A 55774-nucleotide genomic window follows, 5' to 3' on the forward strand; every position below is an offset into this window, starting at 1 on the left:
GTCCAGCAGGGGTGTGGTGCCGGGGCGGCCTCGGGCGGCTTGGGCGTACAGCTCGAAGAACAGGCGTTCGTGGGCGCGCAGGGCCGGGTCGGTCAGCGTGCGCCAGAACGCGCGGGCGGCCGCGGCGGGGTCGGCCGGCGGCAGGGAGGCCAGCAGGGCGCGTTGCCGGGCCTCGACCGCGCGGACGACCTCGACCAGCAGTCCCTCCATCGAGCCGAAGTGGTAGATCAGCATCCGGTGGCTCGTGCCCACGGCGTCCGCCAGGCGGCGCAGGCTCACGTCGGCCAAGCCGTGCTCGGCCAGGTGCTCGACCACGGCCGTGAGCAGGCGTTCGCGCGCCGCACCTTGTCCCTTCATGTACCAAATGGTACATGTACCACATGGTACAGAGAGTGGACGTCAAGGTGCGCAGTGACGCACCACCGGAACGGGTTTACCGGCTGGCCGCGGACAGTGCGACGTGGCCCGACTGGTCGCCCGTGCTGCGGTACGAGCGGGAACGGGCCGGTGACGCGAATGGTGTCGGCGAAGTGCGGGTATTCCACAACCGAGGCCGCAAGGAGCCGACGAGGGAGGAGGTCGTCGAACTGACGCCGAACCGGCGGGTGGGCTACGCCCTGCTGTCGGGTCTCGCCATTCGCGACTACCGGGCGTTCATCGACCTCACGCCGGACGACGGCGGCACGGCGATCCGCTGGCACTCGTCGTTCGACGCGAAGGTCCCCGGGACGGGGTGGCTGTACCGCCTGGTGCTCCAGGCCGTGATCGGGCGGTACGCCAGAGGGCTGGCCGCGCACGCCGCGGTGGCGGACTGAGGTTTTCCACACCCCGGTGTGCGGTCGGCTTCATGGTGACGGCTCCGGCGCGTTCGTAACTTGTGATCATGGACTTCGTCTCGTGGGTCACCGACCTGATGGAAACGCTCGGCGCACCCGGCGCCGGGATCGCGATCGCGCTGGAGAACCTGTTCCCGCCCCTGCCCAGCGAGTTGTTCCTGCCGCTGGCCGGCTTCACCGCGAGCCAGGGCAAGATGAACCTGTTCGCCGCGATCCTGTGGACCACCACGGGGTCGGTCGCCGGCGCGCTCGCGCTCTACTACCTCGGCGCGCTGCTCGGCCGTGACCGGATCAGGGCCATCGCGCGACGCCTGCCGCTGGTCGACGTGTCCGATGTGGACCGGACGGAGGAGTGGTTCGCCCGGCACGGCAAGGCGACGGTGTTCTTCGGCCGGATGGTGCCGATCTTCCGCAGCCTCATCTCCATCCCGGCGGGCGTGGAGCGGATGCCCTTGCCCGGCTTCCTGCTGCTCACCGCGGCGGGCAGCCTGATCTGGAACTCCGCGCTCATCCTCGCCGGGTACGTGCTCGGCGAGAACTACCACCTGGTCGATCAGTACATGGGTATCGTGTCGAAGGTCGTGATCGGCCTGGTGGTGCTGGCCGTGGGCTGGTTCGTGGTGTCACGCCTGACCCGGAAGAAGGATCAGGCCCGCAAGTAGCGCAGGATCGCCAGCACCCGCCGGCTGTACCCGTCCACGTCGGACAGGCCGAGCTTGTCGAAGATCGAGTTGATGTGCTTCTCCACCGCGCTGCGCGACACGTGCAGGCGGGACGCGATCGCGTTGTTCGTGTGCCCCTCGGCCATGTGCGCCAACACCTGGCGCTCCCGCTCGGTCAGCACGTCCAGCGGGTGGCTCGTGCGGGCCAGCAGGCGCCGCACCACCTCCGGGTCGAACGCCACGTCACCCGCGCCGACCCGGCGCAGCGCGTCCAGGAACTCCTCCACCTGAACCACGCGGTCCTTGAGCAGGTAGCCCACGCCGTCGGCGTGCTCGGTGAGCAGGTCGACGGCGTAGCGCTGCTCGACGTACTGCGACAGCACCAGCACGCCGACGCCCGGGAACCGCCGGCGGATCTCCAGCGCGGCCTTGAGGCCCTCGTCGGAGTTCGTCGGCGGCATCCGCACGTCGGTCACCACGACGTCCGGCAGGTGCGCGGCCACCGCGCTGAGCAGCGCTTCCGCGTCGCCCACGGCGGCGAGCACGTCGTGGCCCTCCTCGACCAACAGCCGCACCAGGCCCTCGCGCAGCAGCGTCGAGTCCTCGGCCAGGATCACCCGCACGGCACCTCCGCGGTGATCACCGTGGGACCGCCCGCCGGGCTGGTCACCTCGAACGCGCCGTCCAGCGCGAGCACCCGCCGCGACAGCCCGGCCAGCCCGCCACCCGCCGGGTCCGCGCCACCGACACCGTCGTCCGCGACCCGCACGCGCACCGCACCCGCCTCCTCCGCGACGTCCACGTCGATCATGGTCGCACCCGAGTGCTTGGCCGCGTTGGTCACCGCCTCGCACACCACGAAGTACACCGCCGTCTCGACCTGCGGCGCGGCGTCCAGCGGTGCGCACCGGATCCGCACCGGGATCGCGGACCGGTCCGCCACCGCCTCCAGCGCCTCCGCCAGGCCCAGCGAGTCCAGCGCCGCCGGGTAGACCCGCCAGGCGACCTCGCGCAGGTCTTCGAGCACGTGCCTGGACTCCTCGTGCGCCTGGGCGAGCAGGTCGTGGGCGTGGTCGGGGTTGCGGCGGGCGCGGCCGAGCAGCATGCCCAGCGCGACCAGCCGCTGCTGCACGCCGTCGTGCAGGTCGCGTTCGATGCGCCGCCGTTCGGCGTCCACCGCGGCCACGATGCCCGCCCGGCTCGCGGCCAGCTCGTCGATGCGCAGGCGCAGCAGCTCGGCCTCGCTCGGGCCGAGCCAGCGCCGGGCCACCTTCCCCTCCAGCGCGACCACGCCGACGATGCCCTGCACCTCGATGTAGAACAGGACCAGGCCGATCAGCCCGGTCCAGAGGAAGGCGCTCCAGTCGTCGGACGGGTCGAGGCCGCCGCGCGGGCCGCCGGCGAACAGCCGGTAGACGACGATCACGCCCATCGCCAGCCCGTAGAACAGCCAGGCCAGCACGAAACCGCCGAACAGGCCGACCGGCGCGCGCACGGCCAGGTACCGCACGGCCTGCGCCCGCGTCGGCTCCGCGCTGTCGATCCCGAGGAACGCCCGCAGCCGCCGCCGTTCCAGCCCGGCCACCGCGACGGCCGCGTTCCGGGCGAACACCACGACGACCAAGTCGACCAGCGCCGATCCGAAGCCGAGCACCAGCCCGGCGACGATGCGCAACCCCCTGTGCACCTGGGCGAGGCTACTCGACCCGAATGTGCTATTGGCGATCGCACATCCCGGTGCAGAGGATCTGTAGCGTGGCGACAATAGCGGTCATCGGTGCAGGTCAGGCGGGTCTGGTGTTATCAGCGGCGCTCTTGCGCGCCGGATGGCGGGTCACCCTCTACTCCGACCGGACGGCCGAGGACCACCTCGGTGACCGCGGTCGACCGACCGCCTGCCTGTTCGGCGACCAGGTCGAGTACGAGGCTGAGCTGGGCTTGGACTTCTGGCCCGAGGCGTCCCGGATGCGCCGCATCCACCTCGACCTGTTCACGGACGACCGGTCGCTCGCGTTCTCCGTCGACGCACCGCTGCGCAAGCCCGCGCTGGCCGTCGACCAGCGGTTGAAGTTCTCCGCCGGGCTGCGGGAGGTCGAGAGACGCGGCGCGGTGGTGAAGATCGGCGCGGTCGACGTGGACGACCTGGACCGGCTGGCCGCGTCGCACGACCTGGTCGTCGTCACGGCCGGGCACAAGTCGCTGACCGGCCTGTTCGAGCGCGACCCGGCGCGGTCGGTGCACTCGGAGCCGCAGCGCAGCCTGTTCATGGTGAACATCCAGGGGTACGACATGGCCGCGCGGCCCGAGCACCGGGAGGGCGTGTTCTCGTTCCTGCCGGGCACGCTGGAGGTGTTCTGGATCCCGTTCTTCGACAAGGACGTCGGCGAGTCGCGCAGCGTCGTGGTCGAGGTGACGCCGGGCGGCCGTGCCGACCGCTTCCGGGACGTGACCTCGGCCGACGAGGGCCTGGACGTGCTCAAGGAGATCGTGGACGAGGTGTTCCCGCACGAGTCGGCGTTCCTGCGGCCCGCCCGCCCGACCAGCCCGGTGACCTGGATCAAGGGCCAGATCGTGCCGGTGGTGCGCAAGCCGGTGGCCGTGCTGCCGTCCGGGCGGCACGTGCTCGGCCTCGGCGACGCCGTCGTGCTCAACGACCCGCTGGCCGGGCAGGGCGCGAACAACGCCACCCGGATGGCCCGGTTCTTCGCCGAGGAGCTGGCCGCGCACGGCGGGCCGTTCACCGCGTCGTGGCTGACCGGGCGGTTCGACGAGTGGTGGGAGCGCGGCTGCTACACCAGCGACTTCTCCAACGGGCTGCTGGCGCCGCTGACCGACGAGCAGAAGACCGTGATGCTGGCCGCGTCACGCCGCGAGGACATCGGCGAGCAGCTGTGGGAGGGGTTCAACGACCCGTCGTCGCTGTTTCCGTGGTTCTTCGACGCGGCGGCCACCCGCGAGTTCCTGGCCAGGCGCAACGTCGGCCGGCTGGACGTGCTGCGGTACAAGCTGGGCGTGGGCGCGAACCTGCTGGCGCAGAAGGCGTCCCGGCTGTTCAGGCGGCCACCCGTCGGAGGGACGGCAACGCCTTGATCTCCCGTGCCGCCGCACGGCCCGCCCTGGTGGCGCCGACCGTGCTGGCCGAGGGGCCGTAGCCCACGAGGTGCACGCGCGGGTCGGCGACGACCCTCGTCCCCTCCACCCGGACGCCGCCGCCCGGTTCGCGCAGGTGCAGCGGTGCCAGGTGGTCGAGGGCGGCGCGGAACCCCGTCGCCCAGACGATGGCGTCGGCCCGCTGGTGCGCGCCGTCCGGCCAGACCACGCCGTCCTCGGTGATCCGCTCGAACATCGGCCGCCGGGCCAGCACACCGGTCCGGAGGGCGTCGCGGACGGCCGGGGTGAGGTTCAGGCCGGTCACGCTGACCACGCTGCGGGGCGGCAGGCCCCGGCGGACGCGGTCGTCCACCTTCGCCACCACGGCACGGCCGAGCTCCGGCGTGAACGGTTCGTCGAAGAACTCCGGCTCGCGGCGCGTCACCCAGGTGGTGCCCGCGGCGTGCCGGTCGATCTCCAGCAGCTGCTGCACGGCCGACGTGCCGCCGCCGACCACGACCACGTGCTGCCCGGTGAACTCCTCAGGCCCCCGGTACTGCGAGGAGTGCAGCTGCCTGCCCCGGAACAGCTCCTGGCCCGGGTAGCGCGGCCAGAACGGGCGGTTCCACGTGCCGGTGGCGTTGACCACGGCGTTGGCCTCCCAGACGCCGTGGTCGGTCTCGACGCGCAACAGGCCGTCTTGGTCGCGGACGGCGTGCACGCGCACCGGTCGCCGCACGTCCAGGCCGTTGCGGCGCTCGAACTCGGCGAAGTAGGCGGGCAGCACCTCGTTGGCGGGCGCGGCCGGGTCCGGTTCGGCGAACGGCATACCGGGCAGGTCGTGGACGCCGTGCACGGTCGCCATCCGCAGGGTGGGCCAGCGGTGCCGCCACGCGCCGCCCGGACCCGCGTCCGCGTCCAGCACGACGTGGTCGAGGTCGGCGCGCTTGAGGAAGTACGCCGCCGACAACCCCGCCTGACCTGCACCGATGACCACGACGTCCATGTCGTGGTCAACGCCGGCGCCCGGCCGGTCGCTTCCCGGTGTCGGGACCGTCACACCAGGAAGGCATTCGGGGTGTTCGGCGTTGGTCGAAGACATGAGTCGACTTCGTGACGTGCCGCTGTCCGCCCTCGACCTCGCCACGGTCACCACGGCGACGGACGCGCGCACGGCGCTGAAGCACACGCGTGAGCTGGCACAACACGTCGAACGGCTCGGCTTCACCCGGTTCTGGTTGGCCGAGCACCACAACATGCCCGGCATCGCCAGCTCCTCCCCCGCGATCCTCATCGGACACGTCGCCGACGCCACCACGACGCTGCGGGTCGGCTCCGGCGGCGTGATGCTGCCCAACCACCCGCCGCTGGTCGTGGCCGAGCAGTTCGGCACGCTGTCCGCCCTGCACCCCGGCCGCATCGACCTCGGCATCGGCCGCGCGCCCGGCACCGACCAGCGCACCGCGCAGGCGTTGCGCCGCACGACCGGCCCGCTCTCGGTGGACGACTTCCCGCAGCAGCTCAGCGAGCTGACCGGCTACTTCGACGGCACCGAGGAGCTCAACGCGATGCCCGCCGAGGGCAACAAGCCGGACGTGTTCCTGCTCGGGTCGAGCGGGTACAGCGCCCAGGTCGCGGGCGTGCTCGGGCTGCCGTTCGCGTTCGCCCACCACTTCAGCGCGGAGAACACGCTGCCCGCGCTGGCCCTGTACCGGCAGCGGTTCCGCCCCTCCGAACGGCTGGCGAAGCCGTACGCGCTGGTCTGCGCGTCGGTGATCGTGGCGGACACCGACGAGCAGGCGCGCTGGATCGCCGGTCCCGGCGCGCTGGCGTTCGTCAAGCTGCGCAGCGGGCGGCCCGGGCCGCTGGCCACCTCGCAGGAGGCCGCCGACTACCCCTACTCCGATGTCGAACGGCTGATCTTCGAAGACCGGATCGCGTCGCAGGTCATCGGCTCGCCGCGGACCGTGGCGGCGGAGTTGGAGCGGTTGCTGGAGGACACGCGGGCCGACGAGCTGATGGTCACAACGATGGTCGCCGAGCAGTCGGACCGGCTCCGGTCTTACGAACTGCTGGCCGAACTCGCGGGACGTTCGCCCATCCAGGGTTCGTCCGAAAGGGTGAAGACTGAAGTAGAGGTGTAGCGATTCGGCCACGGGCCGCGATGATCGTAGTGGAGCGCGCACGCCCCCCGACGCGCTCCCCAACTTCCGGGCGTTCCGCTCGCCCGATGCTCGGCCGCCGCCGACCCGCGTGGGTGCCGCCGCCAGGTGTGGCGCCGCCCACGCGGGCAGCCGTGTGTCATCACGGCTTGGCCACAGGCAGGCACCAGGTACGAATCAAGGCCCTGGTTCGGCCACCGGGCACCGCTCGACACCGTCATGGTGGTGGCAGTCGCAGTCAAGCCCACCGCCGGGGCGGGAAGGGGAGGTTCGTGAAGTTCGCCAGACTGGCCGTCGGCGTGTGCCTCGGCCTGGCAATGGCGGGATGTGCGGACCCCTCCGACATTTCCACGCCCTCCGGGCCGTCCGCGGTCGCCGAGCAACGCGGCGACCTGCTGTCGTCCTCGGAGTTCACCGCCTTCGGCACGCAGCGCGTGTGGAGCAACGGCATGGCGATCACCGTGTCGCCGCCCACGTCGCTGAGACCGAGCGACACGTCGTTCCCGCAGTCGCCGCGCACCGCCGTGTTCACGCTGACCCTGGTCAACGGGACCAAGACCGCCTACCGCACCAGCCAGCTGTCCGTGCGCGCGACGGTCGACGGCTCGCCGGTGGCCGAGGTGCGCGACTCCGTGCAGGGGCTCAACGGCCTCGGTGCCGCGGTCAACGAGGTGGCGCCCGGTGCGGAGACCGTGCTGACGATGGCGTTCGCCGTGCCCGCCGACCCCGTGCGGCTGCAGCTCGTGGTCGAGCCGAACGGCGCCAACCAGGAGCCGAGCGCGACGTTCGAGGGCGTCGCCTGACCTTGTAGCGTCTGGGGCCATGACCGAGCAGAAGCGCCTGTCACCGGGCGACCAGGCCCCGGCGTTCACGCTGCCCGACAGCGAGGGCAAGCCCGTCTCGCTTTCCGACTACCTAGGCCGCTCCGTGGTCGTCTACTTCTACCCGGCCGCGGGCACGCCGGGGTGCACCAAGCAGGCGTGCGACTTCCGCGACAGCATCGGCGACCTCGCGTCGTCCGGCTACGAGGTCGTCGGCATCTCGCCGGACAAGCCCGAGAAGCTGGTGAAGTTCGCCGCCGCAGAGGGCCTGAACTTCCCGCTGCTGTCCGACGTCGACCGCAAGGTGCTGGCCGAGTGGGGCGCGTTCGGGGAGAAGCAGAACTACGGCCGGACCGTCCTGGGCGTGATCCGCTCGACGTTCCTGGTCGACCCCGAGGGCAAGGTCAAGAAGGCCATGTACAACGTCCGGGCGACCGGCCACGTGGCCAAGCTGCTGCGCGAACTGCCCGCCTGATCGTTCCCCGGTGCCCGCCGTGCTCGTCGCGCGGCGGGCACCAGGGCTTACTGAGCCAGTTCGCGCAGGTGGGGCAGGAGCAAGCGCAGGGCGCGGCCGCGGTGGGAGATCTCGTCCTTCTGGTCCGGGGTCAGTTCGGCGGAGGTCACGTCGTGGCCTTCCGGGCGGAAGATCGGGTCGTAGCCGAAGCCGTTCTCGCCGCGCGGCTCGCGGGTGATGGTGCCGCGCCACTCGCCGCGCACGACGGTTTCCGCGTCGGGGCCCGCCACGAACGCGGCCGTGCAGACGAAGGCGGCTCCGCGCCTCTCGTCCGGGACGTCGCGGAGTTGGCCGAGCACCAGGTCCAGGTTGGCCTGGTCGTCGCCGTGCCGGCCGGACCAGCGGGCGGACAGCACGCCCGGCATTCCGTTCAGGGCGTCGATGGCGATGCCGGAGTCGTCGGCGACCGAAGGCAGGCCGGTGGCGTTGAACGCGTCACGGGCCTTCGCCAGGGCGTTGCCCTCGAACGTCGGATCGGTCTCCGGAGCCTCCGGGAACTCCGGCACGTCGTCCAGGCCGACGACCTCGATCCCCGCCAGCCCCTCGGCCAGCAGGATGCGGCGCAGTTCGCCGAGCTTCTTCTTGTTGCGGGACGCGAGGAGGAGCTTCACTTCTTCTTCGCCTTCGGCTCGGGCAGGACGCCGGGGTAGGGCAGGGCCAGTGCCTCGGCCTGGATTCGGTTGAGGTCGGCGCAGCCCGCCAGGGCCAGGTCGAGCATCTTGTCCAACGTCGACCGCGCGAACGTCGCACCCTCGCCGGTGCCCTGCACCTCGATCAACGTGCCGGCGTCGGTGGCGACGACGTTCATGTCGACCTCGGCGCGCGAGTCCTCCTCGTACGGCAGGTCGAGGCGCACCCGACCGTCCACGACACCGACCGACACGGCCGACACGGCGCACGAGAGCGGCTGGGGGTCGGCCAGGCGACCGGCGGCACCCAGGTAGGTGACGGCGTCGGCCAGGGCGACGTACGCGCCGGTGATGGCTGCGGTGCGGGTGCCGCCGTCCGCCTGGATGACGTCGCAGTCGATCACGATCGTGTTCTCGCCGAGGGCGGCCAGGTCGATGCACGCCCGCAGCGATCGCCCGATCAGGCGGCTGATCTCGTGCGTGCGTCCCCCGATCCGGCCTTTCACCGACTCACGGTCGCTGCGCGTGTGCGTCGCTGACGGCAGCATCGCGTATTCGGCGGTCACCCAGCCGAGACCCGAGCCGGACCGCCACCGCGGCACGCCCTCGGTCACGCTGGCCGCGCACAACACCCGCGTGTTGCCGAACTCGATCAGCACCGACCCGGCGGGCCACTGCTGGAAGCCGCGGGTGATCCGGATGTCGCGCAGTACGTCGTCGTTCCTGCCATCGGTCCTCAGCACGGCACTACCCTATGTCGCTGAACCCGGGAGCAACCCACCGGCGTAGGGAGAGACATGGCACTCGCGAACGACCTGGTGACGATCTTCGGTCTCCCCGCGCACCCGCTGCTGGTCCACGCGGTGGTGGTGCTGCTCCCGTTGGCCGCGGCGGGCGCCGCCGCGTTGGCCGTCGTGCCGCGGTGGCGTCAGCGGTACGCGTGGCCGCTGCTCGGCGTGACGCTGCTCGGGGTGGGCTCGGTGCCGTTGGCGCAGGCGGCGGGCGATCAGCTGTACGCGACGATGGCCGCGCTGGGCAACCCGCTGATCCAGCGGCACGCCGACCTGGGCAACGACCTGCTGCCGTTCGCGCTGGGCTTCGGCGTGGTCGTGGTGGCGCTGCTCGTCTCCGGCCGGCTGGCCGACCGCGAACGCGCCGCCGCCGTCGACGACTCGGCCGTGCCGAAGACGTGGCGCCGGATCGCCGTCGTGGTCGCCGTCCTGGTGATCGCCGCGGGTACCGCCGCCACGGTCCAGACCGTTCGCATCGGCCACAGCGGCTCCACCGCCGTGTGGGACGGCTTCGGCACCTCCTGACCCCACCGCGAGAGTCCGACGTTCAGCGCGCGAGAGTCCGACGTTCACGGACCCTGAATTCAACGCTCAGCGTTGAACTCACCGCTCCTGGACGTACGACTCTCGAGGCGTGAGCGTTGGACTCTCGCGGTCGGGGAGGGACAGGGGGGTGGGAGGGGCGGCCTTCAAGGTGCGGGTGACGGTGCACAGCTGGTCGATCGCGCGCATGACGGCGGTCTCCAGGGCGGCGCGCTGGGCGTCGTCGAGCTGGGAGATGTCGTAGTCGAGGGTGACCGGGACGCTGGTCAGCGCGTGGCCGTCCGGTGAGCGCACGTCGTCCGCACGCGCCACCACGTCACCGTCCACGCGCCGGGTGATCAGGGTCTCCGCCGTCACCACCGCGCAGCCCGCCGCCGCCGCGAGCAGCAGCTCGACCGGCGTGAACGCGCCCTCGGCCCCCTTGCGGCCGACGCGGACCGACGCGCCCCGGCCGTTCGTCGCCACGAAGTCGTGCTGACCCACCCGACGCACCTCGACGTTCGCCACGTCATCGACGTTAGTCGATCCGATCCTCCGTGGCTGCCGCGATCTTGCGGACGTAGTCGATGTCACCGCAGTCGTCGTCCAACCGGCTCTGCCGGATCTCCACGAACAGCTGCCCCAGCTCGGCGCGACGCTCCTCGGGCACCTCCTGCCGCGCGTCGTTGAGGATGGTCCGCTCCTCCTCGTCCACGTGGTGGTTGAGCGCCTGGACCAGCTCCTCCAGCTTGCTCTCCCACTCGTCGGACTGCGTGTCCGAGACCTCCATCAACGCCAACAGCGCCTGGTGGCCTTCGGCGTGCTCCTCCGCGCCGTGGTCGACCTCGGCGTTGTCGACCTCCTTGTACCGCTTGAGCGCCGGGTACACCTTGGACTCCTCGGCCTCGGCGTGCGCGACGAGCAGCGCCGCCAGCTCGCTCAACGCCGTGGACCGGTCGGAGTTCCGGTCGCGCAACGTGCGGAACAGCTCCTCGAACCTTCGGTGGTCGGCCAGGATCAGCTCGACGACATCAGTTGCCATGGCCGCCGATTACCCGGACCTCCGTCTCGTCAACCGCGTACGTGTCACCCTGGTTCACCACGTCCACCGGCCCGTTGAACCGGCTGCGCGCCTCCGCCAGCACGGCGTCGCGATCGGTCCACGGCGCGATGTGGGTGAGCAGCAGCCGCCCGACACCGGCCTCCGCCGCCACCTGCCCCGCCTGCACGCCGGACAGGTGCTTGCCGGCCGGCCGGTCGTCGGAGTGCGTCCACGTCGCCTCGGACAGCAGCACGTCCACGTCCCGGGCCAAGCCGCGTAACGCCTCGCACGGCCCCGTGTCGCCGGTGTAGGCCAAGGTCGCGGTCTTGGTGGCGATGCGGAACCCGTACGACTCGGTGGGGTGGTCGACCCGGACCGAGGTGATCTCGAACGGCCCGATGCGCGTCACCGCCTCGTCGGCGAGGGTGTGGAACTCGAACACGTCGCTCAGGTCGGTGGTGACCAGTTCGTCGGCCGTCTCCGCGTACGCGCGGGCGAACCGGTCGGCGGTCTCGGCGGGCCCGTGCACGGGCAGCCGGTGTTTCCGGGTGTCGTGCGGCGGGTGGGTGTGGTAGCGGCGGATGACGGCGAGCGTGGTGAAGTCGGCGCAGTGGTCCGGGTGCAGGTGGGAGAACAGCAGGGCGTCCAACGAGAACGCGTCGTGACGCGATTGCAGCGCGGCCAGGACTCCGCTGCCCAGTTCGATCGCGAGTCGGCAGCCATCCGCCTCGACGAGGTAGCCGGATGCGGGCCCGTGCGGTCCCGGCAGGCTGCCCGAGCAGCCGAGGATGGTCAACAGCACCCGTGGAGCGTGCCAGGTCGGCCGTGGGCTTGGAAGGACGCTCTTTCCAACCCGGGCAGGAATTCACGCGAATCCGGCGAACGGCTCCACCGGACCAGGCCGGAGTCGAAGATCGTGACGGGCGGATCGGCGGTGACGCTCACGCGTCGAGCGTGGTCCGCGCGCTCTTCCTGGCATCCCGGGCGACGCCCCACGCCGCCAGGACGCCACCGAGTGCGCCGAACAGGTGACCTTCCCAGGAGATGCCGGGCTGGCCGGGCAGCACGCCCCACAGCGCCGCGCCGTAGACCGCGAAGACGACCACGGCCAGCAGGATCTGCAGCGCGCTGCGCGCGAAGATGCCCCGCACCAGTAGGAACACCAGGAACCCGAACACCAGGCCGGACGCGCCGATGTGGCTGCCGTAGGAGCCGAAGATCCACACGCCGAGCCCGCTGGTCAGCCAGATGACCGCGGTGACCTGGAAAAACTGCTTGATGCCCGCGGACGTGGCCAGGTAGGACAGCACGAGCAGCGGCACCGCGTTGCCGGTCAGGTGGGTCCAGTCGCCGTGCAGCAGCGGGAACCACAGGATGTTGTCCCACTGGCTGAAGTCACGCGGGATCACGCCGTCGTTGTCGAGCCTGCCGCCGAGCACGGTGTCGATCGCCTCGACCACGTAGAGCAGGCCGACGAAGGCCAGCACGACCACGGCCGACAGCACGGGCCTGGGCGGCACGACGCGCTTGGCCAACGGCTTGGGCTGCCTGGCCGGTTTCGGCGCGGCGACCACCGGCTCGGGCGTCGGCGGGGTGAAGGGGCCGGTGGGGTCCACGTCACCAGGTTACGCGCGGATCGGCCGCATCAGCGGCGAGTTCCGCGGGTTCCGGGGTGCCCGGTGGCGGGTTGCGGTGCCCGGTGGCGGCTTTGCGGGCGCCCGGTGCCCGGTGGCGGGATTGCGGGCGCCCGGTGCCCGGTGGCGGGTTGCGGCGTCTTCGGGTTGGTGGCGGGGCCGTGACCGTAGGCTGTGCCGGTGTCGATCGAAGTGGCGGTGCGGGCCGAAGCGGAACTGGGTGAGGCCCCCACGTGGGACCACGCCAGCGGAACGCTGCTCTGGGTGGACGTCCTCGGCAACGAGGTGCACCGCTACAACCCGACCCGGGACGACGACGCCGTCCTCGAAGTGCCGCAGCACGTCGGCGCGGCCAAGCCCCGCTCGCGCGGCGGGCTGGTGCTGAACCTGCGCGACGGCGTGGCCCTTGTCGACCGGGACGGGGTCAAGACGTGGCTCGTCTACTGGGCGCGTGACGGCGTGCGGGGCAACGACGCCGCGGTCGACCCGGCGGGACGGCTGTGGGCGGGCACGATGCGCTACGACGAGGACCCGGGCGGCTGGCTGGCGCGCGTGGAGCCCAACGGTGACGCGAAGGTCGTGTTGGACGAGGTGAGCGTCAGCAACGGCATCGGCTGGAGCCCCGACGCCACGCTCATGTACTACGTCGACTCGGCGGAACGGCGGATCGACGTGCTCGACTACGACCGCGAGACGGGTCAGGCGACGAACCGCCGTCCGCTGGTCGAGGTGCCGCGCGGACTGCCGGACGGCCTCACCGTGGACGCGTCCGGCGCGATCTGGGTCGCGCTGTGGGGCGGGGCGGCGCTGCACCGCTACACGCCGGACGGCGTGCTGGACCGGGAGGTGGAGCTGCCGGTGGGCCAGCCCACGGCGTGCTGCTTCGGCGGCCCGGACTTCACCGACCTGTACGTGACCACCGCCCGGGTCGGGTTGAGCGACGACGCGTTGAGCGAGTTGGCCGGTTCGCTCCTGGTGCTCCCGGGCGTGGGTGAAGGCCTGCCGTCCGCCGCGTTCGCGGGCTGACCGGGCTAGATCGTGTAGGTGGCGCCCGGGGTGGCGAGGGTGACCGGGCCCGGGAACGCCTCGGTCGCGTCACGCAGGACGCCGTCGCGGTCCGACCACGGCAGCACGTGGGTCAGGACCAGCCGGCCGACGCCCGCGGACGTGGCCACCTCGCCCGCTTCCCGGCCGCTCATGTGCAGGTAGTTCGCCCGACCCGCCTGCTCCCGCCACGCCGAGTCGGCCAGCAGGAGGTCGGCGCCCGCGGCCAGGCGCACCAGCTCGGGGCACGGCACCGTGTCGCCGGAGAACACCAGCGACACTCCCCCGTACGAGATGCGGAACCCGTAGGCCTCGCAGATGTGCCGCATGGCGGCCACTTCGACCTCCACCGGGCCAACGGCGTACCGACCGGACGCGAGCGGCACGAAGTCGAACGTCTCGGTCAGGTCCGTGCGCGCCAGGTCGGCACGGCTCGCCGCGTGCGCGTTGGCCAGGCGGGTCGGCGCGTGCGCCGGCGCGAACACCGGCAACCGGCGTTCGGTGACGTCGTAGGGCGGCTCGGGGTGCTCGCGCCGGTAGACGGTGAGCGAGCTGAAGTCCGCGCAGTGGTCCAGGTGCAGGTGCGACAGCAGCACGGCGTCGAGGTCGAACGGGTCGCAGAGCCGCGTGAGCGGGCCGAACACACCGCTGCCCAGCTCCAGCACGATCCGCACGCCGCCCGCCTCCACCAGGTACCCGGAGGTGGGCAGATCAGGCCCCGGCGCGCTGCCCGAACACCCGAGCACCGTCAATTGCATGGGTCGAACGATAGCAGCCGAGCGGATCGCAAAAATGCGGGAACACCGTCCGTGCGCACCATTGAATTAGGCCGCGACACCGGTTCACTCGAATGCATCAACCGAGGTCGGAAGCCTGTCGGTGGCTGCGGGTTGCCGAAGCCGGAGCGGTAACGCGGCAATTACCGCCGATACCGCGCAACGAACCACCGGCCCATAGCCGCAGCTCATCGCCCCATTTGAGACTCGCAACATTCACGAAACCCATTGTCGGCGACCGCTCCGCGACAGATAGTGACGACGACTCTCGCCGTGATCCTCAAGGAGGAGGGAATGGTCTTGAGACAAGAACCCGCGCCCCGGCCGCACCGACGACCCCGGACGGGTGGTGGCCCCGTGAAGGTCCTCGGCGCGATGGTGACCTCCCTGGCCGCCGCGGCGGCCTTCGTGCTGGCGTTCGTGGTCACACCCCAGGCCTCGGCCGCCACGCTCACCGAGGTCACGAACTTCGGCACCAACCCCAGCAACCTGCGCATGCACCTGTACGTGCCGGACCGCACCCAGCCCAATCCCGGCGTGCTGCTGGCGATCCACTACTGCACCGGTACCGGCCCGAACTACTACTCCGGCACGGAGTTCGCCCGGCTGGCCGACCAGTACGGGTTCATCGTGATCTACCCGTCGGCGACCCGCAGCGGCCAGTGCTTCGACGTGTCGAGCCCGCAGGCGCTGCGGCGTGACGGCGGCAGCGACCCGGTCGGCCTGGTCTCGATGGTCCGGTACGTGCTCCAGCGCTACAACGGCGACTACAGCAAGGTGTTCGTCACGGGCACCTCGTCGGGCGCGATGACCACCAACGTCATGCTGGCCAACTACCCGGACGTGTTCGCCGCGGGTGCGGCCTTCGCGGGCGTGCCCGCGAGCTGCTTCGCCACCACGGACGGCTCGTCGTGGAACAGCGCGTGCGCCAACGGCCAGGTGAACAAGACCCCGCAGGAGTGGGGCAACCTGGTGCGCGGCGCCTACCCCGGCTACAACGGGGCACGGCCACGGGTGCAGTTGTGGCACGGCACGAACGACGACACGCTGCGCTACCCGAACTTCACCGAAGAGATCGAGCAGTGGACCAACGTCCACGGCCTGTCCACGACGCCGACCTCGACCGACTACCCGCAGTCGAGCTGGACGCGCACGCGTTACGGCGACAAGGTCGAGGCGATCTCCATCCAGGGCGGTTCGCACAACGTCCTGGTCTCCGGCATGGCGTTGCGCGCCATCCAGTTCTTCGGACTGGACCGGACCGGCCCGACGACCACCGACCTGACCAACTCGACCACCACGACCGTGCCCGACCCGACCGGCGCGTGCCGGGTGGCCTACGCGGTCAGCTCGTGGAACACCGGCCTGACCGCGAGCATCTCCGTCACCAACACCGGCACCAGCCCGGTGAACGGGTGGCAGCTCGCGTTCACCCTGCCCTCCGGGCAGACCATCACCAGCGGGTGGAGCGCGACTTACTCACCCACCAGCGGCGCGGTGACGGCGCGCAACGTCTCCTACAACGGGACGCTCAACCCCGGCGCCTCGACCGGTATCGGGTTCCAGGCCAGTCACACCGGCAACACCGGTAAGCCGACCTCGTTCACGCTCAACGGGGCCGCCTGCACGGTCGCCTGACATGTGAAAAGGGGGTCCCGCACCAGGTGCGGGACCCCCTTCGCGTGCCTCGTGCTCAGGCCCAGAGGTGGCCGTCGAGCCGTTCCGCGGCCTCGTCCAACGTGCCCGCGTACGCGCCGGTGGACAGGTACTTCCACCCGGCGTCCGCGACCACGAACGCCACGTCCGCCGACTCGCCGCGCGCCGCCGCCTTCTCCGCCGCGGCCAGCGCCGCGTGCAGGATCGCTCCGGTGGAGATGCCCGCGAAGATGCCCTCCACCTCCAGCAGCTGCCGGGTGCGGCGCAGGGCGTCGTACGAGCCGACCGAGTAGCGGCCGGTCAGCACCTCGGCGTCGTACAGCTCGGGCACGAAGCCCTCGTCGAGGTTGCGCAGGCCGTAGACCAGCTCGCCGTACCGCGGTTCGGCCGCGATGATCTGCACGTCCGGCTTGTGCTCGCGCAGGTACCGGCCGACGCCGACGAGCGTGCCCGTGGTGCCCAGGCCCGCGACGAAGTGCGTGATCGTCGGCAGGTCCTTGAGGATCTCCGGCCCGGTGCCGTGGTAGTGCGCGCCGGGGTTCGCCGGGTTGCCGTACTGGTAGAGCATCACCCAGTCCGGGTTCTGCGCCGACAGTTCCTTCGCCAGCGCGACGGCCTGGTTCGAACCGCCCGCCGCGGGCGAGAAGACGATCCGCGCGCCGTACGCCTGCAGCAGCTGCTTGCGCTCGGCGGAGGTGTTCTCCGGCATCACGCACACCAGGCCGTAGCCCTTGAGCTTGGCGGCCATGGCCAGCGCGATACCGGTGTTGCCCGACGTCGGTTCGAGGATCGTGCAGCCCGGCGTGAGCACACCGGACCGCTCGGCCTCCTCGATCATCATCAGGACCGGGCGGTCCTTGATCGAGCCGGTCGGGTTGCGGTCCTCCAGCTTCGCCCACAGCCGCACGTCCTTCGACGGCGACAGCCGGGGCAGCCCCACCAGGGGCGTGCCGCCGACCGCGTCGAGCAGTGACTCGTACCGGGCCACGATGAGTCCTCCGGGGGGTGGCTCAGCCGCCCGCGACGGCCGGGAGGATCGTCACGGTGTCGCCGTCCTTGACCGCGGCCTCCAGGCCGCCCGCGAACCGCACGTCCTCGTCGTTGACGTAGACGTTGACGAACCGGTGGAGCGCGCCTTCCTTGACCAGGCGCTGCTTCAGGCCACCGTGGTTGGTCTCCAGGTCGTCGATGACCTCCGCGAGCGTCGCGCCCGCAGCCTCGACGGACTTCTGCCCACCGGTGTGGGTGCGCAGGATCGTGGGGATGGAGACGGTGACGGCCATGCTGGTACCTCCGAGGAGCCGGGTTTGGTGAAGAGGTGGTGCCACGAGTGGTGCGCGGGCGCACCTGGAGGGGCTCAGGGACAGTCGGGGGTGTCGTCGGCGCCGGTGTGGGCGAACATGTACGACTCCACGACCTCGACCGGCTCTTCGGTCACCACGCCGTCCACGATCCGGTAGGAGCGCAGCTCGTGCTGCTCCGGGTCCCGGGTGGAGATGAGCACGTAGTGCGCCTGGGGTTCGCTCGCGTAGGAGATGTCCGTGCGGGAGGGGTAGGCCTCCGTCGCCGTGTGCGAGTGGTAGACGACGATCGTCTCCTCGTCGTTCGCGCTCATCTCGCGGTGGACGCGCAGCTGCTCCATCGAGTCGAAGCGGTAGAACGTGGGCGAGCGCTCGGCGTTGTCCATCGCGACGAACCGCTCGGGGCGGTCTGAGCCCTCCGGGCCCGCGATGATCCCGCATGCCTCGTCCGGGTGGTCACGACGGGCATGGGCCACCATCGCGTCCACGAGGTCACGGCGAATCACCAGCACCCCTCCATCCTACGTGGTGGGGGAAGGTGTCCCGCCGTGTGAGAACCCGCACTACACCGGTTCGCGGACGCCTTTCGGCGGTCGCGGGTCGGCCGTGCGGACGCCCAGCAGGCCGCCCGCGCCGAGGGCCGTGAGCCCGAGGGCCGAGACGGCCCTGGCCACGACGCCGAACCCGTGACCGCGCAGGCGGAACGACGTGAGGTAGCACACGTTCGCGGCGGCGAGGGCGGCCAGTTGCACGAACGCCGTGCGCCGCTGCCCCTCGTCCAAGGTGCCGTACTCGGCCAGTTCGGTGGCCAGCGCGGCCGGTGCGACGGCCAGCCCGGCGCCGATCATCGTCCGGGCCGCCTTCGCGCTGCCCGGCATCAGGTCCAACGCCGCCGAGGCCGCGTACAGCCCTATGGGCAGCGCCACGACCGCCGGGTGCACCGGCCGGCCGAGCGCGCGTGCGCGCAGCAGATCCGTCACCTCACGCCGCCGCAACGCCGCGGGCACCGCCTCCGCCAACGCCCCGGCCGCCTTGTCCACCGCCGGACTGGTCCGCACCCACCTGAACACCCTCTGCACACCCGACATGTCCCTCGGGTACCCGAAACCCGAGCGTTGAATTCGGGTGTTCTGAACATACGACTCTCGCGCCCTGAACGTTGGACTCTCGCGAGAGTCCTACGTTCGCGGCGCGAGAGTCCAACGTTCGGAACGCGTGAGTTGAACGCTCAGGACGCGTGGACGGCGTGGTGGAGGGCGGTGGTGGCGGTGGTGCAGAGGTCGTTGAGGGGGGTGGTGGTGGGGTTGCCGGTGGCGACGGCGAAGACGGTGGCGGGGACGGTCACGCCGGCTCGGGCGAAGGCGTCGTGGGCCGACATCGCGACCCTTCGGCATTCCGCCGGGTCCAGGTCGGCGTCGACGACCACCAGGCCGACCGCGGTCTCGCCGATGAGGGCGAAAGCGGAGGTGTCGAGGGGGACGGCGGAGGTGCAGACGGCGTAGCCGTCGATGTCGGGCAGGCCGGGAGGTGCGGCGGCGGGCACGATGGGGACCACTTCGTGCGGCTGCCGACCGACGCGGAACCCGTGGCCGCGTTCGGCCAGCCAGCGCACCACGCCGTCCACGGTGGCGGGACCGCCCAGGACCACGGCGTGCACCCGGCGCACCAGCGTCGACGGGTCGAGCAGGTCCAGCTCACGCGTGCCGACCGGGGCACCGCGGACGTCGACCCCGGCCACCGCGCCGGCGGGCGTCAGCAGCACCGCCGCCCCCGGCGCACGCCCGACCAGCATCAGTCCAGGACCGCTTCGACCAGCGTCTCCTGCACCCACGTCAACCAGTGGTAGACGCCCAGGTGCGGCGACCGCGGGTCGTCCGGCGGCAGCTCGTCCGGCATGTCCTCCTGCACGTCCAGCGCCGTGCCCAACGCCAACCGCACGTCGTTCAACGCCGACAGCCACGCCTCGGCCTGCTCCAGCGCCAGCCGCACCTCACCGCCGTCCGGCGGGCACGTCTGCAGCACCACCGCCGCCACCCCGGTCTTCAGGTCGAGCAGCTCGGGCTCGTGCAACGACCGCAGCGCGTTCGCCGAGTCGACCTCGGCCGGATCAGGAGAGTCGGGGTCGAGCCGGTGGAAGTCGGGCAGCAACCGGCCCAGGATCGGGTCGTCCGGCGGCGTGGACGGCCCGGTGCGGATGCCGGTCAGCTCCGCCAGCTCGTCCTGCGGCGCCTCCTCGGCGCGTGCCAGCAGCATGTCCTGGATCTGGCTCACCAGGCCGCGCACCACGGCGGCTTCCTGCCGGTCGAACCGGCCGAGCACCTGGTCGCCGGTGCGTGTCCACTTCTTCACGACGAACGCTGCATGGTCGCCCAGAGCCCGGCCGCGTGCAGCTTGGCCACGTCGGCCTCCACCTTGTCCTTGGTCCCCGACGACACGATCGCCCTGCCCTTGTGGTGCACGTCCAGCATCAGCTTGGTCGCGTGGTCGCGGCTGTAGCCGAACAGCTTCTGGAACACGTACGTCACGTAGGACATCAGGTTCACCGGGTCGTTCCAGACCAAGGTCTGCCACGGGCGGTCCTCGGTGCGGACCTCCTCGCCGGCCGGGTCAACCTGCGTCCGCTCATGCTCGACGGGCGTGGTCATACCGCCAATGGTGTCATGTTCCGCTGCGCGGTGGAGCCCGCAGGGCCACCTGTTCGCAACGCTTAGGCTTCGCGGCATGTCGACGTCGCTGTTCACCGACCACTACGAGTTGACGATGCTGGCCGCGGCACTGCGCGACGGCACCGCCGACCGGCCGTGCGTCTTCGAGGTCTTCGCCCGGCGGCTGCCGGAGGGCAGGCGGTACGGGGTGGTCGCGGGCACCGGGAGGCTGCTGGACGCGATCACCGACTTCACGTTCACCGAGCGTGACCTCGAACTGCTGGAACGCACGGAGGTGGTCGACCGGGCCACGCTCTCGTGGCTGACCGACTACCGGTTCACCGGGGACGTGGACGGCTACCCGGAGGGCGAGCTGTACTTCCCGGGTTCGCCGATCCTGTCCGTGCGGGCGCCGTTCGGCGTGGGCGTGGTGCTGGAGACCCTGGCGCTGTCGATCCTCAACCACGACAGCGCCATCGCCTCCGCGGCGGCACGCATGGTCGGTGCGGCCAACGGTCGGCGGATGATCGAGATGGGGTCGCGGCGCACGCACGAGGAAGCCGCGGTGGCGGCGGCGCGGGCCGCTTACCTGGCCGGGTTCACCGCGACGTCGAACCTGGAAGCGGCACGGCGGCACGGCATCCCGACCGCGGGCACGTGCGCGCACGCGTTCACGCTGCTGCACGACACCGAGGAGTCGGCGTTCCGGTCGCAGGTCGAGACGTTGGGCGTGGACACGACGCTGCTGGTGGACACCTACGACATCACCAACGGCATCAAGACCGCCGTCGAGGTCGCGGGGCCGGAGCTGGGCGCGGTGCGGATCGACTCGGGTGACCTGGGCGTGCTGGCGCGGCAGGCGCGGGACCAGCTGGACTCGTTGGGCGCGCGGAACACCCGGATCGTGGTGTCGGGCGACCTGGACGAGTACTCGATCGCGATGCTGCGGGCCGAGCCGGTGGACGCGTACGGCGTGGGCACGTCCCTGGTCACGGGGTCCGGCGCGCCGACCGCGGGCATGGTCTACAAGCTGGTCGAGGTGGACGGGCGACCGGTGGCCAAGCGCAGCTCGCACAAGGAGTCGCGTGGTGGGCGCAAGAGCGCGCTGCGGCGGCACAAGGAGACCGGGACGGCGCTGGAGGAGGTCGTGTTCCCGCACGACGCGCAGCCGGAGACGGGCGAGCACGACCGGCTGCTCGCCGTGCCGATGATCCGCGCTGGACAACGGGTGGACGGCCTGGACACCCTGGTGGAGAGCCGGGAGCGGCTGCGCGCTGCCCTGGTGACGGTGCCGTGGGAGGGTCTGAAGCTGTCCCGCGGCGAGCCCGCTATTCCGACGACGTTCCTGTGAGGGCAGTGATGGGCAAGGCGCTGATCGTGGTGGACGTGCAGAACGACTTCTGCGAGGGCGGGTCGTTGGCGGTGGCGGGCGGGGCGGCCGTGGCGGCGGCGATCTCGGCGCACGTCGCTTCGTCGTCGTACGACCACGTGGTGGCGACGCGTGACTACCACGTGGACCCGGGGTCGCACTTCAGCGAGACGCCGGACTTCGTGGACTCGTGGCCGGTGCACTGCGTGGCGGGGACGGCCGGTGCGTCGTTCCACCCGGAGTTGGACGTGACGGCGGTGGAGGCGGTGTTCTCCAAGGGCGCGTACGAGGCGGCTTACTCGGGGTTCGAGGGCGCGTCCGGCGGGGGTGAGCAGTTGGTGGACTGGCTGCGGGCGCGCGGGGTGGAGCAGGTGGACGTGGTGGGGATCGCGACCGACCACTGCGTGCGTGCGACGGCGTTGGACGCGGCGAACGCCGGGTTCGCGACGACCGTGCTGCTGGATCTGACGGCGGGCGTGGCGCGTGCGACGGTGGACGACGCGTTGACGCAGCTCAGCGGCGCCGGCGTGACCCTGTCCGGCACCCCTCACGTCTCCTGACCCCGCGAGTCGAACCCTCAGGCCCCGCGTGTCGAACGCTCAGCGCCCGCGTGTCGAACGCTCAGGCCCGGTGAGTTCTGCGTTCGCGCCGCCCGGTCGCGGTGCTGAGCGTTGAACTCGGGGGTCCTGAGCGTTCGACACGCGGGACGCGAGCGTTCGACTCGCGCGGTCAGGGGGTTGGGGAGCAGGCGGTGGCGCCGAGGACGACGTCGCCGGTGATGGTGGACGCCTCGGTGAAGCGCAGGTGCAGCAGGTTCATCGCGATGCTGCCGTCGTTCGGCTCGGGGAAGATCGTCTCGCCGAACGTCGCGGTCGCCAGCACCGTGCCGTCGCCCGCCTTCACCTCGTGCACGTGGTTCGGCGCGATCTGCTCGGGCAGCCCGTCGAAGCCCTGCAGGCCGTCCGCCGCCCAGCCCGCGTTGGTGCCGGCCTCGGTGCCGGTGCAGGTGACCTTCCAGCGCGCCACCCGCAGCCGCGGCCCGTCCACCGACACCAGCGCCGACAGCTCGAAGTCGGTGCCCGTCGCCTCGGACGTGGACGTGGTGGTGCCGTGGTCCGGGTTGGCGACCGCCGTGGTGCACGACGACGTGCCCTTGCCGAACCGGACGCCCCTGTGGCTGACCGCCTCGGACGAGTTCGACGGCGTGCTGCCGATGGCACACGGCGCCAGCGGCAGGACGGTGACCCTGGTGCCCGCCTTGGTGAAGTCGGCGGAGCCGACGGACGCCACCCCCGCGGGGTTGGCCGCCGACGCCGGTGGCGCGGCGGCGACCAGGCCGAGTACGAGCGCCGCGGTCACGGCGCCGACCCGGCGCGCTCCGATCTGCTTCATCGTGTCGCCCTTCTGCTGTTCACGGACGTGAGGACTATCGGCGACCCGGCGGACACGACCCGATGATCTAGCCCGCACATCACCCGGAAGAGGAAGGATCGATACCCGTTCGAGTGACCAGACGTGGTCAGCACGGGATGCGCACCGGCAGCGGCGCGTCGGCGAAATCACCAGGCAGGCCGACGAGTCGCTCCAACGCGCCCCGCACCCGTGACGCCGCCCGGCCGTCGCCGAACGGGTTGTGCCCGAGCGGCAGCCGCAGCCGCGCGCCGAGCACCCAGCCCGCTTCGGCCACGATCCGGATCGGGTCGGTGCCGACCAGCCACGCGCAGCCCGCGTCCACCGCGGCCACCCGCTCGGTCGTGTCCCGCAGCACGAGCACCGGCACGCCGAACGTGGGCGCCTCCTCCTGCAGGCCACCGGAGTCGGTGAGCACCAGCGCGGACCGGCGCAGCGCGCGCACCAGGTCGGAGTAGTCCAACGGCTCGGTCACCACCATCCGCTCGTGCCCGCCGAGGACGTCCCGTGCCGCCGCACGCACCTCCGGGTTCGGGTGCACGGGCAGCAGGACGCGCACGTCGGGGTGCCGGTCGGCGATCTCACGCACGGCGCGCAGCACGCGGGTCAGCGGTTCGCCCCACGACTCGCGCCGGTGCACCGTCACCAGCACCAACCGCTCGGAACGCTCGTCCAGCACGCGTTCGAGCAGGGCCAGGTCGGGGTCGCGGGCGGGCAGGTCGGCGGCGGCGACCCGCTGCACGGCGTCGACCACGGTGTTGCCGGTGACCACGATCCGGCGGTCGGCCATGCCCTCGCGGATGAGCGCACCCGCCGCGTCGTCGGTCGGTGCGAGGTGCAGGGTGGCGATCCGGGCGATCATCTGCCGGGTGCCCTCCTCGGGGAACGGCCCGGCGAGGTCACCGGTGCGCAGGCCCGCTTCCAGGTGCGCGACCGGGATGCCGAGCCAGAACGCGGCCAGCGCGCCCGCCAGCGCGGTCGTCGTGTCGCCCTGCACGAGGACGACCGCCGGGTCACGCCTGCGCAGCACCCGGTCGAACTCCGCGACCAGCCGGGCCAGCAGTTCGGCCTGGCCGCCGGTGGCCCGCGGCACGTCCAGCCCGACGTCGACGCGCAGGCCGAACGAGCGCAGCGCCTGCTCGACCATGCCGTTGTGCTGTCCACTGTGGACGATCACGGGCCGGAGCACCGGGTGGTCACCGAGCGCCAGCGCCACCGGTGCGATCTTCACCGCTTCGGGCCGGGTGCCGGCGAGCAGCACGACTTCCTTCACCTTGCTCCTTCCACTCGGGATGCGGTGCCCCGGCCGCGCGACTGGGGGTGGGCGCGCGACCGGGGCACACGCGGGTCACTCGCTGCCTGCCGCCCGTCGCCTGCGGACCGCGCGAGTCAGGATCAGGCCGGCCACCAGGAGGACCACACCGGCCACCACCCACCACGCGACTCCGGCGCCGGTGGCCGCCAGCGAGCCGATTCCCGTACCGACCGCGACGCCGCTGCCGGGGACCTTGTACACGGCTCAGACCGCCGCGAGTTCGTGCCGGCGGCGCAGGGCCGCGGCGCCGACAGGGGCGCCGAACAGGGCGAGCAGGCCCAGTCCGATCCACAGTCCCGCGCCGGAGGCCAACGGGATGGGCAGGCCGGCCGGACCGCAGGTGACCGACGAGAGCACCAGGTCACCGGTGCCCAGCGCGCCGCCGAGCAGGGTGACGTGGACGGCGTTGACGGTGAGGCTGCCGTCGTCGTTGCGCACCTGTTCGTTGAACACGACCTTGGCGACGTCCACGCCGAGCAGGTCGACGTCGACCGTCGTGTCGGGCGCCGGTTCGACGCCGATCTCGCCCAGCTCGCCGAGGTCGAGCCCGACCAGCGCGGCCTTGCCCATCAGGCCTTTCTGGGTGGCCGCGCACTCGGCTTCGACCAGGTCGGCGGACACGCCACCGGTGACGGCGTCGAGCAGGTCGAGCCGGACGTCGGCGGTGCTCGCCCGGGAGCTGACGGCGCCGGTCTTGTCGTCGCGCGCGGCGGACGTGTCGAGCACGCCGGTCCGCAGCACGTCGGGCAGGTCGACGGCGGCGAACGTGCCGGTGGCGGGGCCGTCCGCGGTGGAGGCGGCGAACGGGCCCGCCGACACCGCGTCACGGCCGAGCAGCGACAGGTCGAGCGTCGCGCCGTGGGCCGAGGCGTCCCCGGGTGCCGCCGAGGCCGGTGCGGCGCCGACGACCACCGCCGCGACGGCGACCAGTGCGGCCACCGCGGCGCGACGCGTTCGCGGACGCATCAAAGCTCCTTTCTCGGGGTGTGTTTGTTCGAGCAATTTCCCCTATCGGCGTTCCTCCTGTGGAGTTAAGGGTTGCTGACCGTAAAGAGGGACGGCGACCACTCGAATCGCCTAACTGCACCCACCGAACGTGGACTTACGGCCCGAAATCACTTCACGTTGTCACTCGTTCCGGGGGTCTGGTTCGCGGTATGCGATTCCGATGACCACCAAGCAGCCCTATCGGGCGATCCCCGATCGACGGAAGGACTCCTTCAGTGGCGCTTGCCGTGCCTCGCGCTGGACATCTCAACCGGGTGGTCGTCGTCGCACTGGTGGTGGCGGCGGCCGGGCTCGTGGTGGCGCACCGTGTTTACCGGACGGCCGAGATCCTGCTGTCCGGGCTGCTGCTCGACGTGCTCGGCTCCGATGGCGTGGAGGTCGTCGCGGCACGGCAGACCGTGTACTTCGGCCTTGGCACCGACGCACCGCTCGGCCTGCGGATGACCCCCGAGTGCACGTCGGCGTTCCTCGTGGTGCCGCTGCTGGCGGTGGGCGCGGTGATGATCGCGTTGCGGCCCCGGATCACCCGGCGGGTGCTGGGCGCGCTCGCGGTGGCCGGCGCCGCGGTGGTCCTGGTGAACCAGCTGCGGGTGTTGGCGCTGGTCGGGCTGGTCCGGTGGCTGGGCGTGGACACCGGCTACCACTGGGGCCACACGCTGCTCGGCTCGATGGTGAGCGTGTTCGGCGGGGCCGCCGCGCTGGTGGCGTTCGTGTGGTTGGCGACGCGGTCGTGAGCCGCGCCGACGTACTCGTCGCCGCGGAGGCGCAGTTGAGCTTCGAGGTGCTGCTGGGGTTCACGCAGGCGTTGGCGCTGACGATGAGCGTCGCGTTCCTGACGTACGTGTTCCTGATCGTCGTGCCCTACCTGCGGCACGAGCCGCGGCCGGTCGGGCGGGCGGCCGACTTCGAGTGGCACTTCCTGGTGCCGTGCCGGGACGAGGAGGCCGTCATCGGCGGCACGGTCCGGTACCTGCGCGAGACGTTCCCCGGTGCGCACGTGTGGGTCATCGACGACGACTCCGACGACGGCACCGTGCACGTCGTGCGCCGCTTCCGCGACGACCGGAACGTCCACCTCGTGCGACGGCACCGGCCGCACGCGCGGACCGGCAAGGGTGACGCGCTCAACGACGCCTACCGGACGTTGAAGCTGTGGATGGGGCGGCACGCCGACGCCGACCGCGCGGTGGTCGTGGTGGTGGACGCCGACGGCAGGCCCTCCCCCGACTGCCTGGACGTGTGCGCGGCGGAGCACCTGTTCGGCGACGCGGGCGTGGGCGCGGTGCAGGTGGACGTGCGGATGGTGAACGTCGGCGTGCGGCAGGCGGGGGTGCCGCGGTGGCGCGGTGTGCTCGGCGACCTGCTGGTGCGGATGCAGGACCTGGAGTTCCGGACCGCGATCGCGGCGATCCAGCTGTCCCGCGGCGTGACCGGGACGATCTCCCTGGGCGGCAACGGCCAGTTCACCCGACTCTCGGCGCTCGACTCCATCGCCGGGCCGCTCGGCAGGCCGTGGCGGGGGTCGTTGCTGGAGGACTTCGAGCTGGGCGTGCACCTGTTGACGGCCGGGTGGCGCACCGGCTTCACCCTGGACACGCACGTGCGGCAGGAAGGGCTCTACAGCCTGCGGCGGTTCCTCGCGCAACGCACGCGGTGGGGGCAGGGGACGATGCAGTGCCTGCGGTACGTGCGGCGGATCTGGGCGTCGCGGCACCTGTCCACGCTGGGCGCGACCGAGATGATGTACTACCTGGCCCAGCCGTGGCTGCAGTTGCTCGGGACGCTCGTCTACCCCATCCCGTTGCTGCTGCTGGGGCACCGCGCGGTGGGTGCGCCGGGCGAGGTGTGGGCGTGGTTCAGCGAGGGCGCTTGGGTGCTGTTCGCCGTGTACGGGATGTTCGGGCTCTTGCCGTTCCTGCTCTGGGGACCGGTGTACCGCGTGCGGTGTGCGCCGTCGATCGGGTGGGGTCGGGCGATCGGCTACGGGTTCGTGTATGCGATCTACATCTACACGTTCTACATCACGTCGTGGCGGGCGGTGGTCCGGTTGGCGCGCGGGCGCAACGGGTGGGCCAAGACGCGGCGGAACACCGAGCGGATCACCGGGGACGTGGCGCTGGACCACTGAGCCCTCGCGCGTGAGATGGCCAACTTTGTAGAGCTTCGACAAAGACCGAACCAGTGATCGCCGGTTAACCTCCCGGTGAAGTCGATCCTCTGGGAGGTCCCAAGTGTCCGTCCTCGCCGTTCCCGGCCGTCGCGCGGTGCTCGCCGACCTGGTCCCGGGCGCTCTCGCGCGTGACATCGCCCTGGTCGTCGCCGGCGCCGGGTTGACCGGCCTGGCCGCCCAGGTCGCGCTGCCCGTGCCGGGTAGCCCCGTGCCGCTGACCGGCCAGACGTTCGCCGCCCTGCTGGTGGGCGCGGCGCTCGGGTGGCAGCGCGGTGGCGCCTCGATGGTGCTGTACCTGGTCGCCGGCGTGGCCGGTGTGCCGTGGTTCCAGGGCGGTTCGTCGGGCACGCCCGCGTCGCTGGGCTACGTGGTCGGGTTCGTGTTCGCCGGTGCGCTGGTCGGCCACCTGGCCGCCCGCGGTGGCGACCGGACGCCGTTGCGGACCGCGGGCACGATGGCGGTGGGCAACCTGGCGATCTACGCGTGCGGCGTGCCGTGGCTGATGGCCGCGGCCGGTGTCGGCTTCGGCAAGGCGCTGCAGCTGGGCGTCACGCCGTTCCTGCTCGGCGACGCTGTGAAGATCGCCCTGGCCGCCGGTCTCCTGCCCGCCACCTGGGCCCTGGTCAACCGCAAGTAACCCCTCACCCGCGCGTGTCCTACGTCCAGAACGCGCGTGTCCAACGCTCGGAACGCGAGAGTCCAACGCTCGGAACACCTGAGTTCAACGCTCAGGACGGGGTTGGGGTGTCCGGGCCGGTCTGACGGTGCGGGCGGGTACGGTCTTCGCCGTGCCCGCCACCACCGCGATCCCCGACACCAGGACGTTGCTCGCCGTCGCCGTCGAAGCGGTGGGCGGAGCCGAACGCCAGGGCCAGGTCGACATGGCCGAGGCCGTCGAGCGGGCGATCCGGACCGGCGAGCACCTGGCCGTCCAGGCGGGCACCGGCACGGGCAAGTCGCTGGCCTACCTGGTGCCCTCGCTGCGGCACGCGGTGGCCGAGGAGTCCACGGTCGTCATCTCCACCGCCACGATCGCGCTGCAACGCCAGCTCGTGGACCGCGACCTGCCCCGGCTGGCCAAGGCGTTGCGCAAGGAGCTGGGCCGCGAGCCGCGGTTCGCCATCCTCAAGGGCCGCCGCAACTACCTGTGCATGCACCGCCTGCACACCGGCGCGCCGGACGAGCCGGAGGACGCGGGCCTGTTCGACCCGTTCGCGGTGTCCAAGATGGGCCGCGAGGTCAAGCGGCTGCACGAGTGGTCGTCCGACACCGAGACCGGTGACCGCGACGAGCTCGTGCCCGGCGTCACCGACCAGGCCTGGCGTCAGGTCTCGGTGACGGCGCGCGAGTGCCTGGGCGTGAACAAGTGCCCGATCGGCGTCGACTGCTTCGCCGAGAAGGCACGGGCCGAGGCGGGCAAGGCGGACGTCGTGGTGACCAACCACGCGATGCTCGCCGTGGACGCCCTGGAGGGCTACCAGGTGCTGCCCGACCACGACGTGGTGGTGATCGACGAGGCGCACGACCTGGTCGACCGCGTCACGTCGGTGGCGACGGAGGAGCTGAGCGCGTCACTGGTCGCCACGGCCGCACGGCGGTGCGGGCGGTTGATCGACCAGGGCGTGGCCGACCGGATGGCCGAGGCCAGCGACGGTCTGGCGATGATCCTCGAAGAGCTGCCGGTGGGTCGGCTGGACAGCCTGCCGCAGGCGTTGGCCGGTGCCTTGCGAGCGACGAAGGACGCGGCGCACGCGTGCATCACGTCGTTGGGGCCGGAGCGCAAGGAGGACGTCGACGGTGCGACGTCCCGCAAGCTCGCGCTGTCGCTGCTGGACGACGTGCACGACTGCGCGACGCGGATCCTGGAGGCCTTCGACGAGGACCACGACGTCGTGTGGGTGTCGGGTGACTTCGCGGACCGCAACAAGGCGCCGTCGTTGCGGGTGGCGCCGTTGGGTGTCGGCGGGTTGCTGCGGGAGCGGCTGTTCGGGAAGCGGACCACGATCCTGACCTCGGCGACGTTGACGTTGGGCGGCACGTTCGACACGTTGGCGCGGCAGTGGGGGCTGCCGGCGTCGTCGGGCGTCCGGAAGGCCGAGGGGACGGCGACGGACAAGGAGCCGCCGTCTGACGTGAGCGGGCCGCGGTGGAGCGGGCTGGACGTCGGGTCGCCGTTCGAGCACGGCAGCGCCGGGATCCTGTACGTGGCACGGCACCTGCCGCCGCCGGGCCGTGACGGGCTGCCACCGTCCTATGTGGACGAGATCGAGAGCCTGGTCAACGCGGCGGGTGGGCGCACGCTGGGGCTGTTCTCGTCGATGCGTGCGGCGAAGGCGGCGGCGGAGGCGTTGCGGGGCAAGGTGGACTACCCCGTGCTGTGCCAGGGTGACGACGCCACGGGGCAGTTGGTGAAGCGGTTCTCGGAGGACGCGAAGACCTGCCTGTTCGGCACGTTGTCGTTGTGGCAGGGCGTGGACGTGCCGGGGCCGTCGCTGTCGCTGGTGGTGATGGACCGCATCCCGTTCCCGCGACCGGACGACCCGTTGGCGTCGGCGCGGCAGAAGGCGGTGGAATCGCGTGGCGGCAATGGTTTCCTTACCGTTGCGGCGACTCATGCGGCGTTGCTGTTGGCTCAGGGCGCCGGGCGGCTGCTGCGTTCGATGAACGACAAGGGCGTGGTGGCTATCCTCGACCCGCGCTTGGCCACGGCCCGTTACGGCGGGTTCCTGCGTGCCTCCCTGCCGCCGTTCTGGACGACGTACGACCCGGAGGTCGTGCGTGCGGCGCTCAAGCGGCTCGACGCGGCGAACAACTGACGGCGTTCGCGCAGGTCGCGTGTTCTGAGCGTCGAATTCGGGTGTTCCGAACGTAGGACACGCCCGACGCGAACGTAGGACACGCGCGCGGTCAGCCGTCGACGAGCAGGCCGCGGAGGGGGCCTTGGAGGCGGCCGGCGCGGCGGGAGACGCCCGGGAGGGCCGTCAGGCGGTGTTTGCCCGAGGAGGTCAGGGTCGGGCGCCAGAGGCGGTCGACGACTTCGTGGGCGGGGGCCGAGACGGCGCTGAGCGGGCGTTGCAGGTGCTCGGACCAGAGGCGCAGGCGGGTGTCGCGGGCCAGGTCCGGGTCGTCGGTGACGACGTTGACCTCGGTGTCGTTGAACAGCGAGTGCTCGTTCAGGTTGGCCGAGCCGATGCTCAGCCAGCGGTCGTCCACGAGGGCCAGCTTGGCGTGCACGTAGACCGACGAGGACGTGGCGCCGTCGTGCGAGGACAGGGTCGCGGCGACCAGGCGGTGGTTGCCGTCGTCGGCGTCCAGCAGGCGACCCAGCTGGCCGCGGGTCGTGTCGGCGCCGTTGCTCGGCTTGCGCGGCAGGACCAGGACCACGCGGAAGTCCGGGTGAGGCGGGTTGCGCAGCTTCGAGAGCAGGACCTCGGTGATCTCCGGTGACCACAGGAACTGGTTCTCGAGGTAGATCAGGTTCTCCGCCGAGCGCAGGGCGCGCAGGTACGAGTCGAGCAGGCTGAACTCGCCGCGCGGGATGAAGTCGTAGGTGCGCTCCGGGATCGTGCGCACGAGCTGGGCGGACGACGAGCCGACTGGCTCCGGCACGGCGGGAGCGGGCAGCTGTTCGCCGGAGATCTCCTGCCAGCGCTGCCGGAAGTGCTCGGCCACGTCCGCCACGATCGGCCCGCGCAGGCGGGTGCCGATGTCGTGCCAGCCCAGTGGTTCGCGGGGCGGGTGCTCGGCGGTGTCGTGGCGGTCGCCCTCGACGGCGGTCAGGTCCATGCCGCCGACGAACGCCACCTCGTCGTCCACCACGACGATCTTCTCGTGGTGGCAGTGCAGCGTCCGCTCCCGCGCGTCGATCTCGCACCGCACGGCGCTGTCACGCTGGAACTCCCGTTGCGCCGAGAGCACGCGCTTGCGGGTCGGCTCGAACATCGGCACCGGCGGCCCGGCCCACAGCAGCACGCGCACCGGCACCCGGGACGCGGCCGACGCCAGCAGTTCCCGCAACGTCGGCGAGCCCGGTTCCCGGGTCAACCGGAAGTCCGGGCTGGCGCACCACCCCGCCAGGTGCACGGACTTGCGCGCCGACGAGATCGCCGACGCTATGGCGGGCAGCACCTCGTGCCCGTCCACCAGGACCTCGACCTCGTTGCCGGTCCTCACCGGCCGGTGGGGCGTCCACCAGCCGGCCTCGGAACCGAACGTCGAGCCCCACCCCAGCTTGCGCAACCGTCTGGCGTGGTGCGCGCACAGCAAGCTCTCCAGCCCGTCACCGAGCTTGGCGTCCAGCACGTCCAACAGGCCCACGCCGGGGATGGTTACCGCAAACGCGGCGGGTCAAACGTTGACCGCCACCGTGGCGGTGCCGGGCGCGACTTCGGTGTACCCGGCGTCGCGCACCAGCACGACGTCCGGCCGCGCCACCAACGCGTCCCAGTCGGCCGCGGCCGGTGTCCGCACCGCGCACCGGTAGTCCAGCGCCGCCCACTCCTTCAGCTCCGCGTCGGACAGGTGCGGCGCGAGCAGCATCGACGCGTGACCCACCTGGGCCGCCGCCTTGCCCGCGGTCATCTCGACCCGGGGGTTCAGCCACAGCTCGTGGGCGCCGGCGGGGACCGGGCCGGGCTCGTCGGCGGGCAGCTCGCTGCCCGAGATCTGCAACCGGCTCAGCTCCTTGGGCAGGTCGACCACCCGTCCCGGCACGAACGCCCGCACCGACGCGCTGCCGACCGTGATCGTCACCCCGGGCAACGACTGCACGGCCTCCCAGTGCGCGCCCCGGGCCCGCCGCGACACCTTCCGGATCCGCCCGCGCACCCACGCCACCAGCTCGTCGTGCCACTCGCCGCCCGGCAACGCGCGGTCGTCCAGGCACACCGCGATGGCGGCGGCCGCGGCGGCTTCCAGCACGTCGGTCCGGGACGGCGGCGCGGACCGCTCGATCCGCAGCACCACCGGCATCGCCCGCACCGACTCCGGGTCCTCCTCGTCGGTCGCGTAGTGCCGGTCCACCAGCATCCGCAGGATCGGGTTCACAGCCGGTTCAGCTCCAGACCGTCCGCCGCGTCCGCGGCCTCCACCTCCGCGCGCGTCACGCCGAGCACGAACAGCACCGCGTCCAGGAACGGGTGCGACAGCGCCGTGTCCGCCACCTCCCGCAACGCGGGCTTGGCGTTGAACGCGATGCCCAGCCCGGCCGCGCCCAGCATGTCGATGTCGTTGGCACCGTCACCCACGGCGACGGTCTGCGCCAGCGTGACGCCCTGCTCGTCGGCGAACCGCCGCAGCGCCACCGCCTTGCCCGGCCGGTCCACCACCTCGCCGACGACGCGCCCGGTCAGCTTGCCGTCCACGATCTCCAGCTCGTTGGCCGCGCAGAAGTCCAGGCCCAGGTCGTCCACCAGCCGCTGGATGACCCGGCTGAACCCACCGGACACCACACCGCAGCGGAACCCGAGCCGCTTGAGCGTGCGCACCGTCGTGCGCGCGCCGGGCGTCAGCTCCAGCGACGCCGCGACCTCGTCCAGCACGGACTCGTCCAGGCCCTCCAGCAGCGCCACCCGCCGCCGCAGCGACTCGGTGAAGTCCAGCTCGCCCCGCATCGCCGCGTCGGTGATCTCCTTGACCTGCGGCTCCACCCCGACGTGCGCGGCCAGCATCTCGATCACCTCGCCCTGGATGAGCGTGGAGTCGACGTCGAACACCACCAGCCGCTTGGCCCGCCTGGTCAGCCCCGCCCGTTCCACCGCGATGTCCAGCCCGCCGCGCACCGACACCTCGGCCAACGCCGACCGCAGCTGCGCATCGCTCTCCGGCGTGTCGCCCGCCACGGAAACCCGCAGCTCAAGGCCGGTGACCGGGTAGTCGGCCACACCTCGGATCGCGTCGATGTTCACGCCGAGCGACGCCAGCCGCCGCGCCACCTCGGTGAACGCGCGGGCCGTGACCGGGCGGCCGAGCAGGATCAGCACGTGGCTGGACTCCAGCCGCGCCGTCCGCCGGGAGTCCGCGCCGATCTCCACCTCGACGTGCATGGACACCGTCGCCATGGCCTGCTCGACGGCCTCCTGCAACCCCTCCGGGTCGTGGTCGGCCGAGACGAGCACGCCGAGCACCAGCCGGCCGCGGATGACGACCTGCTCGACGTCGAGGATCTCCACGCCGTGCCTGGTCAGCACCGCGAAGAGCACGGAGGAGACCCCCGGCTTGTCCGGTCCGGTGACCGTGATCAGGACGGGCGTGGCGCTGGGCTTGGTCACTGATGGCTCCTATGCCAGACAGCGGCGAGCCCCGACAACCGGGAACGGTCGTCGGGGCTCGTCGTTGAACCTGCGCTCAGGTTACAAGCGCTACTTGTGGTCGCCCTCGGTCCCTTCGGAGGCTGTGCCGGATTGCACAGCCGCGGCGGCGACCTCGGACGGCGCCTTCGGCGCGTCCTCGTGCGCGATCGCCTTGCCGGTGAACGTCACGTGCGCCTCGTTGTGGATCCGCTCGATCATGTGCGGGTAGTGCAGCTCGAACGCCGGACGCGCGGAGCGGATGCGCGGCAGCTCGGTGAAGTTGTGCCGCGGCGGCGGGCACGACGTGGCCCACTCCAGCGAGTTGCCGAAGCCCCACGGGTCGTCCACCTTCACGGTCTCGCCGTAGCGGTAGCTCTTGAAGATGTTCCAGATGAACGGCAGCGTCGACGCACCCAGGATGTACGCGCCGATCGTGGAGATCGTGTTCAGCGTGGTGAAGCCGTCGCTGGGCAGGTAGTCCGCGTACCGGCGCGGCATGCCCTCGTTGCCCAGCCAGTGCTGCACCAGGAACGTGGCGTGGAAGCCGAGGAACGTGGTCCAGAAGTGGAGCTTGCCCAGCGGCTCGTCCATCATCCGGCCGGTGATCTTCGGGAACCAGAAGTAGATGCCCGCGAAGGTGGCGAACACGATCGTGCCGTACAGCACGTAGTGGAAGTGCGCGACGACGAAGTACGTGTCGGACACGTGGAAGTCGATCGCCGGCGCGGCCAGCAGGATGCCGGACAGGCCGCCGAAGAGGAACGTGACGATGAAGCCGATGCTGAACAGCATCGGTGTCTCGAACGTCAGCTGCCCCTTCCACATCGTGCCGATCCAGTTGAAGAACTTGATACCGGTCGGCACCGCGATCAGGAACGTCATGAACGCGAAGAACGGCAGCAGCACCGCGCCGGTGGCGTACATGTGGTGCGCCCACACGGCCACCGACAGCGCCGCGATGCCCAGCGTCGCGTAGACCAGGCCGTTGTAGCCGAAGATCGGCTTGCGGCTGAACACCGGGAAGATCTCCGACACGATGCCGAAGAACGGCAGCGCGACGATGTAGACCTCGGGGTGCCCGAAGAACCAGAACAGGTGCTGCCACAGGATCACGCCGCCGTTGGCGGGGTCGAACACGTGGGCGCCCAGGTGGCGGTCGGCCAGCAGGCCCAGCAGGGCGGCGGTCAGGATCGGGAACGCCAGCAGCACCAGCACGCTCGTCACCAGGATGTTCCAGGTGAAGATCGGCATGCGGAACATGGTCATGCCGGGCGCCCGGAGGCAGACCACGGTGGTGATCATGTTGACCGCGCCGAGGATGGTGCCCAGACCACCGACGACCAGGCCGGAGATCCACAGGTCGGCGCCGACACCGGGCGAGTGGATGGCGTTGGACAGCGGGGTGTAGGCGAACCAGCCGAAGTCGGCCGCGCCGCCCGGCGTGAGGAAGCCCGCCATCACGATCAGGCCGCCGAACAGGTACAGCCAGTACGAGAAGGCGTTGAGCCGCGGGAACGCCACGTCCGGCGAGCCGATCTGCAGCGGCAGGATGAAGTTGGCGAAGCCGAAGACGATCGGCGTCGCGTAGAGCAGCAGCATCACCGTGCCGTGCATGGTGAACAGCTGGTTGAACTGCTCCTGCGAGAGGAACTGCATGCCCGGACGGGCCAGCTCGGTCCGCATCAGCATGGCCATCGCGCCGCCCACCATGAAGAAGGCGAACGACGTGACCAGGTACATGATCCCGATCTGCTTGTGGTCCGTGGTGCGGAACATCCGCAGCAGGAACGAACCCTTGACCGCCTCGCGAGTCCCGAAGGGCCGCGTTGCGATCGGCTGCGGGGCTACGGCCGTCACGGTGCCTCCTGCACTGTCTGGTTCTGGCTACGCCGGCGGGTGGCGCCGCCCGGCTATCGGATCGTAGACGGCGCTGTTCCGGGTGGTGCGCCTGGGCCGTCCCCTGGATCAAGTGAGGTAGCGCAGGTCACAGGATTGGATGGAGGGCGAGGTCGCCTGGGAGCCGACCCCGCGGTGAGGTGGGGGTCGAGCGACGGGCAGTGGGGTGACCTCAGCAGTCGGGCCGCCCCCGCCGGAGCGGGAGCGGCCCGGAGGTGCTGGTGGTGGTCAGCGGCGCAGCAGGGTGCGCAGCTTCGGGGAGGCGACGAACGCGGCGCCGGCGGCCACCAGGCCGAGGCCCGCGATCAGCATCCAGCCGCCGTCGTAGCCGGTGTTGGCGAGGTCGCCCTCGTTGCTCGCGCCGGCGACCGCGGCGGGAGCCGAGGTGGTGGTCGGGGTGACCGCGACCGAGTCGGTGGTTGTGGTGGTGGTGGTCGGGGCCGGCTCGTCCGTGGTGGTCGGGACGACCTCGTCGGTCGTGGTCTCCGGGGCGGTCGTGGTCGTGGTGACCGTCTCGTCCTTCTCCGCGCAGACGAACCAGTGGCTGATGCCCGCGGGCCCACCGCTGGAGTTGATCGGCGGGTGCAGGTCTTCCCAGGCCAGCTCGCCGAGGTCCTCAGAGGCGTAGACGTTGTAGGCGTTGCCGCCCTTCACCACGACACCGGTGAGGACGTAGCCCTCGGGGTGCGCGGTGATGGTGATGTCGGTGCCTTCGACGGTGAAGCCCGTCTGCAAGGTCATCTCCTCGCCGGGCAGGCCGACGACGTCGCAGGCGTTGCCGGGCTGGCCGACGTCGACGTTGCCCTCGGCCACGACGGCACGGTCGTCGCCCGGGTCGAGGGTGTCGGACGTGGCCGAGGCGGTGCCGCCCAGCAAGCCGGCGGTGCTCAGGGCGAGCAGCGCGGCTGCTCCGAATAGGCGGCGGGTGGTCATGCGCATGGTGGTGCTCCGCAGGGTTCGAGGGCTGACCGGAGGATCGAACTACACCGGGCATCCCTCTATCGAGGTAGCCCATTCAGATGACGCGGGTTGGCGTCCATTCGTTATCAGGTAGTGATGTGGCCGGTCGGTAGCAGCCCGTTCACCCGCCGGCGATCAGCGGCGGAAGAGGTTGCGGAGCTTCGGTGAGGCGAGGAACGCGGCGCCGGCGGCCAGGAGGGACAGGCCGATGACGATCAGCCACCAGCCGTCGAAGCCGGTGCTCGCCAGGCCCTTGCCCTGACCGTCGCCCGAGGTCGAGCCGGGGTTGACCGTGCGGGCGGCCTGAGGCGTCGTTGTGGTCGTCCGTGTGGTGGTGACCTGCGGTGTCGTGGTGGTGGTGGGGACGGTGGTCGTGGTCGTCACGGCCGGGGTGGTGGTCGTCGTCGTGTGTGGAGTGGTGGTGGTTGTCGCGGCGGTGGTGGTGGTTGTGGTGGTCGTGGTGGTGGTTGTCGTCGTCGTGGTGGTCACCGGGGTCAGGCAGACGAACCAGTGGCTGATGGCCGCGGGCCGGCCGCTGTCGTTCAGCGGGGAGTGCAGGTCGAGCCACGGCAGCGGGCCGAGGTTGCCGTAGACGTTGTAGGCGGGGCCGCCCTTGACGACGACGCCGGTGATCGTGGAGCCGGGTGGGTTCGCGGTGATGTCGATGTACGTGCCGTCGCTGGTGAACGTGCCGGCGGGCAGCCTCGCCTCGGTGCCCGGCAGGCCAACGGACGCGCAGGCGTTGCCCGGCTGGTCGATGTCGATGTTCCCGGCGTGGGCGGTGGCGCGGTCGTCACCGGACTGGGGTGGGTCTTGGTTCGGCTGGGCCGACGCGGCGCCGGCGAGGACACCGGCGGCGATCACGGCGAGCAACGGGACTACTCCGAACAGGGTGCGACTTGTCGTGCGCATGGCGTCTCCACCTGGCTCGATGCGACGTTCGGCGGATCAGGGCGTTCCGTCGCTGCTCTATCGCGTTACCCCATTCGTACGATGCACACCGCGACCAATTCGTTATGCACCGCTCGCGTGGAATGCCAGAATTCCCCCGTGGCGGGGAGGTCCGCGGTGCGCGAGGTGGGGCGGTTGGCCCGCCGCCTCGGCCTGCCCGGTGACGACCCCGAGGTGCTCAAGGACGGCTACAACCTGCTCGTCCGGCTGCGTCCCGCGCCGGTGGTGGCCCGGGTCGCCACGGTGACGGCGGTGGTGCGGGCGGACGTGTTCGAGCGCTTCCGCCGGGCCGACGAGCTGAGCCGGTTCCTGGCCGGGCGCGGTGTGCCGGTGGTCGAGCCGCACGGGCCGGGGCCGGTGCGGCACGCGGGGCTGGTGGTCGCGTTCGCCCGGCACGTCGAGCACGACCCGGACCGCCGGCCGGACCGCGCGTCGTTCACCGCGATGCTGGCCGAGCTGCACGGCGAGCTGCGGCACTACCCCGGCGAGCTGCCCGAACGCGGACCGCTCACCGACCTGGACGCGGCGTTGTCGCTGCTCGGACGGCCCGCGGACCTGGTCGCCGCACGGGACGCGCTGGCCGCGCGCTGGCCCGAGGGGCCCGCACAGGCGCTGCACGGCGACTCGCACGCGCGCAACGTGCTGGTCACCGCGTCCGGTCCGGTGTGGAACGACTTCGAGGACGCCTGGCACGGCCCGGTCGGCTGGGACGTGGCGTGCGCGCACGGCCTGTTCGACGAGCCGATCGACTACCCGGCGGCGGACGTGCCGTTCTGGCTGGAGCTGCGCGCGCTCTACGGCGTGTGCTGGACGCGGGTACGTGACCTTTACCGAACCCGAACACTCCCGCGACCCTGATCGCCACCCGCGCCGTGCCACGATGCGCGGCGTGCAGGGACTCGTGCTGGTCGTGGAGGACGAACGGGCCATCGCCGACCTGGTCTCCCTCTACCTGCGCCGGGACGGGTTCGGGGTGCACGTGGAGGCGGACGGGCGCGCGGCGTTGGCCGCGGTGCGGCGGCTGAAGCCGGTGGCGGTGCTGCTGGACGTCGGCCTGCCCGGGTTGGACGGGGTCGAGGTGTGCCGGGCGCTGCGCGCGGCGGGCGACTGGACGCCGGTGCTGTTCGTGACCGCGCGCGACGACGAGGTGGACCGGGTGCTCGGGCTGGAGCTGGGCGCGGACGACTACGTGACCAAGCCGTTCAGCCCGCGTGAGCTGGTGGCCCGGGTGCGCACCGTGCTGCGCCGGGGAACGCCGCAGGTCAGCCCGGTGCACGTGGTCGGTGAAGTGAAGCTGGACGGCGACCGGCGGCGGGTGTGGGCGGGCGACGCCGAGGTGGCGTTGACGTCGACGGAGTTCGACCTGCTGGCGCACCTGATGCGGCATCCGGGGCGGGTGTTCGCGCGGGAGCAGTTGCTGAGCGCGGTGTGGGGTTACGCGGCGGCGGCGGGCACGCGGACGGTGGACGTGCACGTGGCGCAGTTGCGGGCGAAGCTCGGTGAGCGCAGTCCGATCAGGACCGTGCGCGGGGTCGGCTACTCGGCCGAGGCGTCGTGAGGCGCACCAGCCTGGCGTTCCGGATCACGGCGTTGTGCCTGGCCGTGGCCGGTGTCGCGGTGGTGGTGGCCGGGCTGGTGTCGGCGCGGCTGGTGCTCACCGCGTCACGCGAGGCGGCCCGGCAGGCGCTGGCCGACCAGGCGGACGTGGTGGCCGGTCAGCTCGACGCGGGCCGGGCCGGGCGGATGCGGGTGGTCGAGGTGCTGCGCGGGCAGGGCATCGCCGTGGTGCTGATCGGGCCGGACGGCGGGTTGGCCGGTGAGCCGAGGGCGGTGCGCGCGGTCCGTGACGCCGGGGGCAGGTCCGGTCTCGCGGGCACCCGGCTGGTCGAGGTGCGTGACGGGATCGCGCTGGTGCAGGAGACGGCGACGGGCAACGGGCCGGGGTACCGGCTGGTGCGCAACATCGCGTTCGCGCTGGGTGTCGGGTTGCTGGTGGCGGCAGTGGCCGGGTTGCTGCTGGGCAAGCTGGTCGCGCGTCCGCTGCGGCAGACGGCGGCCGTCGCGCGCACCATGAGCGGCGGTCGGCGTGACCTGCGGGCGCCCGAGCACGGTCCGGCGGAGGTCGCCGAGGTCGGTGGCGCGGTGAACGCGCTGGCCGACGCGCTGGCGCGCAGCGAGGCCAGGCAGCGGGAGTTCCTGCTGTCGGTGTCGCACGAGTTGCGCACGCCGTTGACGGCGGTGAGCGGGTTCGCCGAGTCGCTGGCCGACGGCGTGGTGTCCGGGCCGGAGGTGCCCGCGGTCGGCCGCACGATCTCCGCGGAGGCGCACCGGCTCGACCGGCTGGTCACCGACCTGCTGGACCTGGCCCGGCTGGGCGCGGACGACTTCCGGGTCGACCTGGCCCCGGTCGACCTGACCGAGGTCGTCTCGGCCGCCGCCGAGGTGTGGCGCGCGCGGTGCGCGGCGAAGGGCGTCGAGTTCCGGCTGGAGCTGCCCGCGCACCCGACCGTGCGGACGACGGACGCCCGGCGGTTGCGGCAGGTGCTGGACGGGCTGCTGGAGAACGCGCTGCGCCTCACCCCCGCCGGTCGGCCGGTGGTGTTGGCGCTGCACGACGTGCTGCAGGTGCGCGACGGTGGTCCCGGGCTGTCCGAGGAGGATTACCGGGTCGCGTTCCGCAAGGGTGCGCTGCACGCGAAGTACGAGCGTTCCCGGCCCGTGGGCACGGGTGTCGGCCTGGCCCTGGTGCACGGCCTGGTGACCCGGTTGGGTGGCACGATCGAGGCCGGTCCCGCGCCCGAGGGCGGTGCGGTGTTCACGGTGAGGTTGCCCTGATGCGCGAGCTGGAACGGCGGTGGCACGAGGCGGTCCGCGAACTGGGCGGCACGCAGGGGCCCGGCGACCTCGTCGACCGGTACGCCGAACCGCACCGCGGCTACCACAACGGCGAGCACGTGCTGGCCGTCGTCCGGGACGTGAACGTGCTGGCCGCCGACCGCACGCCACGCGAGCGCGCTGTGCTGACGTTGGCCGCCCTGGTGCACGACGTGATCTACGACGGCGTACCGGGCGAGGACGAGCGCCGCAGCGCGGAGTGGGCTCGGGCGCAGCTCGCCGGCCTGCCCGAGGCGGACGAGGTGGCTTCGCTGGTGCTGGCGACCGCCGAGCACACCTCGGACGACCCGCTGACGTGCCTGCTCCTGGACGCCGACCTGGCCGTCCTCGGCTCCGCCCCGGCGACCTACGAGCGCTACCGGACCGCCGTGCGCGCCGAGTACGCGCACGTGCCCGACGACGCGTGGCGGGTCGGTCGGGCGAAGGTCCTGCGCTCGTTGGCCGGACGCGACCCGCTGTACGCCACGCCGCACGCACGGGCCCGGTGGGAGGCACGCGCCAAGGCGAACCTGGCCGCCGAGCTCAGCTCGCTCGGTGACCCGCCGTGAGCGCGTCGAAGGTCGGGAACGCCTTGGCGATCTCGCTGCCGGTGAAGTTGCCGACCCAGCCGTCGTCGTCGTGGAAGAACCGGATCGACACGTAGTCCGGCCGGGTGCCCATGTCGAACCAGTGCGTGGTGTTCGCGGGCACGCTCAGCAGGTCGCCCGCCTCGCACAGCACCGCGTACACGCGCTCCTTGACGTGCAGGTAGAACACGCCGGAGCCGCGGGCGAAGAACCGGTCCTCGTCGTCGTCGTGGGTGTGCTCGGCCAGGAACTTCAGCCGCGCCTGCCCCGCCGACGCCAGCCACTCCGGGTCGTCCGACGGCGTCATCTCCATCGCGTCGACCAGGATGTAGCCCTCGGTCTCGGTGACGCGGGCGACCTGCTCGGCGTACACCTCCAGGGCGTTCTCGCTGGTCACGCCCGGGATGACCGGCCACTGCTCGTAGCGGACGCCCAGCTGCTTCAGCTCCACCGCGATCTCGGCCGGGTCGGCGGTGCGCACCAGGGCGTTCTCCGGGTCGGTGTCCGACCACACGGTCAGCAACGTCATCGCGCCTGCTCCCTCATGTTCGTGGTGGGTTCCCGCGCTGGGTGGTTTCGGTCTTGAAGCGCAACAGCCACTCCAAGCACTCCAGCCGGTGCCGCGCCTGGTAGAGGTCGTCACCCCACACGTACACCCCGTGCCGGGCGACAATCAAGGCCGGCACGTCCTTGCGGAAACCGGCTTCGAACGCGTCGCCGAGCACGCGCATGTCCTGGCTGTTGGGCACGACCGGGATCACGACGGACTCGTGCGCCTGGCGGCCGAAGCCCTTGAGCATCTCCAGGTCGTGCAGCTCGACGCCCTCGGGCCAGAACTCGGCCGCGACCACGGGTGCGAGGGCGTGCACGTGGACCACCGCGCCCGCGCCGGCGACCGCCGCGATCCGCCCGTGCAGGCCCGCTTCGGCCGATGGCACGCGCACCGGGTCGTCCGTGCCGCCCTCGGCGTCGACGATCACCACGTCGTCCGGCGTCAGCTCGCCCTTGTCCTTGCCGCTGACGGTGACCGCCAGCCGCAGCGGGTCGCGGTCCACGACCACGGACAGGTTGCCGGACGTGCCGCGCATCCAGCCCATCGCGGTGTACCTGGCGCACTCGGCGGCCAGCGCCTCGCCGGGCGTCACAGAGCCTGTTCTCACAGGGCCGCCACCGTCCGGTGTGGACCGAAGTCCGCGTCGCCGTACGGCTCGCCGGGACGCGCCACGCCCACGGTCTGCCAGCCCGCCTCGGCGGCGGCGTCCAGCTCGGCGGGGACGTCGGAGTAGAACGTGATGTCGCCCGAGCCGAGCACGGAGGCGATCTTCAGGTACGACGCGGCCTCGCGCTTCGGTCCCGCGTTCACCGTGTCGAAGTGGTACTCGAACAACGGGGTGAGGTCGCCGTCCGTGGTGTGCTGGAAGAACGCCACCTGACCGGCCACCGAACCGGAGGAGAACACGGCCAGCTTGGCGCCCTCCGCGTGCCACTCGCGCAGTGCGGGCACGACGTCCGGGAAGAACTCGGCCACCAAGTCGCCCTGCGCGTAACCGCGCTGCCAGATCAGGCCCTGCAAGGTCTTCAGCGGTGTGACTTTCTGGTCGGCGTCCATCCAGCCGTGCAGCACGCGCACCAGCTCGTCCGTGCCACCGTCCACACCGGACAGCTCACGGATCTGCGCGACCGCCTCGACCACGGCCGGGTCGTCGCCGTGCTCGTCGATCCACGGCCCGAGGCGCGGGCGGGCGTAGTCGTACAGCGTGACCAGGACCTGGTCGGTGGCGCTGAGCGTGCCCTCGATGTCCAGCACTACCCAGTTAGTCATGAACGTCCCCAACGTAGTAATCGGCCAACCCGTGCGGAGCGTACGCACCGCGGTCGGTCACCACCGTCGTCACGAACCGCGGTGGCGTGACGTCGAACGCCGGGTACAGGCCCCGGGCCCGGTCGGTGGCCGTGCGGCGGCCCAGGGTGTGCAGCACCTCGTCACCCGGCCGGTACTCGATCGGCACGTCGGCGGCGGTGGGTGCGAGGCGGTCCGGTGCCTGCACCATGGCCAGGAACGGCACGTCGAACGCGTGCGCGGCCACCGCGAGGCCGAGCGTGCCGACCTTGTTGACCACGTGGCCGTCCATCGTGACGCGGTCGGCGGCGGTCAGCAGCACGTCGACGTCGCCGGTCGACATGACCGCCGCGCCCATGCCATCGGTGATCAAGGTTGTGTCCACGCCCATCTCCCCCAGCGTCTCCGCGGTCAGGCGGGCGCCCTGGAGGTACGGGCGGGTCTCCGTGCAGAGGAACCGCAAACGCTTGCCCATCGCTTGAGCAGCGGCGACGGTTTCGGTCAGGTAGAGGTCGGCCCAGCAGTGCGTGAGCACGGCGCCCTCGTCCGGCAGCAGTTCGGCGGTGTGCGCACCGAGGCGGCGGCTACGGCTGCGGTAGCGCTCGTCCCCCGCCTTCGCGCCCGCCAGCGCGCCGGCTTCGAGGTCGTCGTTCGCGTCGACGTGGGCAAGCACGGCGGCTACGGCCTTGCGCAGGTGGTTGTTCGTGCGGCGGGTGGCGACCAGGAGCTGCCCCGCCTGGTCGAGGTAGGCACGGGCCTCGGCACGGGGCAGGCCGCGGGCCTCGCGGGCGGCCAGCACCATGCCCCACAGCGCGGCGAAGTACGGGCCGGACGACTGGGTGACCATGTCCTCGATGGCCTTGGCGACCTCGGCGACCGTGCCGCAGCGCACCCAGGTCTTCTCGAACGGGAAGTCGCGGCGGTCCAGGATGTGCACGCCGTCGTCTTCGAGGCGCACGCTGCGCGCGAGCAACGGCTCCATCAGCTGTACCCGGTGAACGGCGCGTGCTCGCCGGTCAGGTAGTAGGCGCCGACCTCGCGGGCCTTGTACGACACGGGGTCGTGCAGGGTGAGGGTGCGGGCGTTGCGCCAGAACCGGTCGAACGCGTAGCCGGCGGCGGTGGCCCGCGCGCCGCACAGCTCGAACACCCGGCTGGTGGTCTGGTTGGCGACCTTGGTGGCGACGACCTTGGCCGACGAGATGGCGGCGGCGGTCGCGGCGCGTTCGTCGCGGGTCAGGTCGGCGCCCCGGCGGGAGGCCTGGTCCAGCAGGTCCGAGGCGTGGTCGGTGAGGAACCCGGCGGCCTGCGCCTCGGCGACGAGCTCGCCGTACGTGCCCAGGACGTACGGGTCGGCGGTGGCCGCGTCGACACCGCTGAGGAACCACGGTCGGGTGGTCGTGCGGGTGTACTGGGCGGCTTCGGCCAGCGCGCCCTCCGCCATCGCCACGTACAGCTGGGCGAGCACGAGCTGGAAGCCGAGCGCGGCCAGCGACAGGCGCGGGCTGGTCTCGTCGTGGGTGCCGAGGACCTGGTCGGACGGCACGTGCACGTGGTCGAACACCACGCCGCCGCTGGCGGTGAGGCGTTGGCCGATGTTGTCCCAGTCACCGGCGTAGGTGATGCCGTCCGCCTTGGCGTCGAGCGTGAACGTGACCTTGTCGCCGGTCCCGGTGCGGGTGGCGCTGACCACGAGCCGGTCGGCCACCGACGCGCCGGTGGCGAACGTCTTGCGTCCCGTGACCTCGAACCCGCCGTCGACGGGCCGCAGCTCCAGCGCCGCGTCGAGGGGGTTGCTGACGCCCGCCCAGAAGACGTTGTCGCCCGGCTGGAAGTTCGGGTTGTCGAACAGGCCGCTGCGCCAGACCTGCAGGTAGTGGTAGCCGAGGAGGTGGCCGACGTTGGCGTCCGCCGCGCCGACGACCCTGGTCACGGCCTGCTGCGTGGCCCAGTCGCCGATCGCGAGCAACCCGGACCGCCGCAACGCCCCGACCTCGGCCGAGGGCTCCGCACCACGCCGATCGCGCTCCGCCGCGTCCACCCGCAACGCCGCGGCCAGCTCCTCGGCGACGGTCAGCCACTTCTGCCGACCATCGGTGCCCGTCATGGCTTGCCTCCTGCCGTCTGCGTTCCCAGCAGGCGAGCCTAACCGCCGCGGCGCGCCGTGGGCTGAGCGTTCCGCCACATGGGAGACCGCCGGTCAGGATGTGACGTGCATCCCGTGGCCGGACAGGCCCAGCCACCGGAGCGCCCCGCGCAGGTCGGTGACGTGGCGGCGGACGCTGTCGACGTGTGCCACCCACGTCTGACGGTCCAGGGCGAGCGCCTTCAGGTAACGCACGCACAGCGACGGCGGGATGGCCTCGCAATGCTTGCGCGCGGCGCGCAGGGCGATCTCCATCCGCAACGCCTCGTCGTCACGCCGTCCCCGTGACCTGATGCGGTCGAGAATGCTGTCGATCAAGGACATCCGGTCTCCCAGGAAATGCCGCCAGTAACTCACGTCCAAGGCCCGGTCGAAGTTGCCGTCGTCGTCCAGCAGCGCGAAGACGCCTTCAGCCAAGCAGTCTCCGAACTCCTCGCTTTGAGCGCGGGCCGTGACGAACGGGTCGTACGGCCGCTGCAGCACGTTGCCGATCACTGCGGAGCGCCGCAGGCTTCGGTCGTTCAGGAGGAAGAACCAGTCCTCGTTGTAGATCGCCGGGAAGAAGGACGACGACGCCTCCAGACTTACCACGAGGGCACCGCCACCGATGAACGTGCCCTGGTCGCCGCCTGTCTCGCGGTGCGCATGGCACACCACGGAGTTGTCCGGGAACCCGCCGATGTGCAAGCCGACAGCCGCGTAGCCGTCGCACACCAGGCCGGCTGCGGCACTGATATCTCGGGGATCCGGCATCAGGATGTCGTCGTCCAGGAACGCCACCACCTCCCATCCGGCCAGACGGGAGACGAGTAGCCCGATGTTGCGCTTGAGGCCGATGTCGGTGCGGTGCCGGAACAGCGTCCCCCGGAGGAGCGCCGTGGTCGCCAGGGCGGGCGTCAGCGGCCCGGACACCTCGGACACATCGAAGGCGAGCATCCCGACGTCCGACACGCGGGCCAGTTTCTCGGCTTCGGCAGCTGACGAACGCCCGCTGGACAGCACCACCAGCGGCACGTCGAGTCGGGCAGCACACTCGATCGCGTTCTTCAAGTAGTGGCCAGGCCGGTTCGTGGGCACGACGATCGCATCGACGCGGCCGGGCAGCGCGTCCACGACGTCGAGCGTGACGAGCCCGCGGTGCGAGCCGTGGTGGCTCGCGGGTGTGGGCACCAGTGGCGTCAACGCCGGCCCTCCGTCCGCTCGAACGGCGGGTCGCCGCGGTGATCGGGAGTGAACGGGACAACGTCCGGGTGACTTCCGATGTTCCCTGGGGTGTTGCCGCTGAAGGGCGGACTCACCAGCCGCTGCCGTCGATACGCTCCGGAGACCGGACGGGAGGCAGTGAGTGGCGAACGAGCACCTGGGGCACACGGCCAACGACATGTCGGGTACCACGGGAGCCGTAGTGCAGGCCGCGTCGATCGCGGGTGGGGTGCACCTGCACGCCACCGGCCCCAGCCAGATTCCCCCGCCGCACGAACTTCCACCGGACGTGCACGCGTTCACCGACCGGGTGGAGCAACTCGCCGAGATGGACCTGCTGCTCGCGTCCACCGAGGGAGCGCCCACCGCGGCCATGGTGATCTCCGCGGTCTCGGGCACGGCGGGAGTGGGCAAGACGGCCTTCGCCACGCACTGGGCACACCGGGTCAGCGACCGGTTCCCCGACGGACAGCTCTACGTCAACCTGCGCGGCTACGGACCGGACCAGCCGGTGGCGCCCGTTGAGGCTCTCGCCGGGCTGCTGCGCTCGTTGGGCGTGCCGAACACCGACATCCCGCACGACTTGGATGAGCGGGCGGCCAGGTTCCGCAGTCTCGCCGCCGGCCGCAGGATGCTGATCGTGCTGGACAACGCCCGTTCCGCCGACCAAGTCCGGCCGCTGCTGCCCGGCACGTCCTCGTGCGTGGTCCTGGTGACCAGCCGCGATGCCCTGCCAGGGCTCGTGTCCCGGGACGGCGCACGGCGGATGAACCTCGACCTTTTGCCGCACGAGCAGGCGGTCTTCCTGTTGCGCATGCTGATCGGCCCCCGCGTGGACGCCGAACGCGACGCCGCCGACGCTCTCGTCCGGCATTGCGCCCGCCTGCCGCTGGCGCTGCGGATCGCCGCCGACCTCGTCACGACCAGCCCGGACGTGGCGCTCGCCGATCTCGTCAACGACCTGGCTGATGAGCAGAACAGGCTCGACCTGCTCGACGCCGGGGACGACCCGTACACTGCGGTGCGAGCGGTGCTCTCCTGGTCCTACCGGAACCTGGATCCGGTCGAGGCCCGGGCGTTCCGGCTGCTCGGCTTGCACCCCGGTCGTGACTTCGACACGGTGAGCGCCGCCGTGCTGATCGAGGCCGCCCCGGCGGGAGCGCGTCGGGTACTCGATTCGCTGGTCCGCGCACACCTGCTCGAACGCACCAAGGCCAGCCGCTATCAGATGCACGACCTGCTCCGCGTCTATGCAGCCGACCTGGCGGCACAAGAGGAGTCGGCCCGGGCGCAACAGGCCGCGCTGGGGCGGTTGTTCGACTTCTTTCTGCACACCGCCGCGTTGGCCATGGACATCCTCTTCCCCCAAGAGCGGGACCGCAGGCCGACGCTCCCGACGAACGGTGGGTTGCCCGCGAACCTCGTGGACGACTCTCAAGCGGTGCGGTGGCTTGAGGACGAACGGGCCACGTTCTCGGCCGTGGCGGCACAGATCGTGGACACGACCTGGTCGGTCTACGCGACGCTGCTCTCCACGACCCTCTACCGGTTCCTCGACATCCACGGCCACTTCGACGACGCCGTCACCCTGCACACCCACGCCGTGACGGCGGGACGGCAGCAGCGCGACGACGCCGCCGAAGGGCGGGCACTGCACAACCTCGGCGTCGTCTACCAGCGCTTGGGTCGCTACCTGGAAGCCCGCGACCACCTGGAGGAGGCGATCGCCGCGCTCCGTCGAGCAGGTAGCCGACGGGTGGAGGCGCTGGCGTTGGCGGACCTGGGTCACGTGCACATGCTCCTCGGCCAGTACGACAAGGCGTTGGCGTGCGATTCGGACGGTCTGCTCCTGTTCGAAGCCGAGGGTGAGCGCACGGGACAAGGCCAAGTGCTCAACAACATGGGTTTGGTCCTCGACCGGTTGGGGCGTCACGACGAGTCCGTCGAGCACACGCAGCGTGCGCTGGCGCTGTTCCGGGAGACCGACGACCGACCGCGAATGGGCTACGCGCTCAACGACATCGGCGTGGCCCTCCAACACCTGGATCGTCACCACGAGGCAAAGGGCTATCACGAGGAGGCGCTCGACCTCGCCCGCGCCACGCACGACCGCGCCTTGGAAGCCGAGGCGCTCAACGGACTCGGCAACGCGCTGCGTCGAGTGGAGATGACCGACGAGGTGCTGAAGTGCCACGAACAGGCGCTTGCCATCGCCCTGGACATCGGCGACCGTCATGAGCAGGCGCAGGCGCACGAGGGCTTCGCCAACGCGTACGAAGCATTGGAGAACGTGACCGAGGCCCGCGAGCGGTGGAACAACGCCTTGGAGATCTATTCGGAACTCGGGGCTCCCGAGGCGGCAGAGGTCCGCCGCCGGTTGGATCGACTGATCGGGTGACCCACCACGCGGTGGTAGGTCCGACGTGCCGGAGGCGTTGTGGCGGCTCAGGGAACGACAACCGGGTACCTGCTCCTCGTCGTCCTGATCGCGTTGGTGGCCCTCGCTCGCCGACGCAGACTCCTCGTCGCCGGCACCGGACCGGGCGCCGTGATGGTGCACCGGTCCTCTCTCATAACCATGCCGAGCGCACATCAGCACTTCGCACCATATCCGGCCGACGTGCCGACGCCGTCTTTCGACGGGGTGATGGTGCCTTCCGCACGTGGCGCGAACGCCATCCGCCGTGCCACCGTCACAGCGCGCGCCGCAGGCTCCCACCTGGTCGTCCTCGCGAGCGGGCAGACCCGAACGCGGGACGTCGAGGTGCTGCTGGCCGGATCGGGCCGGGCACCGGACGACTTCCTGGTGTTGAACGTCGCGGACCTCCGGCTCTTCGCCGAGCTCGGGTTGCGGACATCCGCCCACCCTCTCGCCGCGCAGGTCGGTGACCTGGCCGAGAAGCGGAACGTCGGCTTGGTCGTGGCTCGGCTCATGGGCTGGCGGAACGTGCTCTTCCTGGACGACGACGTGTGGTCGATCCCGCGTGCGGACCTCGTGCGTGCGGCGGCGCTGCTGTCGGGTGCGGACCGCGGTGGCGTCGGACGCAGGCTCGTCGGCTGGGCAGTGGACGGGTTCCGCGACCTGTCCGCGGTCGGACACGCGCGGTCGCACGGGACCGACCACGCGGTCTCCTTCATCGGAGGCGGTGCGATGGCGTTGGCGTGCGACCCACCGCCGCCGTTCTTCCCACCCCTGTACAACGAAGACTTGGTGCTGGGGTTGGAACTGCTCCGCGGTGACCCCGGGGGTGTCCGCCTGGTCGGCAGGGTGGGGCAGGACGATTACGACCCGTTCGGCGACCTGTCGAGGGCCGCCGGTCAGGAGTTCGGCGAAGTCCTGGTGGAGGGCTTGGCCCGTCGATCGCGCACGGACGTCGCCACGCGGCCCGAGTTCTGGCAGCCGGTGCTCGTCGAACGACGGACCATGTTGCGCGGGTTGGCCGACCGGATGGCACGACGAGGTGTGCGCGGTGGGGCGGACGTGGCGCGGACCGCCCTGGCGACGCACGGCGAAGACTGGCCGAAGCTCCTGGCCGGGTTCGTCGCCGACTGGAACCACGACCTTCCGGTGTGGCGGGCGTTCCTCCTCGGTCTGCCGACGGTGGACGGCTTCGACCGGGTCGCGGCGGTGTTGGGACAGAGGTCAGTCGCCTGAGCGGTAGCGGTGCGGCAGGCGCAGCTCGGCCAGCAGGTCTGGCACGGGACGACCTTTGCGATGGTGGCACGCGGCCTCGACGTGCTCGCGCCACACCTCACGGTCGGCCCGCCACGCTGTGAGGTAGTCCACGCAGAGCTGCGGCTCGATGAGGCGGTTGCGACCACGGGCGGCCTTGAGCGCGGCGATCATTCTGTCCCTGGCCGGACCATTCGGCTGCGTGTCGCCCACCATGCCGATGACCTCGTCGATGAATCGCCTGCGCCGGCCAAGGAACCACCGCCAGTACCCGGCGCCCGCCTCGGTCAGCCCGCGTCCGGCGTCGAGCAGGCCGAACAGCCCTTCGGCGAGGCAGTCGCCCAGCTCCTCGGTGCGGGCCCGCATGGTGTCCCGGTACGGGTCGTAAGGCTTCTGCAGCGCCTGGCCCGTGACCGCGGATGGCGCCAGGCCGGTCTCGCCGAGCAGGAAGAACCAGTCTTCGTTGTAGATGTTGGGGAAGAATGAGGTGAACGACTCGCGGCCGACCGCCAGAGCTCCCGTGCCGATGAACGTGTCCTGGTCGCCGCCCGCCTCGCGGTACGCGTGGCAGACCACCGAGTTGTCCGGGTAACCGCCGACGGAGAGCCCGACGCCGGTGAACGTGTCGAGCAGGCCCGCCGCGGTGCGCAGGTCGTCCGGCTGTGGGATCACCACATCGTCATCCACGTAGACGACCCGTTCCCAACCCGACACGGCGGCCAGCAGCAATCCGAGGTTGCGCTTGAGGCTGGTGTCGGTGCGGCGGTCGAACCGACCGCCGCGCAGCATCGACGTGGTGCGGAACGGGGGCAGGAGTTTCCGCGGGACGTCGGCGACATCGACGGCGATCACCTCGACTCCGGCTCGTTCGGCGAGCGCGGTGGCGGCTGCCGCGGACGCGCGGCGGCTGCACAGCACGACCAAGGTGCAGCGGTGGTGTCCGGCGAGCGCGACGACGTGCGCCAGGTAGGTGGTAGGTCGCGCAGTCGGCACGATGATCGCGTCCACGTCGGCCGGTACGGCGAACGCGTCCCTGGTCAGCAGGTGGCGGTGGGAACCGTGGTGGTTGGGCGATCGAGGGCGCCCTACCGGCGCGGGCGCCGTCGCGAGGGCGGCGCTCGCGGCCAGGGCGCGATCCGCGTGGGGCGCGGCGAGCACGGGTGCTGCGACGTTCAACTCTGGCCCTCCGGCCATTCGAAGAGTCGGGACTCCGGCAGGTTCCAGTCCGGCGTGACCACCCGGCCGTTCACGACCGTCACCCTGGTGAGGATGCTGTAGGAGGCGAGGCCGGGGAATCGCTGCTCCAGGTACTCCGCGTTGCGGTCGCGGAACCTGCCGTCGGTCAAGGCCCGTACGACGCCGAGGGTTCCCCTGCCGTACTGACCGTTGCAGATCGTCACCGTGCGCTTGTGGTTGAACGGGTTGATGCCGCGGTAGAAGTGGCCCAAGTCCTCGAGCAGGACTTCGTGGCCCGCATGGTTGCCGAGTCTGGGTGCGTAGAGGCGTTCGCGGCCGTCTCGGTCGCGGACCAGGAAGCCGCCCGCCTCGGCTTCCTCGTGCCGGGCGACCTGGGTGATCGGGAGGTCGACGCGGTCGAGGAGTTCGCGGGTGACGACGTTCCAGTCGACGCCGCCGAGCAGCACGAGGTGCGTGGTGTAGTCGTCGGGGGCCAGGTCGGAGGCGATGCGGAAGTTGACCTGGCTGCGGGGGTTGAGCGCCCGGATGTGGCCGTGCAGCTCGATCAGGGCGTCGAGGTCGGCGTAGGTGTAGAGCTCGACGTAGTCCGGCTGGGTCGGGTCGGAGTAGGGCATCTTGGCCCGCATGTCGGCCGGGAGCTGGGCGACGACGATGGTGATGTCGTGCCGGTCGTCGAAGTACCAGAAGCCGGGGTCGGCGCGGTCCTGGACCGGGGTCCGGTCGTCCTCGCGCTCGGCGGCGGCGCGCAGTTCGGTCAGCTCGCGCAGCAGTTCTTCGCGGTGGCGCAGCTCGTCGGCGGTCAGCTCGTCGACCGGGATCAGCCGGTACGGGCGGGCGGCGACGGAGCGCTTGGTGGCGAAGAACGTGGCGTAGGCGGCGAGGCGGTGCAGCGGCGGTGTCTTCGGCTTGCTGCGGCTCTCCCAGGACGACAGCAGGGGGACACTGGCCGGCTTCTCGGCACTGAACGCTTGCGCGAGATCACTTTGAGTGATGGTCACATCGGGCCAGTGCGCTTCGCGCAACGCCCTCAGGCGGTGCGCCAGCGAGTGGGAGTCCTCCGCAACGACCACGTCCGCGCGCCCTTCACTGAACTTCAGCGTTTTAGCTGAAGCGTGAAACATACACGATTAACCCGGAAAGTCACGACCCGATACCCCCATCAGGGGCTTGTCAGTCAACTACACCGCACCCTACTCTCAAGTTACTGAGGTTCAGTCAACTTCAGTGAGTCGAGGTGAAGTTCACCCAGGAAGCCATCCGGGGGTCGTCATGAACATGCTCACCGCGTTAGCTCAAACCGCTGGGACCACCGAGTGGACGCCGCTCGTGGTCATGATCATGATCGGCGCGATGGCGCTGGTCATGGGCCTGGCGAAGCTCCTGCGCCGCGTTCTCGGGATGCTCACCCGGGTCATGCTGTCGGCCGGTGCGGCGATGACCGGGATCGCCGCGATGCTCGCCCTCTGCACCGTGCTGACCACCGTTCTGCTGGTCTACGCCCGCTGAACCGCCACGTGCGGCTCACCCCCTTCGACTACGGTATGCGGGCCCGCATCGAAGGGGGAGTCGCACGATGGACCTGTCGCGCAGATCGTTCTCCGGGGGAACCGCCGTCGCCACCAGGGCGATCGCGTCCCTCGGGACGTCCGCCGCGCCGGCCCGGGCGCCGCGTCCACACCGGCCGTCCACACCGCACCCGCCGTCCGCGCCGCACCTGCTCGAAGCCGAGCAGCTCGTCGGCTACCTGTCGTTGCCGACGTGCCCGTTGGCGAACAACACCTACAAGGAGCCGGACCAGCCGAACGTGGTCCGGTGGGGCACCCCCGGTGACGCGTCCGGGTGGGTCAACCAGAGCCAGTGCGCGTCGTTCCTGACCGCCGTGCTGAAGCGGACGTACCGGTGGGCGACTTCGGGTTTCTTCAGCACCCACTTCGGGGTGGCCAGCCCGTTCGCGCGGGACTACCGGGCGGCGTTCGCGGAGCGGGAGATCCCGCACTTCGAGCGCGTCACCAGGGTGGCTGACCTTCGTCCGGGTGACCTGATCGCCGTCGACTACCGCAACGACCAGGACACCAACACCGGGCACGTGGTGATGGTGCGTTCGGTGAAGGGCGTGTACACCGCGCCGAACCGGCGGCTGAACTTCGCCGGTGAGACGCAGTACGCGGTGGAGGTCGTGGACTGCACGTCCGAGCCGCACGGCGTGTACGGGGTGGGCAACTACTTCCGGTTCCCGGACAACCGGATCTTCAACGCCACCGCGTCGACCGATGGTGCCGGTTACGGGCACATGATGTTCTACGCGTCCGACGTGACCGGCGAGTTCAGCCGGTACCGGTGGAGCGTGAACACGTCGTCCGCGGGCACCTTCGCGGTGGCCGAACGCCCCGTCTCGGCCGCCCGCGTCACGTCCTGAACGTTCAACTCGGGTGTTCTGGACGTAGAACCCTGAGGTGAACGTTCAGAGGCGTTGCCAGAGGGCGGGGACGTTCGGTGGTTCCCAGCCGGTTTGCGAGGTGTGCGACTGGCGGCACTGGTAGGTGACGCCGTTGTAGGTGACCTGAGAGCCCGTCGTGTACGCGCGGTTAGGGGCCCAGGTGCCGGACGGTTGGGTGGTGGTCGTGGTCGTGGTCGTTGTGGTGGTGGTGCCGCCGTTGTCCCAGGGGACCTGGGGTGAGCGGTAGAAGTCGATGCCCATCGCGGTCCAGCGGGGTGCCTGGGCGCCCAGGCGCAGGCGGAAGGCGTCCCAGTTGTGCGTCGACCACGGCGACCAGCCCAGCTCGGCGATCGCGGACAGCCGGGGGAACGCCAGGTAGTCGACGTGCGCCGGCGTCACGACGGTCTCCGTCCACAGTGGCGCCTCTACGCCCCGGACGGCGGACTCCGGCACGCCGCTGACGTGCGTGCCGGGGTTCCAGTTGTAGGCGTCCTGGACCTCGACGTAACCGGCCCAGCTGAGCCCGATGGGCGTGCCGGAGTTGTACTTCATGTCCAGGTACGCCTTGTTCGCGGGCGACATCAGGATCTTCTGGCCACGCGCGGCGGCGTTCTGGACGACCGCGTTGGACGTGGTCGTGCCCCAGTACTGCGCGACCGCACCGGTGTCGGTCGTCGTCTTCACGAACTCGTGCCAGCCCATGGGCTTCTTGCCGTACTTGCCCACCAGCGGCAGCACCCGGTTCATGAACGCCTGGTACTCCTGGTCCGTGGTCGCGTGCGCCTCGTCGCCGCCGATGTGGAAGTACGGGCCGGGCGTCAACGCGGCGATCTCGCGGATCACGTCCTCCACGAACGTGTAAGTGATGTCCTTGGACACGCACAACGACGAGTAGCCGACCGCGATGTCGGTGCGCAACGCGGGCGCGACGCCGTTGCAGTTCAGCTCGGCGTACGACGCCAGCGCCGCGTTGGTGTGGCCGGGCAGGTCGACCTCGGGCACGACGGTGATGTGCCGTGCCGCCGCGTACGCCACGATCTCCTGGTACTGCGCCTTGGTGTAGTACCCGCCCGGCCCGCCGCCGACCTGCGTGCTGCCGCCGTGGGTGGCCAGCCGCGGCCAGCTGTCGATCACGATCCGCCAGCCCTGGTCGTCGGTCAGGTGCAGGTGGAAGTAGTTGACCTTGTAGAGGGCGAGCTGGTCGAGGTAGCGCTTGACCGTGGCGACGGGGTGGAAGTGGCGGGCCACGTCGAGCATCGCGCCCCGGTGGCCGAAGCGCGGGTAGTCGGTGATCGTCGCGCCGGGCACGGCCCACGGGCCGGGTTGGGCGGTCCGGTGCTCCACCTTGGCGGGCAGGAGTTGGCGCAACGTCTGCACGCCCGCGAACAGGCCCGCTGGGGTGTTCGCGCGCAGCTGCACGGACGCCGCCGTGACGGTGAGCTGGTAGCCCTGGTCACCGACCGACGCGGGTGCGCCGCCGATGAGCAGCGCGATGCCGTCTGCCGGGGTGCCGGTGGTGTCGGTGACGGGCAGGGCGTAGCCGGTCGACGGGCGGAGCAGGGCGGCGAGGTGGTCGCCGACGCCGTGCGCGGCGGCCGTGGTGTGGATCCTGGTGTCGGCGGTGATCGCGTGCGTGACGCCGGCGGCGGGCTGCACCGAGACCGGCGCCGGGACGATGCTCTGCAGTGGTTCGGCGGCCGAGGCCGTGCTGGTGTCGGAGGCGACGTTCCACACGACGGTCGCCGCGGACACCATCACCAGGACGGCGAGCGCTCGCGCCGTCCTCGCTGGGAGTTTCACCGTTGGTCCTCCTCCGGGCAAGGCGGCTGGCGTCAAGCGTGCGTACGCCCGGGAGGAGATGTCAATGGGTCTAGACCATTTGGCTACGCGAGGGCGAGCCTGCCGAGCTCCACCCGGGACGAGACGCCGAGCTTCGGGTAGGCCTTGTAGAGGTGGTAGCCGACCGTGCGCGGGCTCAGGAACAGCTGCGCGCCGATGTCGCGGTTGCTCAGGCCCTCGGCTGCCAGCCGCACGACCTGCAGTTCCTGCGGGGTGAGGGCGCTGAGCGGGTCCGGCCCCGGCACGGCGCGGCTCTCGCCGGTGGCACGCAGCTCGGTGCGGGCGCGGGCGGCCCACGGTGTCGCGCCGAGCCGTTCGAACTTCTCCAGCGCCGACCGCAGGTGCGTGCGGGCGTCGGCCTTGCGGCGGGCCCGGCGCAGCCACTCCCCGTACAGCAGCTCGGTGCGGGCGCGTTCGAACGGGCGGCCTTCGTGGACGCGGTGCAGCTCGACGGCCTCCGCGTACCACCGCTCGTCGTCGGTGAG

At 71.3% G+C, this 55774-nt stretch carries 61 protein-coding genes (2 of these 61 cut by a window edge); 23 read left to right on the forward strand and 38 right to left on the reverse strand.

The window, feature by feature from the left end; all coding sequences use genetic code 11:
• Positions 1-357: the 5' portion of a TetR family transcriptional regulator gene (locus tag B0I31_RS11225; protein WP_106615235.1), read on the reverse strand. Its footprint begins 198 nt before the window's first position; only the first 357 of its 555 coding nucleotides appear in the window; its start codon is at positions 355-357; its stop codon lies off the left edge, out of view.
• A 35-nt stretch (positions 358-392) separates the two neighbouring features.
• Here B0I31_RS11225 and B0I31_RS11230 point away from each other — a divergent pair, with 35 nt between their 5' ends.
• Together B0I31_RS11230 and B0I31_RS11235 are read left to right on the forward strand one after the other, a co-directional pair.
• Positions 393-815: an SRPBCC family protein gene (locus tag B0I31_RS11230; RefSeq protein ID WP_245949807.1), complete on the forward strand. Its 423-nt coding sequence runs from the start codon at positions 393-395 to the stop codon at positions 813-815.
• 68 nt (positions 816-883) lie between these two features.
• The gene (locus tag B0I31_RS11235) at positions 884-1498 is read left to right on the forward strand and encodes a DedA family protein (RefSeq protein ID WP_106615444.1); all 615 of its coding nucleotides are present in this window, start codon (positions 884-886) and stop codon (positions 1496-1498) included.
• Here the strand turns inward: B0I31_RS11235 and B0I31_RS11240 are convergent.
• Positions 1483-2121, reverse strand: a complete 639-nt coding sequence (locus B0I31_RS11240) for a response regulator transcription factor (protein WP_073889186.1) — start codon at positions 2119-2121, stop codon at positions 1483-1485. The genes B0I31_RS11235 and B0I31_RS11240 overlap by 16 nt on opposite strands.
• Positions 2112-3185 carry a sensor histidine kinase gene (locus B0I31_RS11245; protein WP_106615236.1) on the reverse strand — a complete coding sequence of 358 codons (1074 nt, stop codon included), beginning with the start codon at positions 3183-3185 and terminating at the stop codon, positions 2112-2114. Before B0I31_RS11245 ends, B0I31_RS11240 begins: the two co-directional genes overlap by 10 nt.
• Positions 3186-3253: 68 nt before the next feature.
• On the opposite strand from B0I31_RS11245, the gene B0I31_RS11250 reads away from it, so the two are divergent.
• On the forward strand, positions 3254-4588 hold the full coding sequence (locus tag B0I31_RS11250; protein WP_146173811.1) for a styrene monooxygenase/indole monooxygenase family protein: 1335 nt from the start codon (positions 3254-3256) through the stop codon (positions 4586-4588).
• On the opposite strand, the gene B0I31_RS11255 is transcribed toward B0I31_RS11250, so the two are convergent.
• Positions 4551-5594 carry an FAD-dependent oxidoreductase gene (locus tag B0I31_RS11255; RefSeq protein WP_106615238.1) on the reverse strand — a complete coding sequence of 348 codons (1044 nt, stop codon included), beginning with the start codon at positions 5592-5594 and terminating at the stop codon, positions 4551-4553. The genes B0I31_RS11250 and B0I31_RS11255 overlap by 38 nt on opposite strands.
• A gap of 94 nt (positions 5595-5688) precedes the next feature.
• Here B0I31_RS11255 and B0I31_RS11260 point away from each other — a divergent pair, with 94 nt between their 5' ends.
• From B0I31_RS11260 to bcp, 3 genes are all read left to right on the forward strand, one after another.
• Positions 5689-6732, forward strand: coding sequence for an LLM class flavin-dependent oxidoreductase (locus B0I31_RS11260; protein ID WP_106615239.1), 1044 nt, complete (start codon positions 5689-5691; stop codon positions 6730-6732).
• A 290-nt stretch (positions 6733-7022) separates the two neighbouring features.
• Entirely contained in the window at positions 7023-7553 is a 531-nt protein-coding gene (locus tag B0I31_RS11265) for a hypothetical protein (RefSeq protein WP_106615240.1), read from the forward strand.
• A gap of 19 nt (positions 7554-7572) precedes the next feature.
• Positions 7573-8046: a thioredoxin-dependent thiol peroxidase gene (bcp, locus tag B0I31_RS11270; protein WP_106615241.1), complete on the forward strand. Its 474-nt coding sequence runs from the start codon at positions 7573-7575 to the stop codon at positions 8044-8046.
• Positions 8047-8093: 47 nt separating this feature from the next.
• Here the strand turns inward: bcp and rdgB are convergent, their stop codons facing one another.
• Positions 8094-8696 (reverse strand): RdgB/HAM1 family non-canonical purine NTP pyrophosphatase, encoded by a 603-nt coding sequence (gene rdgB / locus B0I31_RS11275; RefSeq protein WP_106615242.1) that lies wholly within the window; start codon positions 8694-8696, stop codon positions 8094-8096.
• Positions 8693-9457 carry a ribonuclease PH gene (gene rph, locus B0I31_RS11280; protein ID WP_106615243.1) on the reverse strand — a complete coding sequence of 255 codons (765 nt, stop codon included), beginning with the start codon at positions 9455-9457 and terminating at the stop codon, positions 8693-8695. The genes rdgB and rph overlap by 4 nt, the downstream gene beginning before the upstream one ends.
• Positions 9458-9511: 54 nt before the next feature.
• Here rph and B0I31_RS11285 point away from each other — a divergent pair, with 54 nt between their 5' ends.
• Positions 9512-10030, forward strand: coding sequence for a DUF2231 domain-containing protein (locus B0I31_RS11285; protein ID WP_106615244.1), 519 nt, complete (start codon positions 9512-9514; stop codon positions 10028-10030).
• 78 nt (positions 10031-10108) lie between these two features.
• Here the strand turns inward: B0I31_RS11285 and B0I31_RS11290 are convergent, their stop codons facing one another.
• The 4 genes from B0I31_RS11290 to B0I31_RS11305 all read right to left on the reverse strand — a co-directional run bounded on the left by B0I31_RS11290 (position 10109) and on the right by B0I31_RS11305 (position 12643).
• Positions 10109-10555 (reverse strand): OsmC family protein, encoded by a 447-nt coding sequence (locus B0I31_RS11290; protein WP_245949808.1) that lies wholly within the window; start codon positions 10553-10555, stop codon positions 10109-10111.
• 10 nt (positions 10556-10565) lie between these two features.
• Positions 10566-11069 carry a hemerythrin domain-containing protein gene (locus tag B0I31_RS11295; protein ID WP_106615245.1) on the reverse strand — a complete coding sequence of 168 codons (504 nt, stop codon included), beginning with the start codon at positions 11067-11069 and terminating at the stop codon, positions 10566-10568.
• The gene (locus B0I31_RS11300) at positions 11059-11871 is read right to left on the reverse strand and encodes an MBL fold metallo-hydrolase (RefSeq protein ID WP_106615246.1); all 813 of its coding nucleotides are present in this window, start codon (positions 11869-11871) and stop codon (positions 11059-11061) included. The genes B0I31_RS11295 and B0I31_RS11300 overlap by 11 nt, the downstream gene beginning before the upstream one ends.
• A 139-nt stretch (positions 11872-12010) precedes the next feature.
• Positions 12011-12643 carry a rhomboid family intramembrane serine protease gene (locus tag B0I31_RS11305; protein ID WP_106615447.1) on the reverse strand — a complete coding sequence of 211 codons (633 nt, stop codon included), beginning with the start codon at positions 12641-12643 and terminating at the stop codon, positions 12011-12013.
• 240 nt (positions 12644-12883) lie between these two features.
• Between B0I31_RS11305 and B0I31_RS11310 the strand changes: the two genes are divergently transcribed.
• Positions 12884-13729, forward strand: coding sequence for an SMP-30/gluconolactonase/LRE family protein (locus B0I31_RS11310; protein WP_342751474.1), 846 nt, complete (start codon positions 12884-12886; stop codon positions 13727-13729).
• Between the two features lie 5 nt (positions 13730-13734).
• Here the strand turns inward: B0I31_RS11310 and B0I31_RS11315 are convergent, their stop codons facing one another.
• On the reverse strand, positions 13735-14505 hold the full coding sequence (locus tag B0I31_RS11315) for an MBL fold metallo-hydrolase (RefSeq protein WP_106615248.1): 771 nt from the start codon (positions 14503-14505) through the stop codon (positions 13735-13737).
• 375 nt (positions 14506-14880) lie between these two features.
• On the opposite strand from B0I31_RS11315, the gene B0I31_RS11320 reads away from it, so the two are divergent.
• Positions 14881-16161, forward strand: coding sequence for an extracellular catalytic domain type 1 short-chain-length polyhydroxyalkanoate depolymerase (locus tag B0I31_RS11320; protein WP_245949809.1), 1281 nt, complete (start codon positions 14881-14883; stop codon positions 16159-16161).
• Between the two features lie 55 nt (positions 16162-16216).
• On the opposite strand, the gene B0I31_RS11325 is transcribed toward B0I31_RS11320, so the two are convergent.
• The 7 genes from B0I31_RS11325 to clpS form a co-directional block, all read right to left on the reverse strand.
• The gene (locus tag B0I31_RS11325; protein WP_106615250.1) at positions 16217-17167 is read right to left on the reverse strand and encodes a PLP-dependent cysteine synthase family protein; all 951 of its coding nucleotides are present in this window, start codon (positions 17165-17167) and stop codon (positions 16217-16219) included.
• 22 nt (positions 17168-17189) lie between these two features.
• Complete coding sequence (locus tag B0I31_RS11330) at positions 17190-17462, reverse strand: MoaD/ThiS family protein (protein WP_106615251.1); 273 nt, start codon at positions 17460-17462, stop codon at positions 17190-17192.
• Between the two features lie 74 nt (positions 17463-17536).
• On the reverse strand, positions 17537-17992 hold the full coding sequence (locus tag B0I31_RS11335) for a M67 family metallopeptidase (RefSeq protein ID WP_106615252.1): 456 nt from the start codon (positions 17990-17992) through the stop codon (positions 17537-17539).
• A 51-nt stretch (positions 17993-18043) separates the two neighbouring features.
• A complete protein-coding gene (locus tag B0I31_RS11340) occupies positions 18044-18538 on the reverse strand; it encodes a DUF2231 domain-containing protein (RefSeq protein WP_146173812.1) in 495 nt (164 codons plus the stop codon).
• Between the two features lie 170 nt (positions 18539-18708).
• Positions 18709-19272, reverse strand: coding sequence for a P1 family peptidase (locus B0I31_RS42535; protein ID WP_106615254.1), 564 nt, complete (start codon positions 19270-19272; stop codon positions 18709-18711).
• On the reverse strand, positions 19272-19829 hold the full coding sequence (locus B0I31_RS11350) for a DUF2017 domain-containing protein (RefSeq protein ID WP_181320104.1): 558 nt from the start codon (positions 19827-19829) through the stop codon (positions 19272-19274). The genes B0I31_RS42535 and B0I31_RS11350 overlap by 1 nt, the downstream gene beginning before the upstream one ends.
• Positions 19826-20125 carry an ATP-dependent Clp protease adapter ClpS gene (clpS, locus tag B0I31_RS11355; RefSeq protein ID WP_053717098.1) on the reverse strand — a complete coding sequence of 100 codons (300 nt, stop codon included), beginning with the start codon at positions 20123-20125 and terminating at the stop codon, positions 19826-19828. The genes B0I31_RS11350 and clpS overlap by 4 nt, the downstream gene beginning before the upstream one ends.
• 76 nt (positions 20126-20201) lie before the next feature.
• Between clpS and B0I31_RS11360 the strand changes: the two genes are divergently transcribed.
• Positions 20202-21476 carry a nicotinate phosphoribosyltransferase gene (locus B0I31_RS11360; RefSeq protein WP_106615255.1) on the forward strand — a complete coding sequence of 425 codons (1275 nt, stop codon included), beginning with the start codon at positions 20202-20204 and terminating at the stop codon, positions 21474-21476.
• An 8-nt stretch (positions 21477-21484) separates the two neighbouring features.
• Positions 21485-22054 (forward strand): isochorismatase family protein, encoded by a 570-nt coding sequence (locus tag B0I31_RS11365; protein WP_106615256.1) that lies wholly within the window; start codon positions 21485-21487, stop codon positions 22052-22054.
• A gap of 169 nt (positions 22055-22223) precedes the next feature.
• Here the strand turns inward: B0I31_RS11365 and B0I31_RS11370 are convergent, their stop codons facing one another.
• From B0I31_RS11370 to B0I31_RS11385, 4 genes are all read right to left on the reverse strand, one after another.
• Positions 22224-22886: a hypothetical protein gene (locus tag B0I31_RS11370; protein WP_106615257.1), complete on the reverse strand. Its 663-nt coding sequence runs from the start codon at positions 22884-22886 to the stop codon at positions 22224-22226.
• A gap of 127 nt (positions 22887-23013) precedes the next feature.
• Positions 23014-24177, reverse strand: coding sequence for a non-hydrolyzing UDP-N-acetylglucosamine 2-epimerase (gene wecB / locus B0I31_RS11375; RefSeq protein WP_106615258.1), 1164 nt, complete (start codon positions 24175-24177; stop codon positions 23014-23016).
• Between the two features lie 75 nt (positions 24178-24252).
• Positions 24253-24420 (reverse strand): peptidase, encoded by a 168-nt coding sequence (locus B0I31_RS11380; RefSeq protein WP_073889114.1) that lies wholly within the window; start codon positions 24418-24420, stop codon positions 24253-24255.
• 3 nt (positions 24421-24423) lie between these two features.
• On the reverse strand, positions 24424-25185 hold the full coding sequence (locus B0I31_RS11385; RefSeq protein WP_106615259.1) for a choice-of-anchor protein CoaP: 762 nt from the start codon (positions 25183-25185) through the stop codon (positions 24424-24426).
• 296 nt (positions 25186-25481) lie between these two features.
• Here B0I31_RS11385 and xrtP point away from each other — a divergent pair, with 296 nt between their 5' ends.
• From xrtP to B0I31_RS11405, 4 genes are all read left to right on the forward strand, one after another.
• Positions 25482-25961 (forward strand): exosortase P, encoded by a 480-nt coding sequence (xrtP, locus tag B0I31_RS11390; RefSeq protein ID WP_106615260.1) that lies wholly within the window; start codon positions 25482-25484, stop codon positions 25959-25961.
• 35 nt (positions 25962-25996) lie between these two features.
• Positions 25997-27355, forward strand: a complete 1359-nt coding sequence (locus B0I31_RS11395; protein ID WP_483880260.1) for an XrtP-associated glycosyltransferase — start codon at positions 25997-25999, stop codon at positions 27353-27355.
• 103 nt (positions 27356-27458) lie between these two features.
• Positions 27459-28034 (forward strand): biotin transporter BioY, encoded by a 576-nt coding sequence (locus tag B0I31_RS11400; protein WP_106615261.1) that lies wholly within the window; start codon positions 27459-27461, stop codon positions 28032-28034.
• A gap of 151 nt (positions 28035-28185) precedes the next feature.
• The gene (locus B0I31_RS11405) at positions 28186-30213 is read left to right on the forward strand and encodes an ATP-dependent DNA helicase (protein ID WP_106615450.1); all 2028 of its coding nucleotides are present in this window, start codon (positions 28186-28188) and stop codon (positions 30211-30213) included.
• A 91-nt stretch (positions 30214-30304) separates the two neighbouring features.
• Here the strand turns inward: B0I31_RS11405 and B0I31_RS11410 are convergent, their stop codons facing one another.
• The 6 genes from B0I31_RS11410 to B0I31_RS40535 form a co-directional block, all read right to left on the reverse strand.
• Positions 30305-31714 (reverse strand): phospholipase D-like domain-containing protein, encoded by a 1410-nt coding sequence (locus B0I31_RS11410; RefSeq protein WP_106615262.1) that lies wholly within the window; start codon positions 31712-31714, stop codon positions 30305-30307.
• Between the two features lie 30 nt (positions 31715-31744).
• Positions 31745-32425 (reverse strand): peptidyl-tRNA hydrolase, encoded by a 681-nt coding sequence (locus tag B0I31_RS11415; RefSeq protein WP_106615451.1) that lies wholly within the window; start codon positions 32423-32425, stop codon positions 31745-31747.
• A 14-nt stretch (positions 32426-32439) separates the two neighbouring features.
• Complete coding sequence (serB, locus tag B0I31_RS11420; protein WP_106615263.1) at positions 32440-33666, reverse strand: phosphoserine phosphatase SerB; 1227 nt, start codon at positions 33664-33666, stop codon at positions 32440-32442.
• Positions 33667-33756: 90 nt separating this feature from the next.
• A complete protein-coding gene (gene ctaD, locus B0I31_RS11425) occupies positions 33757-35544 on the reverse strand; it encodes an aa3-type cytochrome oxidase subunit I (protein WP_106615264.1) in 1788 nt (595 codons plus the stop codon).
• A gap of 267 nt (positions 35545-35811) precedes the next feature.
• Positions 35812-36522, reverse strand: coding sequence for a hypothetical protein (locus tag B0I31_RS40530; RefSeq protein ID WP_106615265.1), 711 nt, complete (start codon positions 36520-36522; stop codon positions 35812-35814).
• 156 nt (positions 36523-36678) lie between these two features.
• Positions 36679-37455 (reverse strand): hypothetical protein, encoded by a 777-nt coding sequence (locus B0I31_RS40535; protein WP_181320105.1) that lies wholly within the window; start codon positions 37453-37455, stop codon positions 36679-36681.
• Positions 37456-37593: 138 nt separating this feature from the next.
• Between B0I31_RS40535 and B0I31_RS11445 the strand changes: the two genes are divergently transcribed.
• From B0I31_RS11445 to B0I31_RS11460, 4 genes are read left to right on the forward strand one after another with little or no spacing between them, the layout of a single operon-like run.
• A complete protein-coding gene (locus B0I31_RS11445; RefSeq protein ID WP_181320106.1) occupies positions 37594-38352 on the forward strand; it encodes a phosphotransferase in 759 nt (252 codons plus the stop codon).
• Between the two features lie 22 nt (positions 38353-38374).
• Entirely contained in the window at positions 38375-39052 is a 678-nt protein-coding gene (locus B0I31_RS11450; protein ID WP_106615268.1) for a response regulator transcription factor, read from the forward strand.
• Positions 39049-40329 (forward strand): HAMP domain-containing sensor histidine kinase, encoded by a 1281-nt coding sequence (locus B0I31_RS11455; RefSeq protein ID WP_106615269.1) that lies wholly within the window; start codon positions 39049-39051, stop codon positions 40327-40329. Before B0I31_RS11450 ends, B0I31_RS11455 begins: the two co-directional genes overlap by 4 nt.
• Positions 40329-40937, forward strand: coding sequence for an HD domain-containing protein (locus B0I31_RS11460; protein WP_106615270.1), 609 nt, complete (start codon positions 40329-40331; stop codon positions 40935-40937). The genes B0I31_RS11455 and B0I31_RS11460 overlap by 1 nt, the downstream gene beginning before the upstream one ends.
• On the opposite strand, the gene B0I31_RS11465 is transcribed toward B0I31_RS11460, so the two are convergent.
• The 6 genes from B0I31_RS11465 to B0I31_RS11490 form a co-directional block, all read right to left on the reverse strand.
• The gene (locus B0I31_RS11465) at positions 40912-41484 is read right to left on the reverse strand and encodes a 1,2-dihydroxy-3-keto-5-methylthiopentene dioxygenase (protein WP_106615271.1); all 573 of its coding nucleotides are present in this window, start codon (positions 41482-41484) and stop codon (positions 40912-40914) included. The two genes, B0I31_RS11460 and B0I31_RS11465, sit on opposite strands and share 26 nt — an antisense overlap.
• Positions 41485-41497: 13 nt before the next feature.
• Entirely contained in the window at positions 41498-42115 is a 618-nt protein-coding gene (gene mtnB / locus B0I31_RS11470; RefSeq protein WP_281262287.1) for a methylthioribulose 1-phosphate dehydratase, read from the reverse strand.
• A complete protein-coding gene (gene mtnC / locus B0I31_RS11475) occupies positions 42112-42777 on the reverse strand; it encodes an acireductone synthase (protein ID WP_106615273.1) in 666 nt (221 codons plus the stop codon). Before mtnC ends, mtnB begins: the two co-directional genes overlap by 4 nt.
• A complete protein-coding gene (locus B0I31_RS11480; RefSeq protein WP_106615274.1) occupies positions 42770-43777 on the reverse strand; it encodes a s-methyl-5-thioribose-1-phosphate isomerase in 1008 nt (335 codons plus the stop codon). Before B0I31_RS11480 ends, mtnC begins: the two co-directional genes overlap by 8 nt.
• Positions 43777-44901, reverse strand: a complete 1125-nt coding sequence (locus tag B0I31_RS11485) for an acyl-CoA dehydrogenase family protein (RefSeq protein ID WP_106615275.1) — start codon at positions 44899-44901, stop codon at positions 43777-43779. Before B0I31_RS11485 ends, B0I31_RS11480 begins: the two co-directional genes overlap by 1 nt.
• A 93-nt stretch (positions 44902-44994) precedes the next feature.
• The gene (locus B0I31_RS11490; protein ID WP_146173814.1) at positions 44995-46053 is read right to left on the reverse strand and encodes a hypothetical protein; all 1059 of its coding nucleotides are present in this window, start codon (positions 46051-46053) and stop codon (positions 44995-44997) included.
• A 232-nt stretch (positions 46054-46285) separates the two neighbouring features.
• Here B0I31_RS11490 and B0I31_RS11495 point away from each other — a divergent pair, with 232 nt between their 5' ends.
• Both B0I31_RS11495 and B0I31_RS11500 read left to right on the forward strand, forming a co-directional pair.
• Entirely contained in the window at positions 46286-48541 is a 2256-nt protein-coding gene (locus tag B0I31_RS11495) for an ATP-binding protein (RefSeq protein ID WP_106615277.1), read from the forward strand.
• A 252-nt stretch (positions 48542-48793) separates the two neighbouring features.
• A complete protein-coding gene (locus B0I31_RS11500) occupies positions 48794-49798 on the forward strand; it encodes a hypothetical protein (protein WP_146173815.1) in 1005 nt (334 codons plus the stop codon).
• Here B0I31_RS11500 and B0I31_RS11505 read toward each other — a convergent pair.
• Together B0I31_RS11505 and B0I31_RS11510 are read right to left on the reverse strand one after the other, a co-directional pair.
• A complete protein-coding gene (locus B0I31_RS11505; protein WP_146173816.1) occupies positions 49787-50992 on the reverse strand; it encodes a hypothetical protein in 1206 nt (401 codons plus the stop codon). The genes B0I31_RS11500 and B0I31_RS11505 overlap by 12 nt on opposite strands.
• Positions 50989-52083, reverse strand: a complete 1095-nt coding sequence (locus B0I31_RS11510) for an XRE family transcriptional regulator (protein ID WP_245949810.1) — start codon at positions 52081-52083, stop codon at positions 50989-50991. The genes B0I31_RS11505 and B0I31_RS11510 overlap by 4 nt, the downstream gene beginning before the upstream one ends.
• A gap of 199 nt (positions 52084-52282) precedes the next feature.
• Here B0I31_RS11510 and B0I31_RS11515 point away from each other — a divergent pair, with 199 nt between their 5' ends.
• Both B0I31_RS11515 and B0I31_RS11520 read left to right on the forward strand, forming a co-directional pair.
• Positions 52283-52519 carry a hypothetical protein gene (locus B0I31_RS11515; protein WP_106615281.1) on the forward strand — a complete coding sequence of 79 codons (237 nt, stop codon included), beginning with the start codon at positions 52283-52285 and terminating at the stop codon, positions 52517-52519.
• Between the two features lie 67 nt (positions 52520-52586).
• Complete coding sequence (locus tag B0I31_RS11520) at positions 52587-53429, forward strand: hypothetical protein (protein WP_106615282.1); 843 nt, start codon at positions 52587-52589, stop codon at positions 53427-53429.
• Between the two features lie 45 nt (positions 53430-53474).
• Here the strand turns inward: B0I31_RS11520 and B0I31_RS11525 are convergent, their stop codons facing one another.
• On the reverse strand, positions 53475-55205 hold the full coding sequence (locus B0I31_RS11525) for a family 20 glycosylhydrolase (RefSeq protein ID WP_106615283.1): 1731 nt from the start codon (positions 55203-55205) through the stop codon (positions 53475-53477).
• Between the two features lie 128 nt (positions 55206-55333).
• Positions 55334-55774 carry the 3' portion of a helix-turn-helix transcriptional regulator gene (locus tag B0I31_RS11530; RefSeq protein WP_245949811.1) on the reverse strand. The gene runs 2634 nt beyond the window's last position, so only the last 441 of its 3075 coding nucleotides appear in the window; its start codon lies off the right edge, out of view; it ends in the stop codon at positions 55334-55336.

This window comes from Saccharothrix carnea (assembly GCF_003014735.1).
GTDB classification, from domain to species: domain Bacteria; phylum Actinomycetota; class Actinomycetes; order Mycobacteriales; family Pseudonocardiaceae; genus Actinosynnema; species Actinosynnema carneum.

Bases quoted from the DNA above. Each gene is read 5' to 3' on its own strand.
- mtnC (WP_106615273.1), bottom strand. From the start codon at position 42,777: ATGACTAACTGGGTAGTGCTGGACATCGAGGGCACGCTCAGCGCCACC.
- B0I31_RS11295 (WP_106615245.1), bottom strand. From the start codon at position 11,069: ATGGCAACTGATGTCGTCGAGCTGATCCTGGCCGACCACCGAAGGTTC.
- B0I31_RS11525 (WP_106615283.1), bottom strand. From the start codon at position 55,205: ATGGTGTCCGCGGCGACCGTCGTGTGGAACGTCGCCTCCGACACCAGC.
- B0I31_RS11465 (WP_106615271.1), bottom strand. From the start codon at position 41,484: ATGACGTTGCTGACCGTGTGGTCGGACACCGACCCGGAGAACGCCCTG.
- B0I31_RS11360 (WP_106615255.1), top strand. From the start codon at position 20,202: ATGTCGACGTCGCTGTTCACCGACCACTACGAGTTGACGATGCTGGCC.
- B0I31_RS11485 (WP_106615275.1), bottom strand. From the start codon at position 44,901: ATGACGGGCACCGATGGTCGGCAGAAGTGGCTGACCGTCGCCGAGGAG.
- B0I31_RS11460 (WP_106615270.1), top strand. From the start codon at position 40,329: ATGCGCGAGCTGGAACGGCGGTGGCACGAGGCGGTCCGCGAACTGGGC.
- B0I31_RS11370 (WP_106615257.1), bottom strand. From the start codon at position 22,886: ATGAAGCAGATCGGAGCGCGCCGGGTCGGCGCCGTGACCGCGGCGCTC.
- B0I31_RS40535 (WP_181320105.1), bottom strand. From the start codon at position 37,455: ATGCGCACGACAAGTCGCACCCTGTTCGGAGTAGTCCCGTTGCTCGCC.
- B0I31_RS11365 (WP_106615256.1), top strand. From the start codon at position 21,485: ATGGGCAAGGCGCTGATCGTGGTGGACGTGCAGAACGACTTCTGCGAG.
- B0I31_RS42535 (WP_106615254.1), bottom strand. From the start codon at position 19,272: ATGCTGGTCGGGCGTGCGCCGGGGGCGGCGGTGCTGCTGACGCCCGCC.
- B0I31_RS40530 (WP_106615265.1), bottom strand. From the start codon at position 36,522: ATGCGCATGACCACCCGCCGCCTATTCGGAGCAGCCGCGCTGCTCGCC.
- B0I31_RS11385 (WP_106615259.1), bottom strand. From the start codon at position 25,185: ATGCGTCCGCGAACGCGTCGCGCCGCGGTGGCCGCACTGGTCGCCGTC.
- clpS (WP_053717098.1), bottom strand. From the start codon at position 20,125: ATGACCACGCCCGTCGAGCATGAGCGGACGCAGGTTGACCCGGCCGGC.
- B0I31_RS11235 (WP_106615444.1), top strand. From the start codon at position 884: ATGGACTTCGTCTCGTGGGTCACCGACCTGATGGAAACGCTCGGCGCA.
- B0I31_RS11285 (WP_106615244.1), top strand. From the start codon at position 9,512: ATGGCACTCGCGAACGACCTGGTGACGATCTTCGGTCTCCCCGCGCAC.
- bcp (WP_106615241.1), top strand. From the start codon at position 7,573: ATGACCGAGCAGAAGCGCCTGTCACCGGGCGACCAGGCCCCGGCGTTC.
- B0I31_RS11450 (WP_106615268.1), top strand. From the start codon at position 38,375: ATGCGCGGCGTGCAGGGACTCGTGCTGGTCGTGGAGGACGAACGGGCC.
- B0I31_RS11255 (WP_106615238.1), bottom strand. From the start codon at position 5,594: ATGGACGTCGTGGTCATCGGTGCAGGTCAGGCGGGGTTGTCGGCGGCG.
- B0I31_RS11330 (WP_106615251.1), bottom strand. From the start codon at position 17,462: ATGGCCGTCACCGTCTCCATCCCCACGATCCTGCGCACCCACACCGGT.
- B0I31_RS11415 (WP_106615451.1), bottom strand. From the start codon at position 32,425: ATGCTGGTGGACCGGCACTACGCGACCGACGAGGAGGACCCGGAGTCG.
- B0I31_RS11480 (WP_106615274.1), bottom strand. From the start codon at position 43,777: ATGGAGCCGTTGCTCGCGCGCAGCGTGCGCCTCGAAGACGACGGCGTG.
- B0I31_RS11515 (WP_106615281.1), top strand. From the start codon at position 52,283: ATGAACATGCTCACCGCGTTAGCTCAAACCGCTGGGACCACCGAGTGG.
- B0I31_RS11315 (WP_106615248.1), bottom strand. From the start codon at position 14,505: ATGCAATTGACGGTGCTCGGGTGTTCGGGCAGCGCGCCGGGGCCTGAT.
- B0I31_RS11260 (WP_106615239.1), top strand. From the start codon at position 5,689: ATGAGTCGACTTCGTGACGTGCCGCTGTCCGCCCTCGACCTCGCCACG.
- B0I31_RS11520 (WP_106615282.1), top strand. From the start codon at position 52,587: ATGGACCTGTCGCGCAGATCGTTCTCCGGGGGAACCGCCGTCGCCACC.